48 protein-coding genes and 1 riboswitch are annotated in these 57,671 nt (G+C 33.8%); of the genes, 18 read left to right on the top strand and 30 right to left on the bottom strand.

Features of this window, described 5'->3' with window-relative positions:
• From J8M14_RS17035 to J8M14_RS17010, 6 genes are all read right to left on the bottom strand, one after another.
• Complete coding sequence (locus J8M14_RS17035) at nucleotides 1-1,350, bottom strand: ABC transporter ATP-binding protein (RefSeq protein ID WP_211076023.1); 1,350 nt, start codon at nucleotides 1,348-1,350, stop codon at nucleotides 1-3.
• A 337-nt stretch (nucleotides 1,351-1,687) separates the two neighbouring features.
• Nucleotides 1,688-2,746, bottom strand: coding sequence for a glycosyltransferase (locus tag J8M14_RS17030; RefSeq protein WP_211076022.1), 1,059 nt, complete (start codon nucleotides 2,744-2,746; stop codon nucleotides 1,688-1,690).
• Between the two features lie 11 nt (nucleotides 2,747-2,757).
• Complete coding sequence (locus J8M14_RS17025; protein WP_211076021.1) at nucleotides 2,758-3,591, bottom strand: FkbM family methyltransferase; 834 nt, start codon at nucleotides 3,589-3,591, stop codon at nucleotides 2,758-2,760.
• A 2-nt stretch (nucleotides 3,592-3,593) separates the two neighbouring features.
• Nucleotides 3,594-4,526, bottom strand: coding sequence for a GNAT family N-acetyltransferase (locus tag J8M14_RS17020; protein WP_211076020.1), 933 nt, complete (start codon nucleotides 4,524-4,526; stop codon nucleotides 3,594-3,596).
• Between the two features lie 4 nt (nucleotides 4,527-4,530).
• Nucleotides 4,531-5,472 (bottom strand): polysaccharide deacetylase family protein, encoded by a 942-nt coding sequence (locus J8M14_RS17015; RefSeq protein WP_211076019.1) that lies wholly within the window; start codon nucleotides 5,470-5,472, stop codon nucleotides 4,531-4,533.
• A 48-nt stretch (nucleotides 5,473-5,520) separates the two neighbouring features.
• The gene (locus J8M14_RS17010) at nucleotides 5,521-6,954 is read right to left on the bottom strand and encodes a glycosyltransferase family 39 protein (protein ID WP_211076018.1); all 1,434 of its coding nucleotides are present in this window, start codon (nucleotides 6,952-6,954) and stop codon (nucleotides 5,521-5,523) included.
• Between the two features lie 122 nt (nucleotides 6,955-7,076).
• Between J8M14_RS17010 and J8M14_RS17005 the strand changes: the two genes are divergently transcribed.
• Entirely contained in the window at nucleotides 7,077-8,039 is a 963-nt protein-coding gene (locus J8M14_RS17005; protein WP_211076017.1) for a class I SAM-dependent methyltransferase, read from the top strand.
• Nucleotides 8,032-8,772 (top strand): glycosyltransferase family 2 protein, encoded by a 741-nt coding sequence (locus tag J8M14_RS17000; protein WP_211076016.1) that lies wholly within the window; start codon nucleotides 8,032-8,034, stop codon nucleotides 8,770-8,772. The genes J8M14_RS17005 and J8M14_RS17000 overlap by 8 nt, the downstream gene beginning before the upstream one ends.
• A gap of 193 nt (nucleotides 8,773-8,965) precedes the next feature.
• Here the strand turns inward: J8M14_RS17000 and J8M14_RS16995 are convergent, their stop codons facing one another.
• The 7 genes from J8M14_RS16995 to J8M14_RS16965 all read right to left on the bottom strand — a co-directional run bounded on the left by J8M14_RS16995 (nucleotide 8,966) and on the right by J8M14_RS16965 (nucleotide 15,504).
• Nucleotides 8,966-9,748, bottom strand: coding sequence for a methyltransferase domain-containing protein (locus J8M14_RS16995; protein ID WP_211076015.1), 783 nt, complete (start codon nucleotides 9,746-9,748; stop codon nucleotides 8,966-8,968).
• Nucleotides 9,748-11,136, bottom strand: a complete 1,389-nt coding sequence (locus tag J8M14_RS16990) for a radical SAM protein (RefSeq protein WP_211076014.1) — start codon at nucleotides 11,134-11,136, stop codon at nucleotides 9,748-9,750. Before J8M14_RS16990 ends, J8M14_RS16995 begins: the two co-directional genes overlap by 1 nt.
• Nucleotides 11,133-11,924: a class I SAM-dependent methyltransferase gene (locus J8M14_RS16985; RefSeq protein ID WP_211076013.1), complete on the bottom strand. Its 792-nt coding sequence runs from the start codon at nucleotides 11,922-11,924 to the stop codon at nucleotides 11,133-11,135. The genes J8M14_RS16990 and J8M14_RS16985 overlap by 4 nt, the downstream gene beginning before the upstream one ends.
• Nucleotides 11,917-13,380 (bottom strand): radical SAM protein, encoded by a 1,464-nt coding sequence (locus J8M14_RS16980; protein WP_211076012.1) that lies wholly within the window; start codon nucleotides 13,378-13,380, stop codon nucleotides 11,917-11,919. Before J8M14_RS16980 ends, J8M14_RS16985 begins: the two co-directional genes overlap by 8 nt.
• Nucleotides 13,373-14,272, bottom strand: coding sequence for a nucleotidyltransferase domain-containing protein (locus J8M14_RS16975; RefSeq protein ID WP_211076011.1), 900 nt, complete (start codon nucleotides 14,270-14,272; stop codon nucleotides 13,373-13,375). The genes J8M14_RS16980 and J8M14_RS16975 overlap by 8 nt, the downstream gene beginning before the upstream one ends.
• Nucleotides 14,273-14,589: 317 nt before the next feature.
• Entirely contained in the window at nucleotides 14,590-15,126 is a 537-nt protein-coding gene (locus J8M14_RS16970; RefSeq protein WP_211076010.1) for a YceI family protein, read from the bottom strand.
• A 12-nt stretch (nucleotides 15,127-15,138) separates the two neighbouring features.
• Entirely contained in the window at nucleotides 15,139-15,504 is a 366-nt protein-coding gene (locus J8M14_RS16965) for a hypothetical protein (RefSeq protein WP_211076009.1), read from the bottom strand.
• A 127-nt stretch (nucleotides 15,505-15,631) separates the two neighbouring features.
• On the opposite strand from J8M14_RS16965, the gene J8M14_RS16960 reads away from it, so the two are divergent.
• The 3 genes from J8M14_RS16960 (at nucleotide 15,632) to J8M14_RS16950 (ending at nucleotide 17,436) form a co-directional block, all read left to right on the top strand.
• Nucleotides 15,632-16,015, top strand: coding sequence for a hypothetical protein (locus tag J8M14_RS16960; protein ID WP_211076008.1), 384 nt, complete (start codon nucleotides 15,632-15,634; stop codon nucleotides 16,013-16,015).
• 31 nt (nucleotides 16,016-16,046) lie between these two features.
• Nucleotides 16,047-16,901, top strand: coding sequence for a DUF5777 family beta-barrel protein (locus J8M14_RS16955; RefSeq protein ID WP_211076007.1), 855 nt, complete (start codon nucleotides 16,047-16,049; stop codon nucleotides 16,899-16,901).
• 181 nt (nucleotides 16,902-17,082) lie between these two features.
• Nucleotides 17,083-17,436 (top strand): T9SS type A sorting domain-containing protein, encoded by a 354-nt coding sequence (locus J8M14_RS16950; RefSeq protein WP_211076006.1) that lies wholly within the window; start codon nucleotides 17,083-17,085, stop codon nucleotides 17,434-17,436.
• Nucleotides 17,437-17,440: 4 nt separating this feature from the next.
• Here the strand turns inward: J8M14_RS16950 and J8M14_RS16945 are convergent, their stop codons facing one another.
• From J8M14_RS16945 to J8M14_RS16905, 9 genes are all read right to left on the bottom strand, one after another.
• On the bottom strand, nucleotides 17,441-17,833 hold the full coding sequence (locus J8M14_RS16945; protein WP_211076005.1) for a hypothetical protein: 393 nt from the start codon (nucleotides 17,831-17,833) through the stop codon (nucleotides 17,441-17,443).
• Between the two features lie 73 nt (nucleotides 17,834-17,906).
• A complete protein-coding gene (locus J8M14_RS16940; protein WP_211076004.1) occupies nucleotides 17,907-18,449 on the bottom strand; it encodes an acyl-CoA thioesterase in 543 nt (180 codons plus the stop codon).
• A gap of 17 nt (nucleotides 18,450-18,466) precedes the next feature.
• Entirely contained in the window at nucleotides 18,467-18,835 is a 369-nt protein-coding gene (locus J8M14_RS16935) for a 6-phosphogluconate dehydrogenase (protein ID WP_211076003.1), read from the bottom strand.
• A gap of 10 nt (nucleotides 18,836-18,845) precedes the next feature.
• Nucleotides 18,846-20,006, bottom strand: coding sequence for a serine hydrolase (locus tag J8M14_RS16930; protein WP_211076002.1), 1,161 nt, complete (start codon nucleotides 20,004-20,006; stop codon nucleotides 18,846-18,848).
• Entirely contained in the window at nucleotides 20,006-20,338 is a 333-nt protein-coding gene (locus J8M14_RS16925) for a hypothetical protein (RefSeq protein ID WP_211076001.1), read from the bottom strand. Before J8M14_RS16925 ends, J8M14_RS16930 begins: the two co-directional genes overlap by 1 nt.
• A gap of 21 nt (nucleotides 20,339-20,359) precedes the next feature.
• Nucleotides 20,360-21,709: a DNA recombination protein RmuC gene (locus J8M14_RS16920; protein ID WP_211076000.1), complete on the bottom strand. Its 1,350-nt coding sequence runs from the start codon at nucleotides 21,707-21,709 to the stop codon at nucleotides 20,360-20,362.
• 64 nt (nucleotides 21,710-21,773) lie between these two features.
• On the bottom strand, nucleotides 21,774-22,487 hold the full coding sequence (locus tag J8M14_RS16915) for an ABC transporter ATP-binding protein (protein WP_348772855.1): 714 nt from the start codon (nucleotides 22,485-22,487) through the stop codon (nucleotides 21,774-21,776).
• A gap of 99 nt (nucleotides 22,488-22,586) precedes the next feature.
• Nucleotides 22,587-23,573 (bottom strand): iron ABC transporter permease, encoded by a 987-nt coding sequence (locus tag J8M14_RS16910; RefSeq protein WP_247672681.1) that lies wholly within the window; start codon nucleotides 23,571-23,573, stop codon nucleotides 22,587-22,589.
• 45 nt (nucleotides 23,574-23,618) lie between these two features.
• Entirely contained in the window at nucleotides 23,619-24,758 is a 1,140-nt protein-coding gene (locus J8M14_RS16905; RefSeq protein ID WP_211075998.1) for an ABC transporter substrate-binding protein, read from the bottom strand.
• Between the two features lie 203 nt (nucleotides 24,759-24,961).
• On the opposite strand from J8M14_RS16905, the gene J8M14_RS16900 reads away from it, so the two are divergent.
• Nucleotides 24,962-25,618, top strand: a complete 657-nt coding sequence (locus tag J8M14_RS16900) for a diphthine--ammonia ligase (RefSeq protein WP_211075997.1) — start codon at nucleotides 24,962-24,964, stop codon at nucleotides 25,616-25,618.
• On the opposite strand, the gene cobC is transcribed toward J8M14_RS16900, so the two are convergent.
• The 4 genes from cobC to J8M14_RS16880 are packed head-to-tail and all read right to left on the bottom strand — an operon-like array spanning nucleotide 25,615 to nucleotide 28,467.
• Nucleotides 25,615-26,133, bottom strand: coding sequence for an alpha-ribazole phosphatase (gene cobC, locus J8M14_RS16895; RefSeq protein ID WP_211075996.1), 519 nt, complete (start codon nucleotides 26,131-26,133; stop codon nucleotides 25,615-25,617). The two genes, J8M14_RS16900 and cobC, sit on opposite strands and share 4 nt — an antisense overlap.
• Complete coding sequence (locus J8M14_RS16890; protein WP_211075995.1) at nucleotides 26,118-26,879, bottom strand: adenosylcobinamide-GDP ribazoletransferase; 762 nt, start codon at nucleotides 26,877-26,879, stop codon at nucleotides 26,118-26,120. Before J8M14_RS16890 ends, cobC begins: the two co-directional genes overlap by 16 nt.
• A 49-nt stretch (nucleotides 26,880-26,928) precedes the next feature.
• Nucleotides 26,929-27,963 carry a nicotinate-nucleotide--dimethylbenzimidazole phosphoribosyltransferase gene (gene cobT, locus J8M14_RS16885; RefSeq protein WP_211075994.1) on the bottom strand — a complete coding sequence of 345 codons (1,035 nt, stop codon included), beginning with the start codon at nucleotides 27,961-27,963 and terminating at the stop codon, nucleotides 26,929-26,931.
• Nucleotides 27,964-28,467: a bifunctional adenosylcobinamide kinase/adenosylcobinamide-phosphate guanylyltransferase gene (locus J8M14_RS16880; protein WP_211075993.1), complete on the bottom strand. Its 504-nt coding sequence runs from the start codon at nucleotides 28,465-28,467 to the stop codon at nucleotides 27,964-27,966.
• Between the two features lie 85 nt (nucleotides 28,468-28,552).
• A riboswitch (cobalamin riboswitch) is annotated at nucleotides 28,553-28,833 on the top strand.
• Between the two features lie 79 nt (nucleotides 28,834-28,912).
• On the opposite strand from J8M14_RS16880, the gene J8M14_RS16875 reads away from it, so the two are divergent.
• Nucleotides 28,913-30,850, top strand: coding sequence for a TonB-dependent receptor (locus J8M14_RS16875; RefSeq protein ID WP_211075992.1), 1,938 nt, complete (start codon nucleotides 28,913-28,915; stop codon nucleotides 30,848-30,850).
• A gap of 92 nt (nucleotides 30,851-30,942) precedes the next feature.
• Here J8M14_RS16875 and J8M14_RS16870 read toward each other — a convergent pair whose 3' ends face one another.
• Nucleotides 30,943-32,409: a S41 family peptidase gene (locus tag J8M14_RS16870; protein WP_211075991.1), complete on the bottom strand. Its 1,467-nt coding sequence runs from the start codon at nucleotides 32,407-32,409 to the stop codon at nucleotides 30,943-30,945.
• 135 nt (nucleotides 32,410-32,544) lie between these two features.
• Here J8M14_RS16870 and J8M14_RS16865 point away from each other — a divergent pair, with 135 nt between their 5' ends.
• The 4 genes from J8M14_RS16865 (at nucleotide 32,545) to J8M14_RS16850 (ending at nucleotide 34,796) form a co-directional block, all read left to right on the top strand.
• A complete protein-coding gene (locus tag J8M14_RS16865; RefSeq protein ID WP_211075990.1) occupies nucleotides 32,545-33,054 on the top strand; it encodes an RNA polymerase sigma factor in 510 nt (169 codons plus the stop codon).
• A complete protein-coding gene (locus J8M14_RS16860; protein ID WP_211075989.1) occupies nucleotides 33,041-33,517 on the top strand; it encodes a hypothetical protein in 477 nt (158 codons plus the stop codon). Before J8M14_RS16865 ends, J8M14_RS16860 begins: the two co-directional genes overlap by 14 nt.
• A gap of 64 nt (nucleotides 33,518-33,581) precedes the next feature.
• Nucleotides 33,582-34,115, top strand: a complete 534-nt coding sequence (locus tag J8M14_RS16855) for a DUF4252 domain-containing protein (RefSeq protein ID WP_211075988.1) — start codon at nucleotides 33,582-33,584, stop codon at nucleotides 34,113-34,115.
• Between the two features lie 138 nt (nucleotides 34,116-34,253).
• On the top strand, nucleotides 34,254-34,796 hold the full coding sequence (locus tag J8M14_RS16850) for a DUF4252 domain-containing protein (protein WP_211075987.1): 543 nt from the start codon (nucleotides 34,254-34,256) through the stop codon (nucleotides 34,794-34,796).
• Nucleotides 34,797-35,072: 276 nt separating this feature from the next.
• Here J8M14_RS16850 and purB read toward each other — a convergent pair whose 3' ends face one another.
• The 3 genes from purB to J8M14_RS16835 all read right to left on the bottom strand — a co-directional run bounded on the left by purB (nucleotide 35,073) and on the right by J8M14_RS16835 (nucleotide 37,836).
• The gene (purB, locus tag J8M14_RS16845) at nucleotides 35,073-36,416 is read right to left on the bottom strand and encodes an adenylosuccinate lyase (RefSeq protein ID WP_211075986.1); all 1,344 of its coding nucleotides are present in this window, start codon (nucleotides 36,414-36,416) and stop codon (nucleotides 35,073-35,075) included.
• Nucleotides 36,417-36,501: 85 nt separating this feature from the next.
• Nucleotides 36,502-37,056, bottom strand: coding sequence for an adenylosuccinate lyase (locus tag J8M14_RS16840; RefSeq protein ID WP_211075985.1), 555 nt, complete (start codon nucleotides 37,054-37,056; stop codon nucleotides 36,502-36,504).
• A gap of 99 nt (nucleotides 37,057-37,155) precedes the next feature.
• The gene (locus J8M14_RS16835) at nucleotides 37,156-37,836 is read right to left on the bottom strand and encodes an NAD-dependent deacylase (protein WP_211075984.1); all 681 of its coding nucleotides are present in this window, start codon (nucleotides 37,834-37,836) and stop codon (nucleotides 37,156-37,158) included.
• A gap of 581 nt (nucleotides 37,837-38,417) precedes the next feature.
• Between J8M14_RS16835 and J8M14_RS16830 the strand changes: the two genes are divergently transcribed.
• The 7 genes from J8M14_RS16830 to J8M14_RS16800 all read left to right on the top strand — a co-directional run.
• On the top strand, nucleotides 38,418-39,155 hold the full coding sequence (locus J8M14_RS16830) for a LytTR family DNA-binding domain-containing protein (protein ID WP_211075983.1): 738 nt from the start codon (nucleotides 38,418-38,420) through the stop codon (nucleotides 39,153-39,155).
• Nucleotides 39,156-39,554: 399 nt separating this feature from the next.
• Entirely contained in the window at nucleotides 39,555-39,704 is a 150-nt protein-coding gene (locus J8M14_RS16825) for a hypothetical protein (protein WP_211075982.1), read from the top strand.
• A 247-nt stretch (nucleotides 39,705-39,951) separates the two neighbouring features.
• Complete coding sequence (locus J8M14_RS16820) at nucleotides 39,952-41,883, top strand: sensor histidine kinase (RefSeq protein WP_211075981.1); 1,932 nt, start codon at nucleotides 39,952-39,954, stop codon at nucleotides 41,881-41,883.
• Between the two features lie 102 nt (nucleotides 41,884-41,985).
• Nucleotides 41,986-42,657 carry a response regulator gene (locus J8M14_RS16815; RefSeq protein WP_211075980.1) on the top strand — a complete coding sequence of 224 codons (672 nt, stop codon included), beginning with the start codon at nucleotides 41,986-41,988 and terminating at the stop codon, nucleotides 42,655-42,657.
• A gap of 697 nt (nucleotides 42,658-43,354) precedes the next feature.
• A complete protein-coding gene (locus J8M14_RS16810; RefSeq protein WP_211075979.1) occupies nucleotides 43,355-43,603 on the top strand; it encodes a hypothetical protein in 249 nt (82 codons plus the stop codon).
• 159 nt (nucleotides 43,604-43,762) lie between these two features.
• Nucleotides 43,763-44,179, top strand: coding sequence for a hypothetical protein (locus J8M14_RS16805; protein ID WP_211075978.1), 417 nt, complete (start codon nucleotides 43,763-43,765; stop codon nucleotides 44,177-44,179).
• 7 nt (nucleotides 44,180-44,186) lie between these two features.
• Nucleotides 44,187-57,671, top strand: a 13,485-nt coding sequence (locus tag J8M14_RS16800; protein ID WP_211075977.1) for a choice-of-anchor L domain-containing protein, incomplete at its 3' end; no start/stop codon positions are given.

Raw genomic sequence — 57,671 nt, 5'->3', positions numbered from 1 at the left:
TTATAAATTAATGACATGAGTAAATAAGCCCCTGAAATTTTCTAACTGATGAGAAACTGCAATTACTGTAATGTTATTTTTTTGAGCATGATCCAACAAAAACTCAAGAACTTTCTTTTCGGTTTTTAAATCTAAGTTGTTAGTTGCTTCGTCCAATACTAGTATCTCTGGTTTTTGCAGTAATGCTCTTGCGATACATAACCTTTGTAATTCTCCTCCGGATAAATTAGTTGCTTCTAAACCGATATAAGTGTTTTCTTTATTAGGAAGTTTATCTATCACTTCTTTTAGATCCAATGAGCTGAGCAGTTGTTCTAGAAAAATAGAGTCTTCAAAATCCTGATTAATAAGTAGATTATCTTTGATAGTTCCTTCAAAAACAAAGGGTTTTTGGGTTAAATAGGTTATGAGATTAAAGTAAACGTATTTGTTTATTGAATTTATTTCAATATCATCCAGATACACACTTCCCTCCACTGGATCCATAAGTTTAGTAATAATGTTTAGAAGTGTAGTTTTTCCAATTCCCGATCTTCCTGAAAAAGCTATAAAATCACTTTTTTTGATAGTAAGATTGAAATTATCAAGAATTGGACTCTTTTTTTCATAATAAAAGGAAATGTTTTTTAATGCTATTGAGTGTTCGAAATCTAAAGCTTTTTCAGAGCTTTTTACTTTAGTTATGTTGGTTATTTTCTTTTCTAAAACTTCCAGAGAGTAAATGTGAGCGTTTAAATTGGTACTACTTAGACTTAATTTGTTAACAGATGGGATTGCCTTAAATAATAGCGCCACAAATACCGAAAGAAAAATAATGATACCTTGGGTTTGGACTTTGAAGAATTGTATATATATTAATAAGCTGCATAGAAGTATAATCATAATAATTTCTGTTTGTTTGCTAAGGTTTACCCTTTTTGCATAAAGAATTGCATAGTTATGATTTAAACTTTTATTTGAATTTCGAAATTTTTCTAAAAATTGATGGATTAAGTCAAGTTTTTTTATGGAGAGATAACCATTTAGTAAATTGTTTAAGTTGCTGATGTTTAATGAGTAATCCCGGATTCTGGTTTTATTGATATTTTCAATAGCTTTTTGATTATACTTTTTGGTTATGTATAAAATTAGACCTAATACAATAATTGCGATTAGGGTAACTTTAAAATTAAAGTAGCAACCTACGATACAAATAATGGTTAATAGAAGAACTTCAGAGAAAATGGTATTCAAGGATAACAAGACATTTCCAACAAAATCGTTAGCCACAAAAATTACATCTTTAATAGCAGAAGATTTTTTTTGGTTTTTCAGCGATTGATAGTTACCCAGAATATAGTGTTTAGACAATAATACCGAATATTCAGAACCTAAATTGAAAGCTATTTTAGCTTGGTAATTATTAATTAAAATCGAAAAATAATTTTTTATGATAAAAAAGATAATTATTATAAAGGCCAATAATACTCTGTTCTCTTCAAGAAATGGTAAGTTTAAAAAGTTTGTTTCAATACTTTGATCTAATAAGTTAACAATTAGGGGTATTAACAAAAAAATGGAAAAAACATCGAGAATTAATTGAACAAAGGACAATGTCAAAAACAAGGGTGTTTTTTTCTGATATTCCTTTGGAATAATTTTCCAAACTCTTATGATTAACTTAAAAAGCTTTATCATTTGTTAATAATTATGATATTCGGGAATTATATAATTGTGTATAAGCCAATATTGTATCCTCTTTTGTCCAAGGTAGTACTCTTTTTTTTATCTGTGTTGATTTGGATAATATTTTAGTTGTAAAAGAAACCAATTCTTCATTCGAATTACCTATATGCCATTGAGGAATATCGATAGTCGCTCCTACATCAAAAGACACTATTTGCATTCCGGAATAAAGAGCTTCAGCAAATACATAACCAAAAGATTCATAAGAACTGGTATGAAGCAAAACGTTAGCAGTAGCCATTTTTTTTAAAACATTTTTTCTGCTAAGTTTTCCAGTAAGAACAATAGTATTGGTCAATTTTTTTTGTTTAATATAATTTTCCAAACTGTATCTAAGTTTGCCATCACCAATAATTTCGGTAGTAAGATTAGGAAATTCTCTTACTAAGGTATCGATGATATCAATAAATAAATGATAATTTTTTATCTCATTTAAAGATCCAACTCCCAATATATCGATGGTATTTGATGATATATCTGGAAACTTTTTTGTATCGACACTCCAAGGGATTATTGTAGAATGAAATCCCGAATTTTTAAATAATTCTTTTTGATGATTTTTAGATAATGTTATAACAGAAGCATTTGAATTCGAAAGTAATTTGATATATCTATTGTTTTTGTATACATCTTGTCCCATCGCCGTAACAATATGTTTAACTCCATATTGAGAAGAGAACTTTTGACCAATCAAAGAGCATTCTCCGATCCAAAAACTATGGATTATAGTAATGAGAGATTGATTATGGATTTTCTTTAAAAAAGACATGGCTTTTTTCCATATCCATATTTTTTTCATCCGTAAGTTTTTCCCATTTAATGGAATTACATTAATTCCGTTCCAGAGATAGTTTTCTTTCTGGAAAGGATATTGAAACGTAATAACCGTCATTTTAACTTCAGGGAACTGTATACGCAATGTTTTAAGGTATTCTTGTAAAGCAGGAATAGTTGTAGAATCCTTCTCGCCATAAGGGAAACCTGGAGTTAGAAAAACTAAATGGTGTGTCTTGTCTATCAAAAAAATGTAGTTTACTTCCAAGCAGTATTTGTAAATACTAAATCGTTTGTTTTAATGAATATAGGATTCTTTTCTAAAAAATCATAAGATATTATCTCTCCATTAATTGTATAAATGTATTTATACTCCTTAATACTTTTTAAGGTTTCTCTAATGATGCTGTTAATTTCTCGTTTAAATAAACAGATACCGGCTAGTTTTTCAATCTTCAGAAAAATTTTATTGAAAAGCTTGAAAGGAATATACTTATTATAAATATTTTCTAATAAAAAGTTATAATGAAATGATACATATAGGGTAGGGTATTGCGTTTTTTGTAGTATTTTATATATAGAAGGAAGGATTTGAAATTCAGCACCTTCTACATCCATTTTAATGAAATTGATCATATGAATATTCTCTTTGGTTATGAAATCTGACAGAGACAATGTTTTTACAGTAATTGTACTTAACTGATCTTTACTTCTAGAAAGAATACTAGATGAAGACATTCCGTATTTTTTACGTGCATGAAGTTTGGTGGACCCTTTAACTGCAGCAATGGCTATCTGATGAGGTTTAATCTTTTTTGATAGATCAGGGTTTAGAGAAATATTCTTTTCCAATTCTTCAAAACAAATAGGGTCTGGATCAATAGAGTATACTTCTTTGGCAATGTGAGCAGCATATAGACTAATAACACCACTCCATGCACCTATATCAATAAATGTGGTATCTTTCTTTACAAAAAAATCGATAATATCAAAGGATTGAGGTTCCCATTGGCCTGTGTTGATGTAATTCCAAGCTTCCGTGTTTTGCCCAGGATTGACCTGAAAAGAATGATTTCGCAACGATATATGCATAATTAAAAGGTATCCAGATCTCCAAAAGTCAGTTTCAATTTTTCTAATGGGAAATCAGAATTAAAATTTTTGTATCCTACCACCCAGGATTGAAATTGATGATCAGTTCGTTTTTCTAAAAGTGAACTTATTAAAGTATTTGGCGATGACTGAAATGTTATGTAGCCAATTCCATTTTTTGAAGCAATTTTTTTTAATAAATCGAGAGCTTTGTCAAAATCCTCCTCATTCGTAATTTCTATATCTCCAATTAAAATACCATTTTTCACCTTTAGCCAAAAAAGTGAATTATGTAATTCGATTGTAAAGTTATCACCAAATGCTTTATAATCATAGTAATTCTGATCTCTTACAGTAGACACTACATGGTTATTTTTAAAAACGCTTCCATTTATGCTGGCTTGGGTTTTATAAGGATTAAAAACATCCGTGATATGTTTTTGGTATAGTTTGTTAGAAATTTTGGAAACTCTTGATAACTTTTCGATAGGAAGACCAGATGTTTTAATACTAAAACCGCACATGCGTTCCTGATATAACCAATCCAATTTGTTTAAATATCCATATTCTGAATTTTGATTAGGAAAACCCCAAACAAATCTAATACCTGCTTCTTTTAATTGGGTATCAGTGAGCTTTCCTAGTTTTGTAAACAGACCTTTTCCAGTGTAGTTGGCTAACGTCATGGCATCTCCGTATTGAGCTGCAAGTTCTTTTTTACCCTCGAATTCCATCAGCATTGGAATAGCACCATGAAAAGCAATCGGATTTCCATTATCATAGGCCAAATGCCCGAAATAACTTTTTCCTAAATAAGTAGTGTCAAATTTTTTGTGAATAAAGTCTAATGAAACATCATTATTAAATACGGCCTTATAGAGATACTTAAGATCCTTAATGTTTTCTCGTGAAAGCGCAATGATTTGGTAATCCATATCATTAAAAATAAGATCCTTTTAATAAACAAACAAGTTGAAGTTCTAAAGAAATATATGGATTCATAACAAATCGATTTTTAAAAGCTTCTTGCTTTTGGTCTTTTATAGAATTATAATCGACTAATAAAATCTTTTTATACCCAATTTCAAGGCAATAATCCGCCAATTCTTTGGTGTAATGACCAAAAGGGAAAGCGAATTCCTCTATAGAAGTATCACATATAGTTTCTAGAATTTGTTTGCTTGTTAAGATTTCTTTTTTCGCGTCTACTATCGGAATAGATGATAAACTGGCATGAGTTTCTCCATGAGAACCAATAGTAAATAATTTATTTTTAGAAATCTCTCGAATTTGTTGAGCGTTCATCAATTTCCAATAATCACTCAATTGATCAGTATCTAAGTGATGCCAATCTTCTTTAAAAATGCTATACAAACTCTTAATTTTTCCGTAGGGCAAGGTTTTTAATAAATTCTTTAATGTTATACCACTATGACTAAATTCGTTTTTTTTGTTTCTTTTGAATTTTTTACCATCAAAGACGAATTCTTTTTTCGTTGTATATAATGATATAATATCTAGGAAATCGGCCCATAAAAATGACTTTTTTTTATGTACTGTAGTAATATAGAAACTAGCAGGGATGTTATATTTTTCTAATATTGGAATAGCATATTTATAATTATTAAGGTATCCGTCATCAAAACTTAAAGCTAAGTTTAGAGTATTTGTTTTAAAGTTTTTTTGGTAAAAATCCTCTAAAGAAATGACATTGTAATTTGTTGAAATGTATTTTATGAATCTTTCAAAATATGTTTTTGAGAAAAAACGGCTATTCATTTTCGTTTCACCATATAAATCAATACCGTGAAAAACTAAAATATGTTCCCCGCATCTATTCTCAAGAAGCTTGTTTTTTAATCCTATCTTTAAAAGAAACAATCTGTAAAACAGTACCAAACGAGATTTTATTCTAACCCATAACATCTATTATTCTTTTTCTTTTATTTGATATAAACTCCATCCATTATCAAAATTTTCTAATGTTTTTAAATTATAGAATTGTTTTATGTACTCCCAGTTTTTCATAGGGTTTTCACCTTCCCATTGCTTGGTAAACAGTGTAGGGTTGAATAATACCAATTCATTTTCTTTATAATCAACGTACAAATCATTGTACATGTTTTGATATTTGAAATCCAGTCCTCTTCCTTGTAAGGAAACATCGAAATCAAAACCATACAAGGTGTTTCCCTGATAAAATGACATGGAATTGGCCAGTTGTTTTTCGAAGAGTGTTCTTTTAAATACATTGTTAAATGTATAGCTCCACATTAATAACTGAATAATTATACAAGTCCTCCCCAATACCTGTTTATATTGCGTTATCAACTTTATACTAGTAAGCTCTATAAAAGCTGGATAAAAGAATAATAACACTAAAGGAAATAATAGTCCAAGGATTCTAATGTTCTGAAATGGAATTCCAGCTAAAAAAGCTAAATACATAATAATGGGAATCAACACTACTTTTTGTAAATGAGAAAAACCATTAATAGATGTTTTTAAAGTGAAAACTATTAATAGAATACCAATAAAAATAAATCCTGGATGAGTTAGAATATATAGTACGAATATTAAATTAGGAAAACGATAGGTTTGAAGTCCATCAACGGTTTCATAACTAGAACTAAAATATGTTGCAAAAGACCATGAATTTAAAAAATAATTTGAAGTCCCTTCATATAAATTATCATTTTGCAATATTATGAAAGGGATACAAATTAAGATACTAAAAAAAACTCCAATGAAAATATCAGTAAAGTTTTGTCTTTTAATGACTAAATAAGTGATGTATAGAATTACAGGAAGTGTAATTACTAAAGTAGCGTATCGTGTCATTAATGCACAGGTGGCAAAAATAAAGACTGATGCAAAAGAGTTTTTTTTTTGGTATGATTTAAAGAAATAATAGTAAGTTAGCATAACGAACATGGAAGCCAAAATATCAGACATTACTACCAGTCCAGATTTTAAGAAATAAGGAGAAAATAACCCAAAAATTAAAACATAGTAAAAAACAGATGATGATTTCTCCGGATATAATAACTGAATTGTTTTGTATAAATATATAAGAGAAATAGAAAAACTTATTACTGTCAAAAAGTGTAAGCCAAATGCTATATTTCCAAAAACATACCCAAATAGGCTACCCAAAAAAGGATATAATACAGGCCAATAAAAACTCCCAGGATGTTGTCCTCCTTCAAGATAAATTTGTATAGCTTTTGAATAACGAAGGTATTCATATGAATCCTGGCCATATAATCCATCAAAACCAATAAACTTTAGTACTAAAAGAAAAATAAGAGGAATCCCTAAATAGGGACTATATTTATGTGTTATTAAATATAAAATTTTCAATAGTTGATTTTATCTATTTAAAAGTAATCAATAAATTGGATTATTAGCAATTAGATATATGTTATTTGGTATTCTAAAAAAATAGGTTAGTTTTAATTTACATTTGCTTTAAAACCCAAAGAATGGAGGAATGTATTTTTTGTAAAGGACATGAACGACAACCTGTTTTTAGGATTAGGACTCATTCTTTTCCTTGGGAACTGAAATCCTGTGTTTCCTGTAAAGCTTACTTACTTTCACCATTACCAACAAAAAAACAACTTGAAAGTGCTTATTGTATGCAATACTATGGGCAAGGGAAAACCAAGTTTAATCCATTAATAGAATTTGTAGTGAATACTTTTAGAAGGATTAGAGCGTCCAGAGTCATAAAAGGAATTCCCAGAGATGGTAAGGTTTTGGATATCGGTTGTGGTAGTGGAGCTTTTTTAAATTACCTTCATGAAAAATATAATTTTGGATTGTTTGGTCTGGAAATAAAAGGAGATATTGCTGAAAGGGCCATAGAACGTAATAAAGGGTTCAAGTTATATGTGGGTTTTTTTAATGAGATAGATTTTAAAAACCAAACTTTTGATGTAATCACAATGTATCATGTTTTTGAACATTTATTGACACCCTATGAAGATATTCAAAAGATAAAAAAAATATTGAAACCAGGTGGGAAATTAATCATATCAATGCCTAATATTGATAGTTGGCAGGCCACTATGTTTAAGGATAAATGGTTTCATTTAGACGTTCCCAGACATCTTATTTTTTTTACTCCAAATGATTTTAAAAGAATTATGAAATTTGAGAAGTTTTTACTAAATAATGAACGTTATATTTCCTGGGAACAAAACCCTTTCAGTTATATACAATCTTGTCTAAATGGGTTATCTAGTAAACACAATTTGTTGTATGAATTTCTGAAAACAAATAAAAAGAATAAATATTCTCGATCCGATTTATTTGAAATTGGATTACACATGTTGTTTACTGCGATTACTTTACCTCTCTTTTTAATTATAGATGTGTTAGAAAGTGTTTTTAATAAGTCCGCAACTGTAGAATATACTTTTACCTATCTCCCAAATGATTAATAATAAGAAAATAGTTGTCGTTTTACCGGCTTATAATGCTTCAAAAACATTGGAGTTAACTTACAAAGAAATACCTCATGATATTGTTGATGAAGTGATATTAGTAGATGATAATAGCACGGATGAAACGTTTAATGTTGCACGAAAAATTGGAATTAAACATATTCTTAAGCATGAAAAAAACAAAGGATATGGAGCAAATCAAAAAAGCTGTTATCGAAAAGCATTAAGTTTAGATGCTGATATTATTATCATGTTGCATCCTGATTATCAATATACACCTAAGTTGATTCATTCTATGGCGTATTTAATAGCTAATGAGGTATATCCTGTGGTTTTAGGTTCACGAATACTTGGAAGAGGTGCGATGAAAGGTGGAATGCCAATCTATAAATATATCTCCAATCGATTTTTAACCTTATTTCAAAATATTGTAATCGGGCAAAAGCTATCGGAGTACCATACAGGGTTTAGGGCTTTCTCTAGAGAGGTTTTAAAGTCGCTTACCTTGGATCATAATTCGGATGATTTTATTTTCGACAATCAGATGTTATGTCAGATTTTTAACAAAGGATTCGAAATAGGAGAGATTACTTGTCCTACTAAATATACTAATGAAAGTTCTTCCATAAGTTTTAGACGCAGTGTAATTTATGGATTAGGAGTTTGTAAAACATCGATTCAGTATTTTTTTCATAAAAAACGTATTAAGGAGTTTTCTATATTCAAATAGAGCATAGTATATTTATTAAAACATCAACTTTGAATAAAATATACTTTCTTTGAAAGATTTAAATTTTATCTGAAATTGGCATATTCTAAACAAAGCGTATTATATAAGCCTTTACAAATATTGGCTCAATTTAGGTGTAAATATAAATTCTTTAATATTCCGTTAGAAAAGAAAATAGCTGATTTAACGATAACTAAACAACAGTTGTCTTAGTTTTTTTGATAAACCGATACCACATAAAAGGAGAATCCTTTTTTCCTAAAATTTTGTTGAGTATACTTTTTTTATGTTTATACAAAATTTCGAACTCTGATATTTTATTAAATGAATGATGAAAATAATGATTCACCATTTCAGGGACTCCTAATTTTTGATAATATGTTATAGTTCTTTTTCTGGCAGGTTCAATCTCATTTAATTTGTAAAAAGGACTGTCTAAGAGATGTAGTTCTCCCTGCTCTTTTAATAAGCTTTTTAACCTGGATAAGATATGTTCCAGATCTTCAAAATATTGTATGCAACTATTCACAGTAACGATGTCAAAATCTTCCAAAATTTCTACTCCTTCAGAAAAAATATCAGCATATATAAAATGTAGGTTAGGTTTATCAAAAACTCTTACCGCTTGTTCTAACTCTATATCATTGACATCAACCCCCAATACTTCAGAATCCGGTATTAATGATAATTGATAACTAAACCAACCATTGCCACATCCAAGATCTAATATTTTTATAGGCCTGTTAAGATTTTTTAGATATGTAATAATTCTTTGAGTAGATTTTTGACGTAACTTCCATTCATCATAATAATGATGATTTTTGGATACACTAGGGAGCTGTTTTACAATTTGGTCAGCGTAGACTCTTTTTTCAAGATCCCTTACTTGAATATATAGATTGGAAAAATCATTTCTTTTTTGAGTGAGATAATAGACTCCATTCTCTTTTTTTATGTTAGTTTTAAGTAAAGACATCACTGGATCTTATAATATTTCATCGCAAAAAGGGCTAACAGGGATTTTATCTTTAGTTTTATCAAATCTGTTGTAATTGACGTTGAGGAGGTTTTCTTTTTAAAATAGTTCACCTCATTTACAATTCTTCTTACTGCAAAATCATAAAACTTACGATGATAAGTACGCTTAAAATCAATATCTCGATCTGTTGAGGTATGCCAGTCGGGTTGAAGTGTAATATCATTTTCTATCTCATTATATAAAGATGTGCCTTTTATCGGATACGCTACGGTTATGGTAAAATGAGTAGGATTCGCAACTTTTAGATGATGTATTGTTTCGGCAATATCCTTTTCATCTTCACCTGGATATCCTACCATAATAAAGGTGCCGGTTTCGATTCCTAAATTATTTGTTTTTTGAATAGCCTCTCTAACTGTTTCTACTTTTACGCGTCTATCCATCGCGTCCACAATTTTCTGCGATCCGCTTTCAGCACCTATCCAAATACGATAACAACCCGCTTCCTTAAGTTGTTGTAACACTTCGTCATTTAGTCTTTCGGCACGGGTAATACACTCAAACGGAATAATGGCATCTTGTTTCATAACCTCTTCATGAAATGCTGCTAACCATTTATGACTAACTGTAAATACATCATCCACAAACCAAATAGAATCTGGTTTATATTGCCGTTTTAGCATTGCAAGTTCTTGCGCCACCAAATGTGCAGGTCTTCTGCGATAACTCTGTCCATAAACTGCAGTACTGCACCATTTACAGGTATAAGGGCAACCACGTTGTGTACTTATTGTCATAGAGCTCATACCATGATTATTTTTCCAGGTGTCCAAATATTGCTGCATATCTACAGCTTCGCGATTAGGGATCGGGAGCAAAGAAAGATCTTTTATTTTGGTTCTCGCAGCATTTTTTACAACCTTGTCCTTATCAATATATGCAAGACCTGGTATCGTATGGATGTCTTTTTTGTGTGTAATCGCCTGATACAATTCTAGCATGGTTTCTTCACCTTCTCCAATAACCAGATATTGTGCTCCGGCACGCAAGTAATTTTCGCAATTGTATGTTACATCTGGGCCTCCTAGCACAATTTTTGGGAAACCATAAATAGCATCATTTTTTAAGATATGGATAAGCTTAATGACATCAACTTTGGTCATTAAGTTAGCATAAATGGCTACAACATCTGGTTTTTTGGATGCAATAAAATGTAACTGCGCTTCTTTAGAACTAAAAGTAGTATCAAAAACATAATTCTCCACCTGATGTTCATTCAAATAACCCGAAATGTAAAGTTGTCCAAGAGGAGGATAGGGTTTCATGATCCTTTGTTCTTTTGGATCAGTACTTAGGTAATATGCGTGGGTCAGAACTATACTCATATTTTTGATAAGGAAATGATATAATGATCACTATACTTTGATAAGAACGAGAGACGTTTGAATACCTGATCTAATTTTTGAAATATCTTTAATAGTAAGGGTTTATTCTTAAAAAATGTTTCAAGATAAGAAGGAGGTATAAAGACACCTATAGGCGACTTTTGAATTACCTCGTAACCGATTTTGGATAAATTCGCTATATCTTTGGGGTTATAATACCAGGTTGGGACTACAACTCCATCGACATCTGCTTCAACGTACGTTTTGGTATTGCGTCTTAATGCTTTTTTAAAACTTCCTTTTAGTACAAAGTAAACAGTTTCCAGTAAACAATGTTTAGGCATAATAACGGCAACTATTTTACCCTTAGGATTTAATTTTTCTGAGGTTGCTTTAAAAAATGTTTGCAGCTCATCTGGTGAAAGACAGTTTAGACCGCCGAAATCAGAAAATATAACATCAAATTTTTTTTGAAAAATTGTGTTTTGCAAATCATTTATGTCTAATGTCTTAAATTTTAATGATTTTAATTCATCAGATTGTTTTCTTTTTGCAACCTCAATCATCTGTTCCGAAATATCGGTGGCTATTACGCTATACCCTTGTTTTGCTAACCAAACGGCATCTTCTCCTGTTCCACAATTGATTTCTAAAATCTCTAACGATGTTTGTTTAGGTAGTATTTGAAGCAAAAATTCCTGGACCAGATCTCTTTGTAATCTTCCGATATGACTATTTGTAAAAACTTCGTCATAATTTACGGCTGCTATGTCAAATGAGCTATTCATTAATATGTTCCATTCTTTTTAAAATCAGGGAATCCAAAAAGGCACTAGGCACATAGTAAGGAAGATAGGCAATTCTTTTCAACGTTTCGGAAGTGATTTTTTTTGGGTTTTGTACAATTTTTTTTAGAAAATGAATTCCTTGGCTTTTACGATACTCTTTATGCACATATCGATGCAGTTTTTTATAATACCTAGGGTTAAAGGTTCCTCGAAACATCATAGCAAGATCATCAGAATCCGTCCAATTAGCCTTAAATCTGAGATCATCTTTTACCTTATCATAAAATTTAGTTCCTGGTAATGGATAAGATACCGATACACCCAGATTATCCGGAACCAACTCTTTTATCATTTTTATGGTTTTGGAGATGTCATTTTTTGTCTCACCAAGATACCCGAATTGAATAAAGAGTGCTACACGTATGTTTTTATCCTTTAATAATTCGGTAGCTTTATAGATTTGTTCTACTGTAGTCCCTTTATCCATAGCATCTAATATGGATTGAGAACCGCTTTCAGCACCTACCCATACTTCTTCCAAGCCGGACTCTGCTAAAGCATCAATAGTATCTTCTTTTAGTAATAGATCAACTCGACTTTGTATGTAATACTTTAGCGTGATATTTGTTTTTTTTAGCTCGATATTAAAGTCCTGTACCCAACCAGGTTTAAGACCAAAAATATCATCACACATCCAAAAATGTTTAACATTATAACGCTCTTGTAAAAAATCAATATGCTTTACGATATATTCAGTGGAATGTGTGTTATACCGATTTCCATAAATAGGTTTGGCGCACCAATTACATTTAAAAGGACAGCCTCTAGTTGTAGCAAGATTTAATGTAAATTCATTACCACCAATGCTCCAGATGTTTTTATAAGCGTCCATATCGACTAAATCCCAAGCAGGTAATGGAAGCTCATCTAGATTTTTAAGCACCTCACGTTTAGGATTGGTAATGGTCTCATCATCTTTTGTGTATACAATACCTTTAATTTCTTTAGGAGATTTATTAAGTTTTAGGGTAGTGATAAGTTCTAAAAGTGTAACTTCTCCTTCTCCCTGAATTATATAATCAGCACCGTTAAACAAGTATTTAGGGTAATGGTCTGTTGAGTCTGAGCTATTAACTATAACGGTGCAATTGTGGCTTTTACCTATTCGCATCATTTCAAAAGCTGCTTCTCTCATTTTTGTGAGGCACATTTTGGTTAAATAGTTAAAGCCATCATCATATAATACTAAAAATCGAGGATTCTTTTCAGTAATTTCTTTTTCGATCTCATAAGGATTATCTCTAAGGTTGGTGTCAAACAAATCAACTGTATAACCTTTTTCTCTCATTAAAGCAGCAGCATATAGGGTTCCTAATGGAGGGAAAGGAGTTTTATTTTTCCATTGCTTAGGATCTAAAGGGTAGTAATATGAGTGCGAAAATAGAATATCAAGCATGCTCTTGTTCTAATTCTATATTATATTTATTCTGAAATTCTTGATACTTTTGGTTAAGTCTATCGATAACTTTTTTCTGAAAGTTCTGAGGGTGATGCTTAGAAACATCTTTGGTAGACTTCATCGCTACTTTAAAATCAGTCTCACTTAAATGATTAAATTTTAAATGCCACTTTTTTAAAGTAATTCTTAAAAAAAAATGATCCAGAGAATTTCCAATTTTATTATTAAGAATATACCTGATAAAATTAGAAACCCAATTCTTTTTAATGTTTCCCTGCAAAGGTTTTTTACCAATTTTTAAATTTGGTAAAAATTTAGAAACCCATTGATTTGATTCATAAAAAGCATCAAAATCACCCGAAATTGGTATTAGAGTTAGTAATTCTGTAGCTGTAAATATATTTTGTTCTTTAATCTTTAACTTATCTTCAGAAATGAAATAGTTAATACAAAAGAATTTTCTAGAATTGAATAGAAATACTTTTTTATATAAAACCAATAAGGTTCTTGCTATCCATAAACGTTTTGGCTCAGTAATAATAAAAAAATCTACATCACTATCTTCATCATGATAGTTTTTAGATAAAGCTCCGGAGATGCCTACTGCTTTTACAAAAGGAAATTTAGAAATAAAAACCCCTTTTCGTACAGCTTTATTCATAACCGATTTAGCATATTTATTTCCTTTCATACGTCTGGACACTGTTTGTATATTATTATCAAGAAAATAATAACTCTCACTATTGGAGACTACACCTTTATCTTGTAAATAGTTTAATTCATCGGTGATTTCTTTTTCCGTTGCTGCATTAGAAAATAGGTAGATTTCTTTTGCAGAGAGAGGGTACTTGAAAATCGAAAAATATAGCAAGGGTTTTAAAGAATTCACAAGAAGCTGAGTTTTAATTAGAATATTGCTAATAAAAAAGTTTAGAGTTTTTTAATAAATTGATAATTGTGTTTTATTTTAAATATATAGATTTTACCATAATTTCATTCTTAATATAAATGTACAAATAGTTAATTCTTTTCTAAATAGTGAATATATTAACATTATGCATATCAATTTGAGTACAAGTAACAACTTTAATATTACTATTTCTAAAGAAAATGATTAAAGCTGAAAATATGAGTTTAAAGAGGTATAAATCTATAATGAATAGCCTCCATGAAATTTACTACTATATTGTTTTGGTATAGTTATTTCTATTTTTTGATAAGTTTAAACTCAAAATTCACTAAAATATCTTCAGCGATCTTTTTACTGACAATGCCAGGAATCTTAATATCAAAATCTTCAGGTTTAGTTTTAAAAGAAGACGAAACTAGAAAAGTATCATCGTTTTTGTGTAAAGATCCTTTTACACTTATATTTTTCGATTTCCCATGTAATGTCAAAGTACCTTCTATTGTATATTCATTTCGTATGTCATTTTTATCAAAACCAACTAATTTTCCTTTGAATGTTGCTTTAGGATAATCATCAGACTCTACATAGTTCTCATTAAAATGTTCTTCCATCAAAGCATTTTTGAACCTGAACCCTTTCATCAAAGCTAACGCTGCAAATTCACCATTATCTGTATTTAAAATAGCAGTAACCGAAGAGTTTTTGGCTTTTACTTCTTCAAAAGAAGGTACTGAAGCTTCAAAGCTTATTGTTCCCTTTTTGGTAGTGTATTTCTCTTGGGCTAAAACAGCTCCAGAAACAAATAATAATAAAAAAAATACTACATTTTTCATAAGTATATGGGTTTATTGTTCTAGTAATCCATCTGTATTCCATTGCAAAATTAAATCAATAGTTGATTGAGGTAATCTCGGGCCTCCAGATGGCATAAGAAAGCTAATATCTTCAGAAGAAACTCTATTGAGAAGGCCTCTATTGTCAACTGCTTCTTTAACTTGATCATATGTTAGTAATGGCATAGGAGCAAAATTAATTGGGGGATCGTTATGACAAAAAACACAATTGTCATCAATGATCGTCTTTATAGTGTTTTCATAAGTAACCAATTCCACAGAAATAACCTCCACTAAATCATCTTCGCTATCATTTTCGCAACTAATATTGGCTAAAACTATACATAGGATCAAAAACTTAAGAAAATATGTTTTCATAAATTGCTTTTAAGGTATTATTTTGAATGGTAGAAATTATGTCAAATTTCGTTGATATGCAAAAATAAGTTTCATTAGGTGGATAATTTTCATACATTTAAAACAAGTTTTAATATGAAAACAAGTAATGAAAAAATTATTGATAGTAATTTTAGTCCTTGGGATAGCTGGATTTATTGGGTATAAATACATATATCAATCACATCGCGATATTCAAAGTGAAAAAGCTGAGTTTACAATTGCTGCTGCGGAATTGGTTAAGGAGTTTTTTAATGATCCCGAAGCTTCTTCTAAGAAATATTTAAATAAAACCATTATTGTCACCGGACAGCTTACAGAAATAGAAGAAAATTCGCTATTGCTTAATGATGCCGCATATTGTACTTTTGATGTCAATCACAAAATTACCGAAACAAGTTTAAATAATGACTTCACGGTTAAAGCAAGGTGTATTGGATATGATGAACTTCTGGAAGTAGTAAAGTTAGATCAGGCGTCCTTGATAAAATAATTCTCATTAATTGTATTTATAAAACTACCTCATGAAAAAACTCTTATTTTTTTTATTCTTATTGCCATTTATAGGATTCAGTCAGGATGATTTACTTGATGAACTAGAATCAGAAGTACAAGATGATAATTATGTTACTGCTACATTTAAGGGACTTAAGATCGTAAATTTTGAATCTACTAAACTTGTAAGTAAAAGAAACTTGTTTTTTGTTGTTTCCCATCGTTTTGGTAGTGTCGAAAATGGTATTGATGATTTTTTTGGATTAGATCAGGCGGTTACTCAACTTAAGTTTATTTATGGTATTACTAATGGATTAAATATTGGTATTGCAAGGAGTTCTTTTCAAAAAACTTATGGAGGCCATATTAAGTATCGGATTACAAGACAAAAGAAAGGAGGGTTCCCTTTTACTATTGTAGGGTATAATTTGCTAACTATTAATACGGGTTTGGAGAGAGAGCAATTACCTAAACTAAAGTTCAATAATAGATTATCCTATGTTTCCCAGGTCTTGATAGCGAGCAAAATTGGCAAAAATCTTTCTTTGGAATTTGCACCATCTTATTTACATGAGAATTTTGTAAGATTTGATGATCAGGACAATTCACAGTTTATAATGGGTATGGGAGGAAGATATAAGCTAACCAAACGATTTAGTATTAATCTTGATTATGGCGTTCATTTCAATAGAAGTGGTAGTTCTACTTTTAAAAATCCATTATCAATTGGTTTCGATATCGAAACTGGAGGTCATGTATTTCAGGTACATTTTACGAACGCCCAACCAATGTTTGAAAATGGTTTCTTGGGTCAGGCATCAGGAGATTGGGGTGATGGTAATTTTTTCTTTGGGTTTAACTTGAGCAGAGTATTTGACCTTTAAGAATTTCGTTTAAATGCGATCAGTTCTATGATATATTTTAATACATAAGATGTGTTGTCTTAAGAAGTACTTCTAAACAACTCATAAACTTTTCTAAAAGAGCACTTTATTGGTGCTCTTTTGCATTTTTATTAACAGATTGAATGTTAGTAAAGCAGTATCTTAAGTTAAAAGTTATGTTATGAAAAATGTATTACTATTTACACTGTTTTTAGTTGGAACTATTTTGTCTTATTCAAGTGGGTTGAGTGATAAGGAAGCTACTTTTTTTAATGATGAAGTATTTTCTTTTGAGATTGAATCTTCTACTCCTTCAGAATTTTTAAATATTATTTTTAATGGCCCAAGGAAACCAGTTCTTGTTAAGATTATAGATAAATCAGGCTTTATTAGAATTGAGAAAAGAATGCACCTGGACACTCAGATTGACCTTTCTATACTGAGAACAGGATTGTACTTAGTAAAAGTATATTCTGGTAATCAGATGGCTGTAAAGCGGTTTTATAAAGGGCGAGATGCTATTAATATAAGATAGTCATTTACTCTTCTATTAAACCATCTGCAATCCAATCTTCTACAATTTTTATGGTTGCACTGGGTAGCCGGCCACCCTCTTCAGGTGGAGGCATTACTATGGTAAAACTAGAGGTAAATATCCTTCGGTATAATTCTCTTTCTTCTTCAGCATTTACTACATCTGCATATGTTACAAGTGACATAGGTGCAGAATTTGTAGGGGGATTAGAATGGCATTCAATACAGTGAGTGTCTATAATAGGTTTTACATCTGCATTATAAGTTGATGTTTTACCTGGAATAGGATCAGGATCAATTATAATTGGTGGCTCAGTATTATTATCATCACTTCCTCCACAGCCTATTATAGCAAAGGAAAATATCAATATTATGACAATTGGGACTAACTTTTTCATACTATTTTGAGGTTTTTTACCGAAAGATAATAAATTGTGTGGACTAGTATATAACGAAAAGACTACAAGATAATTATAATGCCAGCTTAATGTTATATTTTTTTAACAACTCTAAGTGTTTTTCCATTTCAAATTCTGATGCTTTAAAACGATCTCTTCTGGCATTGGCTTCTTCTTTGCGAATAATACTTCTTACAAAACGGCGTACCGCAGTTTCATTTTCAAGAACCAAACCAGGTACCGAAACACTCTTGCCTTCATCATTTTTTGCTACCATTGTAAAATAGCTCGAATTACAATGTTTTGTCTTTCCAGTTCTTATATTTTCAGCCTCTACTCGAACTCCAACAACCATAGAAGTACTGCCGACGTGATTAACAGAAGCCTTCATAGTAACTAATTCACCAACTTCAATAGGCTTTCTAAAATCTACTTTATCCACACTAGCAGTGACACAATAGGTTTCAGAATGCTTAGATGCACAAGCAAATGCAATTTGATCCATTAAAGAAAGGATATATCCACCGTGTATTTTTCCACTAAAATTAGAATGAGAAGGAAGCATTAATTCAGAAATAATTACTCTGGATTCTGTTGGCTTCTTATATCGTTTCATAGTAATATTTTTAAATTTTATCTATTTCTAAAATGTGGTGATTCTTCTTCCGTGATGTCAATGATGAAATAATTAGTATCTCCTAACCAACTAATTTTGGCATATCGTTCTTTATATTTTACCTTTACATATCTTCCTTGTAACTCTTCCAGTTTTTTAATAAGGTCTTCATTTTTGCCTTCCACAGAAAAGCTAAAAATTTGAGCTCCCGAAATCCCCTGGCTTATTTCACCTTCCCAGGTTTTAACCATCATACCTTTTTTACTGAATTTTATAAGTTCACCACTTCTGGTTCCTTCACTATAAGTTGAGTAATACACAAAAGCATACCAACCTGCAAAAAGAGCCATGATAACAATAATAATTATCGCTAAAACCTTTTTCATTATTTATCTTTTAAAGTGCTTTATAAACTTTAGTCATAAACTCGTCAATTTGACTAGGTTCTAACCATCGTGTGACTACAACTACATTTTGTTTTTGATCAATTACAATGAAGTTACCTCCAAAACCAGCTGCATAAAATAGATGCTCTGGCAGACCTTCCCAATGTCTATTTCCCTTTTGATTTAGCCACCACATAAAACCATAATTAGAATTTGCATCAGAAGATGTAATAGCTTCTTTGATCCAATTTTCTGAAACCAACTGTTTTTCTTTCCATTTTCCATTATTTAGATATAAAAGCCCAAAACGTGCGTGATCTAATGTGTTAATAAATAACCCGCCACCAGAATGTCCTCCGCCGCTTACCGATTGCATTTTTATGCCATCAATGTTTACCCAGGAATTTTTGTATCCGTACCATCTCCAGGTAGTAGAAGCGCCAATAGGATCCATAATTTTTTCTTTGAGTACTTGTGGTAAAGGTTTTCGCCAAACATTGAGTAATGAATAGGCTAGCACATTAACTCGTACATCATTGTATTCAAAAATAGACCCGGGCTCACTGAATTTTCTGGATTTCCATTCATCAATCCCACCTTCTCTTGGTGGACGATCCGCCCAATCATAGCCTCCCCAAAGTTGCCCGGACCAGTCAGAAGATTGGGTAAGTAAATGTCTCCAGGTAATTTTTTTGTTATGTTTTCCATCAAAAGTATGATCCCAAATATATTTATACGTAAAATCATCTACAGTAGTAATTAATTTTTGATCTATTGCGAGACCCGCCATAGTAGATAAATAACTTTTGGTAACGCTAAAAGTCATATCTACGCGATCAACATCGCCCCATTTAGATATGATATAGCCATCTTTGATAATTAAACCTGCTGATGTTCCTCGTTTTTTAGTAGGGCCAAGTATCTTATGATAAGGTTCGCGTTGAAAACCTTTTAAAATTGCCTGACGTAAGTCTTTAGACCCTGAGTATTCGTGGTCAATAGCAAACTGAACTGCTTCCTGAAGTTTTCCGGAATTGATTTTGAATTCAGAAGGTTTTTTCTCTTCCCAATTTCCTTGTTCCGGAAAATAGGTTTGTTGTGCAACTATGGTATAAGAAATAAACTCTAATACAATTAATAGAAAAGAAATTTGTGATAGCTTTATATTCATTAGATTGTAGAGTTACTTCGTATTAATTTGCGAACGACCATAAAAAAACCAATAGCAAATAAAATGGAACCAATAAAACCAATTCCATTAACTACCATATTTATAATAGAATATATTTGAATTCCCCAGGAATCGATATATAAATACATGAAATTGAATGAAATGGATACTAAAAGTATAATAACGTTACCGATTAGAATCAGCACTCCCTCTATTTTACTACCAACCTTCATTAAATAGTAAATAGCAATACCAATAAAAAATAGGGTAGGGATGATATATAATAAAGCGGTTAATGTTCTTGTTAAAATTTCGGTGAAACTTGATTCCATTACATTCGTTTTTATGTATTATTATTCATTTTCATCTTCCATCGCACGTTTGATGATAGGTTCTGGAAGAGATTTTTTTGCTTTAGCGCCCATTTTTTTAAGTTTTTCTACACTGGTGATTAGATTTCCCCGTCCTTCTACCAATTTATTCATAGCAGCCGAATAGTCTTTTTTTGCATCGTCTATCTTTTTACCAACGCCGGTCAGATCTTTAATTAGTCCTTCAAACTTATCATACAATGCTCCAGCTTGTCGTGCAATTTCAATAGCGTTGCGTTGTTGCTTTTCGTTATTCCACATGGTATCAATAGTCCGTAGTGTGGCTAAAAGTGTAGAAGGAGTAACGATAACAATGTTTTTCTCAAAGGCTTGGTTATACAATTTGCTTTCTTCATTGATGGCTATCGCAAATGCGGGCTCTATAGGTACGAATAGTAAAACAAAATCCGGAGATTCGATATCATATAAATCTTGATAATTTTTTTCTGAAAGTTGATCTACATGACGTTTTAAAGCAGAAATATGTTCTTTTAAATAATTGGCTCTTAGATCTTCATCATCCTCGTTTACAAAACGTTCATAAGCAGTAAGTGTTACTTTAGAGTCAATCACCATCTTTTTGTTATCCGGAAGGTAAATCACTACATCCGGTAAAACACGTTGACCGTCTTCTGTGGTAAAACTTTGCTGTACAAAATATTCGCGATCTTTTTCTAAGCCTGATTTTTCCAAAACTCGTTCCAGGACCAATTCCCCCCAGTTCCCTTGCATTTTACTATCACCTTTTAAGGCTTTGGTTAAGTTCGTAGCTTCTTTGCTCATTTGCTCATTGAGGTCTTTGAGTCCTAAAATTTGTTGACGTAGAGCTGCATGATAATCGATACTTTCTTTATGAGTTTGTTCTACTTTCTTTTCGAAAGTATTGATTTTTTCCTGAAGAGGATTCAACAGATTTTTGATATTCTCTTTATTCTGTTGTGTGAATTTAGTAGAAGTTGAGTCTAAAATTTTATTAGCTAGGTTTTCAAAGTCTTTAGAGAATTTTTCTTGTAGTTTTTCAACTTCTTCTTTTTGTTCATTGCTTTTAAGCTGAAGGTTTTCAAACTCAGTATTACGACGAGTCAATTCTGTATTTAGAAATTCTTTTTCTCTGCGAATTTCTTCTCTCTCTTGCGAAAGTTCTAAGAGTTGTTTTTCTGAAGTGTTTTTTAGTTGATCAAACTGATATTGAAGCTGGTTTGTTCTTTCATTAGCAGCACTTTGTTCACTTTTGCTTTTAAGTGAAGCTACATATTTTCCTATAAAAAAACCCGCAATAACAGCTATAATAATTGCCCCAACAGCAATAATGATCGGTGTGTATTCTGACATGTAATCTTTTATTTATTCAAAGATAAAAAAATACGGTGTAGGAATATTTTAGAACGAGTAAAACTTATCCCCTTACTTTATACCTTCCGGATTTATCATCAAATAGAATCAAATCTTCTGGAAATAGAGAAGAAAAAGCCCGGCATTGAATTAATTCCTTGGGTCTTCCGAACTCAAATCCTTCTTCATTCATTACAATCATCTTATCACATAACTGTATGGCAAAATCAATCTCGTGCGTAGAAAAAAGAATAGTTTTTTTAGTCTCAAAAGCAAGACGTTTTAATAATTTCAGAATATAAGCTTTATGATATACGTCTAAATGAGTTGTGGGTTCATCTAACATTATAAAAGGTGTGTCCTGAGCAATTGCTCGAGCAATAAGAGCTTTTTGCAGTTGCCCATCACTAAGTTCAAAACATCTTTTAGAGGTTAACTCTGTAATATGAGTTACTTCAATAGCGGCTTTAACTTTTTCAATATCGTCTTCACTCATTTTACCAACCCAATTGGTGTATGGCTGTCTTCCTAAAGCTACTAATTCATATACGGTAAGGTTTTTTGAAGCAATTTGCTCAGTTAATACCACACTTAGCTGAGAAGCAAGTTCTACTGTTTTGTATTCTCTAATCTCTTTATCTGACAAAAATACACTTCCATGAAGTGGTGGTTGAACTTTGGATAAGGTTCTGAGTAAAGTAGATTTTCCAATACCATTAGCTCCAACTAATCCTACTAATTCTCCTTCGTGTAGTTTTAGGTTAATATCGGCAGCCACAACATTGAGTTCTTTTTTATTGTGATAGCCAATAGAAAGATCTTCAGTTTTAAGGACAATATGTAGGTTTTCGTTATCGATAACTTTTCAGATTTAGACTTAAAATAGCATTTTTCTTTTTCTTACCAATAACCAAATCACTACTGGAGCACCAATTAGTGATGTGATAGCATTGATTGGTAGCGTATATTCAGTACTGGGTAACTGTGCAATAGTATCACAAATCAACATAATAATACTACCAAATAATAACACAGCCGGAATCAAGGTTTTATGATTCGAAGTGTAAAACAACTGTCTGGTTAAGTGTGGTACAGCTAGACCAATAAAAGCAATTGGTCCGGCAAAGGCTGTAACACTTCCGGCTAGTAATCCTGTTGCCAGAATAATAAGAAAACGACTAGTTTTAATGTTCAGTCCTAAGCTTCTTGCATAATTTTCTCCCAGTAACAGTGTGTTTAAAGGTTTTATAGACATTATTGCTAATAATATTCCTAAAACAAATATTCCTGAAAAAATCATAACGTCATACCAGGATAGATTTCCAAGGCTTCCGAACCCCCAAAAAATATATTGTTGTAGTTGTTCTGCAGGAGCAAAGTAGGAGAGCACACTCACGATAGCAGTTGTAATACTTCCAAACATTAACCCTATGATCAGTATAGCCATGGTGTCTCGTACTTTAATAGATACCAACATTACTGCAAATAGCACCAGAACACTACCTAAACTAGCGGCTATAACCAATCCCCATTTTGAAATTAAAAAGGAAGAAAGCCCTATACCCGCTGCTGTACTTCCTAAAATCAATAAGGCTACACCAAGACTGGCACCTGAACTAATCCCTAAGACAAAAGGACCAGCCAGAGGGTTTCTGAATAAAGTTTGCATCAATAATCCTGAAACTCCTAAGCCACTTCCTACAATAATAGCAGTTAATGCTTTCGGTAAACGATAATCTATAATAATATGTCTCCAGGATTCTTTTTCTACAGTTCCGCCGACTAAACTGCTTAAAGTGTCTAACCAAGGAATAAATACAGATCCCAGGCTAATGTTAGTAATAAAACATACTAACAGAACCATAATGATACTGATAAAAACAGTTTTATATGATTTATTTGGGGTCAACTAGTTTAGTTTTTCGAAAAAATAGGGTTCGTAATCTGTTAATACTTGAGGGTGAGCAATGTGAATGATATCTTTAAGAATTAAATCCGGACGCATAGGCCCTAATTCATAATAGATCAATCCACCTTTAACACCCATCTTTAATGTTGAAGAATATACGGTTTTATTTTTAAATGCATCAAAAAGTTCGTATCTGTGATTCTTTTCTTTAAGTTGTGATAACGATTTAGAATTGCCAGATCCAATCCATAGATCTGCATTCTGAGCTTTCTCTAATACACTTTCAAAACTTAAGCCTATACTACCTGTCTTTTGTGTATCAGCCCATAGATAATTGGTATTCGCGTCCTTTAAAAACTTTGCAACATAACTCTCACCACCAGGTACATGCCAAACGTCTTTGAACATATTACCGGAAACAACAGTAGGAGGGTTGGTTGTGTTCTGAGCTAATAAAACCGCTTCATTATAATCTTTTTTAATGGTCGAAAAGATTTCTTCTGCCTTTTTTTCTTTACCGAAGAAAGCTGCAACGAATTTAATCCATTCTGCTCTTGCTAATGGGTGTCGTTCCATCCAGGAACCGTTTATGACAACTGGTATACCGGTTTTTTGAATTAAGTCATAAGCTTTGGTATCTCCTGTCGCAGAAAATCCGATAATAAGATCAGGTGATAGCTCTAAAACCACTTCAGTATTTAGGTTTCTTTCGCCTCCTATTTCTTTCACCTTTCCGCTATCTATCAATGTTCGGGTTTTTTCTGAGGATACGTAATCAGTATGTGGAAATCCTACCAATTTATCTTCTAATTCCAGATACTCCAGCATTGGAACATCTGTAGTAGAGGTAACTACTATTTTTTCTACAGGAACTTCAATAAATGTAGCATTAGTATGAAGGAGGGGTTTTTGAGTGCCTTTAGGATATAAGATATAGGTTAATGCATGTTTTGCATCAGGCCAGGGAGAAGTTACTTTAATTTCTTTGTAGTTTTTTTTGTTTTGTATCGTAAACCCTGATGCATATTCAATCTCTTGAGGAGCCAGATACATTACAGTAAGCTGTTCAGCCTCTTTAGGTATTTTTTTGCAAGAATTGCAGATAAAAAACAAAGAAAGTATGATAAGAATGCTACGCATGTGATAAATCATTTTGGTAAAAATAACTAAATAAGAATAAGTTTAAACTCTAAAATAATTTTTAATCCTTGTGATATAACTTTTGAGAATTTCTATGGAATTTAGCGTTAATTTGCGGTATGGAAATGTTACTATAAAACGTAAAAGATTCGGAATAATTTTAAATATTAAACGAATAGTATCGAATTTCTAATGACAAGCTTGTGAAAAAAGAATCATTTTTATGCTCTTGGAGCGGTGGTAAAGATAGTTGTTATGCATTACATCTAGCTGTAGAGAAAAAACTTACTCCAAAAGTTTTACTTAATGTTTTGAATGAATATGGAGATCGATCTCGATCACACGGAATCCCAAAGGAAATATTAGAAGCACAAGCCAAAGCATTGGATTTGCCCATTCATTTTTTTGAAAGTACCTGGAATGATTATGAGAGATTATATATCCAAAACCTGAGATCTTTAACCGAAACTTATGACATAGGAGCTTCTGTATTTGGTGATATTGATATCGAGTCTCATAAAGCCTGGGAAGAGAAGGTTTCTAGTGCAGCAGGTTTACATGCTTTTTTACCTTTATGGCAACAACCAAGAAAACAATTAGTGTTGGATATGATCGATTATGGTATCGAGGCGATAATTGTTTCTTGTAATCAAACTTTAGGGTCGGATTTTCTCGGTAGAACAATAGATAAAGCCTTAATTATGGAACTGGAAGCGATGGATGTGGATGCCTGTGGCGAAAACGGAGAGTATCATACATTAGTGACAAATGCTCCTCTTTTTAAGGAGAGATTAAAAGTGCGGATGGTGAATCAAGAAAAATCTTCTAATTATAATTTTACAACACTGGAATTAGGCTAAATTTTAATCACTTCGCCATATCCTATTTTTATACTAAAAGAATCTTTGAGTTCTATTTCCTGAAGACTGGCAATCAATGCTCTCATAGGTCCGGCATGAGTAACAATAACTATTTTTTCTGTAGAAGAATGATACAATGACTTGTAAAATTCCATCACTCTTTGCTGAAGCATAACATACGACTCTCCATTAGGGACTTGAACATTGACAAAATCTTTCATCCAGGGATCAATTTCTTTCTGGTTAATATCATCCCAGGGTTTTAGTTCCCAATCCCCAAAATTCAGTTCTTTAAGTCTGTCATCAAATATTATTTGATGGTTGAAAGTTTCAGCTAATCGCTTACATCGCTGTAATGGACTACTATATATTTTATCAATTTTGTTAATAGGAATTTGTTGATGGATTTTTTCTACTTCGGATTGAAATGAGTCTGTAACTCCTAAATTGCTTTGTCCATAGCAAATCCCTTTTTTAATATCAGGAGTAGTATGCCTTACTAAATGTATTTCCATATTGCTATAATTGTAAGATAAAAAACGACTTCACTTAATTGTTGAACAGCCCCGGCACAATCTCCGGTTTGTCCACCAATCCATCTTTTAAACTTAGCTGCTAAAAACATTTTTGACAGATACATTGGGATAATAGTGAGAAAAATCCATAGGTTTTGAAATAAAAAAAGAGGTATGATTCCAAAAAGCCCACTTATGACTAACATCTGTGTATTCATGCTTTTTGCAGCAGGTTTTGCTTTACTGTCTTCAGTATCTCTAACATAAGGATGCGTATAGATAAGTGTAGTAGCAATAAATCGACTTAGACTATGCCCGGATATTAATACTAGTGGAATGTAAAAAGGAGGAATTTTTATTAAAGCGGTGAATTTAATCGCTAGAATTAAAAGTATGCCTACTGTACCATAAGTTCCTAAACGAGAATCTTTCATAATCAAAAGAATTTTCTCTTTGGTCCACCCTCCGCCAAACCCATCACATACATCAGCAAAACCATCTTCATGAAATGCTCCAGTGGCATAGATTGTGGTAAAAATCGATAGTAAGACAGAAATTTCTATGGAAAAAAGAAAAGAAGCTCCGTAGAACACAACAGCGCCAATACCCCCCACAATTATTCCAACCAGAGGAAAGTATTTGGAACTCAATCTTAAATATTCGGGATCATGATTTACCCATTTTGGACAAGGAATACGTGTAAAAAACATTAATGCAGTAAAGAAGATATGGATTTCTTTTTTCATTTTCCTTTTAATTTTAATTCTTGTAGAAAAGCTCCCTCACCACTCATACCTATTTGCTACTTACTCCGGCACTCTCAAAACTAGCCATATTATTTAAAAAAGCTACAGCAGATAGAATTATCGGAAATGCTACAGCAGCACCAGTTCCTTCTCCAAGTCTCATGCCTAGCTGTAGTAATGGTTTTTTATCCAAGAATTGTAACATTTTTTGATGTCCTTGCTCTCCAGAAGTATGTGCAAAGACACAGTAATCCAAAACGTCAGAATTCAGTGCGTGTGCAACCAATAAGCCGGCAGTTACTATAAAACCATCAATGATAATTGTCATTTTTAATTCGGCTGCTTTTAAAATAGCTCCGGTGATCATCGCAATTTCAAATCCCCCAAAAGTTGCTAAAGCTTCAATAGCAGATGACGGATTGTATTTATAAAATACTTTGGATAAAATATCTTGTTTGATTTTGATAGCTTCACCCTGTAGACCTGTTCCTGCACCAATGCATTTGGTAATCGGGATTTTAGTAAAATACGACATCAGTAATGAAGCTGATGAAGTATTACCAATTCCCATTTCACCAAAACCAATGATGTTGCTACCGTTTTGATATACTTTGGTTACCAGATCAGCGCCTTTTTGAATTGCATTTTCGCATTGTTCTATGGTCATTGCGGGTTGCAACTGATAATTTTGGGTTCCATAATCTACTTTAGCATTAATTAATCCTTCGGCTCCATTAAAATTGTGATTTACTCCTGCGTCTACTATTTTTAAGTCAATTTCATTTTGATTACAAAAAACATTAATTGCAGCTCCTTTACTAAGGAAATTATATACCATCTGGGATGTGACTTCTTGTGGATAAGGATTTACTTCTCTTTTTTTTGCAATACCGTGATCTCCTGCAAAAACAATAATAGTTGGTTTGTTTAATTCAGGTTGCTCTGTATTTTGTATAAGACTAATTTGTAAAGCAATTTGTTCTAAAGTACCTAGAGCGCCAATAGGTTTAGTCTTATGATTAATTTTATGTTGAAGTTGCTCTTGAAGTTTAGGGTTTGAAACGGTTTGTATTTTGAAATTCATTTATTTTAAGTTTAGAGGAATTCCTGAAACCATTAAGATTGCTTTATCTGCGTGCTTTGCAATATGTTGATTCATCCAGCCTTGTAATTCGGTAAATTTCCTTCCGATTTCTGTAGAAGCGTGTACACCCATCCCGATTTCGTTAGAAATAATAATGATAGTAGCATCTATTTGTATTAGTTTGTCAAATTCATCTTTAGCTTGTGAAAGAGATGCTTCTATATCATTTTTAGTATCTACAAAGTAATTTGTCAACCATAAAGTAACACAATCAATAACGACTACGCTCTTTGGGATAATGACTTTAGAAATTTCTTTTTCTTCTTCAATAGAAGTCCATCGATGATCACGATCCGCAATATGTCTATCAATTCGTTTGCTATGATTGTCATCCCATATACGCGAAGTAGCTAGATAATAAGGGGATTCGGAGAGTTGAAGTGCCAAGTCCTGAGCATAACTACTCTTGCCTGAACGTTCTCCTCCTGTAATATAATAAAGCATCAAAGAATGGTTTTTTTAAGCGCACAAAGTTACTGTGATAAATTATTTATTTGTTAAAGTAATCTCAAATTCTATAAAATATAATACATTCGCGCTGAATTTTGGTTCTGATACGCTTTAAAGTGTTGAAGATTAAAAGGGAATCAGGTGAATAAATTATGAATTCATAATTCTGAATTTAGAATTAATAAATCCTGAGCTGTTCCCGCAACTGTAAGCTATGCCTAATCGGCACTGATAAGTAAAATATCAGTGTGTATAGGTGCTTGTTATTAAGACTTCAAAAACCACTGTCTGCCCTCGGCGGATGGGAAGGTGAATAACAAGACGCAAGCCAGGAGACCTGCCCTAATTCGTTTGTATCAAACTTTCGGGATAAAAGTTTGGGTATGGGTAAACTACATACTTTTTTTCCCTTATTTTTTAAAATTAGATAGTCAAAATCATGAACAAGAATTTGTTTTTTGGGGTAACATTTTTGATGTTAGGATCTTCTGTTACATACAGTCAAGATCAACAAACAGAAGAAAAAATGAATGAATTAGAAGAAGTTGTAATTTCTGATTCAAAATTTAAATTAAAAAGAGAACAGAGTGGTAAAGTAATTACCAAAATTAGTGCTGAAGAATTAGAACGTAGTCAAGGTCAATCTGTAGCAACTGTACTTACCAGAGTAGCAGGTGTGTTTATTAATGGTAGTGGAAGTGCAGCAGGTCAAAACCTTGGAGTTTATATTAGAGGAGGACGTAATCGACAAGTAGTGATCAGGGTTGATGGTGTAACGGTAAGTGATCCTTCATCTTCTAATGGAGATTTCGATTTGAGATTACTTTCTGTAAATCAAATTGAAGGGATTGAAATTCTAAAAGGGGCATCAAGCACTCTCTATGGCTCAGGAGCTGCAGCAGCAGTAATTAATATCACTACCAAGGCTGAAAGTAAAAAAGCAATTGCTGCTAATTTTCAATCCAGTATTGGAACGAACCAATCTCAGGATGATCAGGATTATGATATTAACGAATTTGTTAATCTTGCTTCTGTAAATGGTACCATTGGAAAAGTAAATTATGTAGCCAGTTTTGGAAATCAGTTTACTGATGGATTATCAGCTGCAGAAGCTGATAATGCCGAAAGTGATGCGTTTAGTAAATTTAATGTATATGCTAAATTAGGGTACCAATGGAGCAAGAACTTTAAATTTCATTTTTTTGGTAATCTCGATCAATTTAAGAATGAATTTGATGCTGCAGCTGGAGTAGATGGAGATAATAGATTTAATAGTCGTCAGTTGCGTGGAGGAACTTTTTGGGAAGCTAAATACCCAAACGGTAGCTTTACATTTGTAGATAGTTATGCTTTGTTAGAAAGAGAATTTGACTCTAATTTTCCTTCTAGATATGAGAGTAAGGTATATACTTTTGATGCTTATAACAAGTATAATATTAATAATACTTTCTATACGGTTGTAGGAGCAAATGGCTCTTACAGCGATTTCAATTTGTTCAGCATTCCTTTTGGTAGCGAAGACTTAGAACAAACTATTAATGATAATGAAGCCGATTTTGATATTATAGATCCTTATGTTAATCTAGTGTATACATCTAAATTTGGGTTAAATATTAATGGAGGAGCCAGGTTAAATATTCATAGCGCTTACGGAAATCATTTGGTATATAATTTTAATCCGTCTTTCACCTACACTTTTGGAAGTAACTATATCAAAGCATTAGCTTCTTATAGTACAGCTTATATTACTCCATCATTGTTTCAATTGTATGATGTTGCATTTTCATCAGGTAATCCCGATTTAGAACCAGAAGAAAGTACAACTATTGAAGGAGGAATAGAATTATCTCATGAAAAAAGAGCTATGATTAGTGTGGTGTATTTTAATCGCAAATTAGAAAACTTTATCGCTTCTGATAATAATTTTAGAAACATAAATATTGAAGAAGATGTTGAAGTGGATGGAATTGAGACAGAAATATCCGCCAAGCTATTAGACGACAAACTTACCATTAATGGAAATTATACATATACTAATATTGATAAATTAGAAAACAACATTAGACTTGCTGAACATATGATTAATGCTGGTATTGGATATCAATTAAGTAAAAAAACATATACCTCTCTTAATTACCAATTCAATACAGAAAGGGGTGATAATGATTTTGGTAATCTGGACCCAGTGACTTTTAAGCCAACAAGGGTTACTCTAGATAGCTATGGAGTGTTAGATTTTTATATCAGTCATCAGGTAATGAAGAATTTTAGTGTTTATGCTGCAATAAATAATATTACTAATGAAGATTATCAGGAGATTTTTGGGTTTAGTACTAGAGGAAGAAATGCAAGAATAGGATTTAATTTAGAGTTCTAATCTAATCTAATTTAAATCAATTTTAGATTAAATGCAAAAACTCCCAAATTCATCTGAATTTGGGAGTTTTTTTTATAAAGAGCTTTCTGTTTTTAATTAAAAGGAATAGTAATATCTTTTTTATACATCATTTCATAATCAATATTAAACATATTACTGTCTCCAAAAGATTTTAATTCCTTGGTATTATAATTTGCTTTTGATCGATTGCCTAAAATATCATCTATGGCAGCTTTTAATAGAGGTTCATTTTCATCACCAAGAACACCTAAGTTTGTGAAATCTTCTGCAATGCGTATTTCCGGATCAAAACCACCAAAATAATCGGTAAACCCTACAGAGTTTATAGTTTTCAATACTAAAGGTTGCATGGCATATCGATGTCCTAAGTTTAAGTTTTTTCCGGTTCTTCTTAAGTCGTCTGAATCATAAATCGTTGTAGAAGCTTGAAATTTACCTCTAGTAGTAGTTCCTACCTGTATGACATCGATATATGGATCCAATGCATTAATGATCAATTCACTTGCGGATGCTGAACCATTAGTTGTCAATATATAAAGCCTGGATAGATTTAGGCTATTTATTAGAGTGCCGCCTACTATTTGATTATCAAATCGATTAATTATAAATTCTGGATTATTAGTTAGATAAAATTGTTGAATCTCAGGATTCCATTCCTCTGTTGTAAATATTTGTCCCGCAAATTGTCCTGTAATCATACTAGCAAGATCTTTGGCAGTTTCAGTATTACCTCCAGGGTTATATCTCACATCCAGAATTAAATCAGTAACACCTCCGGCAACAAATTGTCCGAATACAGCATTAAGTTGAGGATCAAAAGCATCATTAAATTGATTATACATAATATATCCTACAGGACTACCACCTACATCTAGTATTTTACTAGTAAAAACTGGATTTTCAGTGTATTGTCTTTTTGTCAAAGAAATAGATTCTCCGGTTGCAGTAACAGAATTACCATCATAAGTGGCTAAACCAATTGTATACGTATCCGGGGATAATAAACTCCTGCGGTTATTAACAGTAATTTCCTGCCCGTCAATGGTGTTAAATATCATTCCTCTTTGTATACCTTTGATTTCGGCATCAGTTCCTGGTAAGACATAACGCACATAACCAAATATCTTTGGATCCGGATCATCAGTAAAAGAAACCAAACCAAACTCCATACCATTATTTAATGTAATACCATTAAAAGACTGCTCTAATGCTATATAGTCATTTACAATCCAACTAAAGTCGTCAATCATTTTACCACTTGCAGGATCTATTTCTTTAGAGCGCAATGCTTGAAAAAGTTCTTCAGGAGAAGAAAAACCATTTAGAAAATCTATGTACTCCGAATTTGAAGTAAATCTATTATTTGCCAAATCAGGAACATCTGGTTTATATAGATAGCGAGCATTCATTCCTCTTCTAACAAAATTTTTTATTTCTAGCTGGGTTGCAGGACGTATAACATCATCGTTATCATTAAAACAGCTCGTAAAAAAACTTCCGAGGAAAAGAAATATGGCAAAATATTTTAGGGGTTTCATAGCATTATTATTTGTAAATAGAACCTTAAATGTAATGACTTTATTATAATTTCAGAAAAAGAATGTAACAAATTACTTATGTAGTCGTCTCCCTTATATAAAACTGACGGAGTTTTATACCAACAACCAAAACAAATGAAAGAAAGAGCATTTATAACGCTTACTAATGGATTTAAAGACAAGCTATTCAGATTGGCAAAGCGTTTGTTGGTAAGCAATGAAGAGGCAGAGGATGCTACACAAGAGGTTTTGTTGAAATTGTGGAAGAATAAAGGCAAAATGGCTGAGTATAAAAATGTAGAAGCTTTTGCAATGACGATGACCAAAAACTATTGTTATGATAAGTTAAAGGCTAAAGAAACCGGAAACCTGAAGATTGTGCATAGCAATTATAAGGATGAGAGGCCTTCGTTACAGCGACAAGTAGAGGCAAAGGATAGTCTGGATTGGGTAGGTAAGATTATGAATGATCTGCCAGAACAACAAAGAATGATTATCCAGCTTAGGGATATAGAACAATACAATAATGCAGAAATTGCTGATATGTTAGGGCTTAATGAAACAGCAGTGAGAGTAGCATTATCTAGAGGAAGAAAAAAAATTAGAGAAGAATTATTAAAAAAGCATAATTATGGAGTTGTCTAACATTGAAAAATTACTGGAAAAGTATTTCGAAGGCGAAACGACCATTTCTGAAGAAAAAGAATTAAAGGTTTATTTTACCAGAGAAAATGTGCCGTCACATCTAGAGAGATACAAAGATCTGTTTCAGTTTTTTTCTCAGGAGAGCACCATAACTGCTACCAAGGATCTAAATCTAAATACAGACAAGAAGCGAAAAAATTATGCTTGGGTCGGTATTGCAGCATCAATAGCTCTGATTGCGGGAATATTTTTAACAAATACTCCACCTGATCCAGAAGAGATGGGTACTTATGAAGATCCTGAAATAGCATTACAAGAAACCAAGAAAATTCTCAATATGGTTTCGCAATTAATGAATGAGGGTAAAAAGGACTTAGTGTACCTGAACGAGTTCGAAACAGCCAAAAAGGATTTGGTGTATTTAAATGAGTTCGAAGAGACTAAAAATAAATTAATAAAATAAATAAAAATGACTGTCCCGAAATTTTGTTAGCAAAATGGATATCGGGTAATTAAATGTAAGTATTATGAAAAAGTTAGTAATTGTTTTAGTTTTTGCAGTATTACCATACATATCAAGTGCTCAGAATAACTTTGATAAGTATGAGAACATGAAAGATGTTTCTTCTGTGGTGGTAACTAGCAAAATGTTTAAGCTATTAAGCAAAATTGATATAGAAAGTAATGACAAAGAAGTGCAGGAATATATGAATCTTGTAGAAAAAATAAAGAACATCAAAGTTTTTGCTACAGATAATGATGAAGTAGGTCAGCAAATGAGAGCAGATGTAGCGAAATATCTTAAGAGTTCTACATTAGATGAATTAATGCGTGTTAATAGCGATGGGAAGAATGTAAAATTCTACTCTAAACCAGGTAAAGATGATGATCATGTAAGTGAATTATTTATGTTCTTGGATGGAGTACAAGAAAAAGGAGATGGTCCGGATACGGTGGTGCTTACGATTACGGGAGATATTGATCTAAAGCAAGTATCTAAGATTGCAGATCACCTTAATGTTCCTGGAGGAGAAGAATTAAAAAATGTAAAAAAGAACTAATAATTAGTTATTACTGTCCTATTGAGCCTGCATGAGGCAGGCTCAATGGGATATAAAATTAGTTTCATTCAAAAAAAATCATCAATCAAAAATAACAATCAACCTATTCGCTTAAGGCGGATCAAAAAAATAATCAAAATGAAAAATATAGTTAAAGCCATCAGTGTAGCTTGCATAGCATTACTAATGAGTTGCAATAGTGAACCTTCATTACAAAAATACTTTGTTGATCATCAAGAAGATAATGATTTTCTTGCTGTTGATCTTCCATCTAGTTTAATTGATACTGATAAAGTAAAGCTTACTGATGATGAAAAAGAAGCTCTAAACAGTATTAAAAAAGTTAATGTTTTAGCATTACCGCTAAAAGGAGATGTAGAAAAAAGATTTGAAGAAGAGAAATCTACGATTGATAAAATCCTGAGTGATGACAAATATGAAACCTTAATGAGATTTGGATCTAATGGTGTAAAAGCAGTGCTTAAATTTCAAGGGGAAGAAGATGATATTGATGAGGTTATAGTTTTTGCATCTCACCAGGAAAAAGGTTTGGCGTTAGTAAGGGTTTTAGGAGATAATATGAGACCTGAAAATATGGTTAAGTTGATGAATGCTATTGATAAAGGAGATGTTGATTTAGGTAGCCTAGAGAATATTGCTAAAACTTTTGATATAGATTAATTTCTAATAGATATAAAATGAATTACTAGAAACTGAAACTTCGATTATTTTTTAATCGAAGTTTTTCTTTGTCTATAATTTCAGAATGCTCTATGGATTTCAGATTTACATAAAATAAACAACCAATAAAAAATAGAAATATCCATCAATATAATTGGTACAAAAGATGCTTTAAAATACCTATAACGCTACAGAGAATAAACTCTTTATACAGATTACCTCAGGTAATATGATTGTAACTTTGTTATTCAGCATAAGCTAAATAGACACTTACCTTTAAATACCAGTATAATTTGAGGGAGTTACTTGTTTTAATTCAGTTTTTATTTCATCAGAAACCTCCAGAGTCTCTATGAAATCAGCAATAGAATTCTGATTAATTCTTGAGTTAGTTCTGGTCAATCCTTTTAAGGCTTCGTATGGATTAGGATATCCCTCTCTTCTTAGAATGGTTTGGATAGCTTCAGCAACTACAGCCCAGTTATTCTCAAGGTCTTCAGCAAATTTTTCTTCATTAAGTAATAACTTGTTCAGTCCTTTTAGTGTTGCTTGAAAAGCAATCACGGTATGCCCAAAGGGTACACCTACATTACGCAGAACGGTACTGTCTGTGAGGTCTCTTTGTAATCGACTCACTGGTAGTTTAGATGCCAGATGTTCAAATAGAGCATTAGCAATACCAATATTACCTTCACTATTTTCAAAATCTATTGGGTTTACTTTATGTGGCATTGCAGAAGATCCTACTTCTCCTTTTTTGATCTTTTGCTTAAAATAATCCATAGAAACATAGGTCCATACATCACGATCCAGATCTAATATAATAGTATTGATTCGCTTTAACCCATCAAAAAGAGCAGCCATGTGATCATAATGCTCAATCTGAGTCGTAGGAAAAGAATGATGTAGCCCTAGTTTTTCTTGAACGAATTGTGTTCCAAAAGCTTTCCAGTCAATATTTGGATAAGCTACTTTATGGGCATTATAATTTCCTGTGGCTCCACCAAATTTAGCAGCGCTAGGGATGTCATTTAGTAAATCAAATTGTGCTTCTAATCGAGTCACATATACCTGGAATTCTTTTCCTAATCGAGTAGGAGATGCAGGTTGCCCATGCGTACGGGCTAACATAGAAACGTCGGACCATTCCTCAACAAGAGATTTTAATTTATCCTTTAACTCTAAATATTGTGGTATATATACGTCACCAATAGCTTCCTTAATACTAAGAGGGATTGCGGTGTTATTAATATCTTGAGATGTCAGTCCAAAATGAATGAATTCTTTGTATTCCTGGAGCCCTAAAGTATCGAATTTTTCTTTTATAAAATACTCTACTGCTTTAACATCGTGATTAGTAACTTTTTCGATATCCTTTATAGCGGTAGCATCTTCAGAGGAGAAAGAAGTATAGATCTCTCTTAGTTTTTCAAATAAACCAGTATCTATTCCTTGTAATTGTGGTAACGGGAGCTCACATAAAGCAATGAAATATTCAATTTCTACGAGTACACGATATTTGATCAAAGCTTCTTCACTAAAATAAGTGCTTAGAGATTTAGTTTTTGAAGCATAACGTCCATCAATAGGAGAGATGGCTTGCAAGGAAGATAACGACATAAGGTTGTGTATTTTTTGAAAGCTGCAAAGATAAGATATAAGTTTTGATTTGTGATTTATGATCCACTATTTTTAAAGCCAAAACCTATCTCAGTTTTTTCAAAATTATTCTGGATCGAGCCTTATAAGCAGCACTACCAGAATGATAGTTGTTTTCCAGTGTTGTTTTAAGCTCTGGATGTATCCATTCAAAATCAGTACCTAATAAATAAAGGCAAGTGATAGAATAAGCTTTTGGAGCAACTTTTTGATCTGTAATTAACCAGTCGAAGCAAAATTCTGCTATTTGCTCCCTATGTTTTATGGTTAAAGAATCCCTGATTATCGGTTTCTTTTGTTCATAATATGCTAAGATCAGATATTCGCATATCTTAGCCATCGGTCTTACTGCCGGATGCTGGTATACTTTAGGGATTAACATAAAGAGTTGATCAAGATATGGAAGAATAGCTTCCAGATGATGCTTACATAAAAATTCTAATCCCCAGGAAGCTCTACACGAAATTTCCTCATCTACTCTGGAGCAGATGTGTAACAATTCTGGTAATAACTCAGGATGCTGAATAATTAGGTTTGCAAAGTGACTTCTCTTTTCACGAGAATGATTAACGCTGCTTAAAATTTCTTCGAGGTGAATCATTTCTTTATTGCTTTTCGCTGTTGTGGATGAGGTATTATAAGTTAACCATTATGCTACATTTCAACTTTTTGATTTTTAAAAAAAGAAGGATCTGATTGCTTAAAAACTCATCAACTCACTTACTACCTTAGGTACTCCCACTGTTGCCTTTTCTGCCAAAATATTTAAGTGTTCTCTTGGGTGGATTGCCGGTTTAGGGTCAATAAAATGAATTGGGGTTTGATGTGATACATATTGTACCAGTCCTGCAGCGGGGTATACTTGCATTGAGGTGCCAATTATAATTAATATTTCAGCTTTTTCGGTAATATTAATGGCCTTCTCCATCATAGGTACATCCTCGCCAAACCATACAATATGCGGACGTAACTGAGAATTATGTTCACAAAAGTCTCCTATATTCAAGTCAGTTTTCCAGTCTAATACTAGTTTTTCGTCAAATTGGCTTCTTACTTTTAGAAGTTCGCCATGAAGATGGATAATGTTACTACTACCTGCACGTTCATGCAGATCATCTACATTTTGTGTAATGATAGTTACATTGTATGATTGTTCTAATTCTACTAAGGAAAGATGCGCTTTATTTGGTTTTACATCTAATAACTGACTTCTTCTTTTATTGTAGAAATCCAATACGAGCTCAGGATTATTATTCCAGCCTATGGGAGAAGCTACTTCCATAATATCATGACCTTCCCATAATCCATTGGCATCCCTAAAAGTATTGATGCCACTTTCGGCACTCATGCCAGCTCCTGTGAGTACAACTATATTTTTCATTCTTGATGTAATTAAAAAAAATCCAGGAGGCTTTGCCTCGGGATTTCCGATGAAATGTCATTCCCGTGAAAACGGGAATCTAAATATAAAATCAATTTAAAATATTTTGTGAAATATCTTGATAGATTTCAGAAGTTAAACCTATAATTTTTAGATATAAATAATTTTAATTCTATAGTTTTTGTCTATTTTTTAATAAAATTAAGCTTTAATACATCACTTCTGAAGCATTTTTTTTGATAATGAATACTAATCATTAAACCTAATCGTTTTAGAATCTCTAAATCGATATTTCGATAAAAGACATATTTATTCGCTGAATAGCATTATGTAACTACCTGGTAATGTGATGTATCCGTATAAGTATTGTGGTTTTACCGTAACTTATTGATTGGTAAATAAGCTATCTTGTAACTAGATTTTGGGAAAAATAAGGATAATTTGTGTTAATAATAGTTTAAATGCGTATTTGTGAATACTGTGAGCCTATTGTTAAAATATAGTTCCTTTTCTTAAAATAACAATAATAGAATTGAATATATATCTAATAACCAATAACATTTTTTTAATCTTCACACCCTATGAAATACCCTTATATAATAATCGATAATGATAAAAAATCTGCAGACTCTATTCAATTAACTTTAGAAGGGCGTTCCGATTATATATGTACTGGGATCGCTAAAGATGAAGAAGAGGCTCTGGACTTAATTTTGGAAAGAAAACCAAGGTTGGTTTTTTTAGAACCAGAGGTATCCGGATTGCATAATGATAAGACTCAGTACTCCTTGCTTTCAGAACTTACTAAGTATATGACTCATCTTCCCGAGTTTGTAATCATCACTAAAACAGCAGAATACGCTATAGAAGGAATACGAAATAGTGTATTGGATTATATACTTAAACCTTTGGGAAAGAGTCAATTGGTAAAGACTTTATTACGGTTTGAAAAAGATTTTGGCGAGGTACTTGATAATACCTTGTGTTTTAAATCATATGGCGATTATCGTTTTCTTAATGTAGATGAGATCCTCTATTTAAAAGCGGATAATAATACTACAGATTTTATGATGAGCAATGGTAATAAGGTAGAAGCTTTTAAAACATTAAAGCATTTCCAGAATTTATTGCCTGATCATTTTGTTCGGATTCATAATAGCTATATTATAAATACGAAGTATGTCTCGAGGATTCATTTCGGAAAAGCAAAATGTGCTATAAAAAACACCAATGACCTGATTCCTTTTTCAAAATCATATAAAACAAATGTTGAAGAAATTAAGGATAATTTAGCTAAGAAAAGTTTAATATATATATAGTATTGATTTATACTAGTAATGAAAAAGCCAATAAAATTTATGTTTTATTGGCTTTTTTATGTAAAAACCGTAATGTTCTCTTTTAATAACCTTAGTAATTTAATTCCTACAGTTTTTTAAGCTTTTTTTAAAATATGACCATCCACTCGTATAATCGGTTCATCTACCTCTTATACTTATCCATCTACTAAAGACACCTTAATATATTGGGCGCGCGCGAGGCTTGAGCGTATATTTGTAGTGTACAATTAAGGTTATAAACAAACTTTAACAGTATAAAAAAGAGACATAGCAGCGCAGCTAACCTTTAAGTAAACAATGAATAAACAACCCCATAAGGCAGCAATGTCTTGAAAAAGAAAAATTAAAAAGTCTAAAAAACATTAAAAAATTAAGATTATGAAAACTATCAAAACTATATTCGCAATATTATTTTTAAGTTCAATGTTTATCGCTTGTGAAGCTGAGTCTGTAGATGCAGAGACTGGAATAGAAGTTGAAGATGTATTTAGTTCAGAAGAAGATGATGTTACTGTAAAACCAAGTTAATTCATTATTATTACTAAATTAGTAGGAATAATACATAAAAAATAAAGAGGAGCATAAATTTATGCTCCTCTTTATTTTTTATGTATTATTTTAATTCATTAAATTGTATGTTAATTTAAAAAAATAAATGAAGTCTTTTGGTAAAAGTATTTTTTTGGTTTTTTGTCTTTTAATTTGTTATGGTTGTTCAGATCAAGACAAAGATTTTGAAAAAGAAGAATTAAAGATAAATTTAATAGATGTTGATTTGAAAAGTGCGGAAGATAAATCAAAATCTATTGAAGAAAGAAAAAGAATATTAAATAAAGCTTATGGTGTCGCTAGCACATTTCCAGATAGTGAGATAAAAATTGCTAAGTTACATGAGATATCAATTAAGTATTATTCATTAGAAGATTACAATAGATTCAAGCAACTAAATTTAAAGGCTTTAAAATCTTCTTTAAAAATTTTGGACTCCGTAAAAATTGCAAAATCTTATGGGTATCTAGGCATTTATTATAGAGATGTACAATTAGATAGCGCATATAAGAATTTCTATGAAGCGGATAAAATTTACCTAACATTTGATAAAAATCAAAAGAGAAATATAACTAGTTATGCCTTTGATCATGGAAAGATATTACTTGATCTAGCACAGTTATCACGTAAAATAAAAGATTATAGTAAAAGCGAACATTTTACTATAAGAGCGATTAAAAAGTTTGAACTATCTGAAGATTTATCTTACTTACCTGTTTCGTATAACAATTTGGGGATTGTTGCTAAACAATTGGAACGTTATGATGATGCTGTAAGTTACTATTCTAGGGTTATTGAGTATGGGAAAAATACAAATAATGATACTTTATATGCTGCCCTGGGGAATAATAACATTGGTACTGTTTATAAAACCATGAAAGAATATGAAAAAGCTGAAAAATATTATAAAAAGGCTTTGTCTTATAAGGTTTTTTTGGACAAAAGACCTAAAAGATATGCAAGATACCTGGATAACCTTGCATATGTAAAATTTTTGTCTGGAAATGATACTAAAAGTGTATTAGATTTATTTTATAAATCTTTAAAAATAAGAGATAGTATTAATGATGTAATAGGTATTTCTACTAATTCCTTACACTTAGCTGAATATTATCAATCTAAAGAAAATGATAGTTTAGCAATTTACTATGCTGAACAGGCAAAAAATGCATCTTCTAAGGTGCATAATAATGTAGAATTACTTCGTTCTTATCAATTGTTATCAGAAGTGTCTCAAAGTGACGAAGGTTTACTATATGCCCAAAAATATATAAAGTTAAATGATAGTCTGATAAAAGAAGAACGGTCCTATGTCAACAAATTTGCGCGTATTCAATTTGAAAGTGAGGAAACAAAAGAAAAACTAACTGCTATCAGCCGTGAAAATGAAATCTTGGTCATTGCGGTATTAGGATTAACTGCATTATTCCTATTAATTTATATTATCTTTAGACAGCAGCAGAGTAACAAAGAGTTATTGTTTGCACAACAGCAACAAGAGTCTAACCAGGAGATCTATCGATTGCTCCTTAACCAGCAGGTTAAATTAGAAGAAGGAAGACAATTAGAGCAGCAACGTATGTCAGAAGAATTGCATGATGGCGTGTTGGGTCGATTATTTGGCGTACGATTAAGTTTGGATGGGATTAACCAGCGAGCTAATGATGGCTTTACAGAAGCCAGAAACAAATATATAGAAGAATTAAAGGCGATAGAAAAAGAGATTAGATTGATTTCTCATGATTTGGGTACAGAGACACTGTCACCAGAGGTAGCTTATATCGATGCCGTAGAAAGTTTGATTAGTGATCTGTGTGAGGCGCATAAGATAGATTTTGAGTTTAGGAATGATGAAAACATAGATTGGGAGGAAGTAGATGACCTTAAAAAAGTAAATTTATTTAGGATTTTACAGGAGTCGTTGCAGAATATTTTTAAGCACGCTAAAGCAAAAATGATAAAAATTAATTTCGAATATGTAAATGATAAGATAAATCTTATTATTTTAGATGATGGAATTGGTTTTAAAAGTACCAAAGTAAAAAGAGGTATTGGCCTCAAGAATATTACATCCAGAGTAAGTCAGATGAGTGGAGTAGTTGATTTTATTAGTAATAAAGATACAGGAACTACTGTATCGGTTAGTGTTCCGGTATAAGGATAACACAAAAAATCAATGTAAACTAAGGTAGTGTTATAATAAATTATCCCCTTAATAGTTTATAAATAATGCCTAATTAACTGCAAATTAAAACAACAGATGAAAAAAAAGCTTAAAGTTCTTATGATTGATGATCACCCTATGATCATTGAGGGGTACAAGAATACCTTATTAGGAGAGAATCAAAAAGAGTACCAGATTAAAATTGATATTGCATCTAATTGTGATGATGCTTTTGAGAAAATTCAGAAGGCATCTAATGGGACTCCTTATGATATGCTTTTTGTAGATATAAAATTACCACCTTCATCAGATGGTACGATCACTTCAGGAGAGGATTTGGCAAAACATGCAAAAAGATTATTGCCAAAAGCAAAAATTATTATCCTTACCATGCATAGAGAAGATCACAGGATACATAATATTCTTAAAAATATTAATCCGTCTGGATTCTTGATAAAAAGTGACCTGACCTCTAGTGAACTATTATTGGCTTTTAATAATATAGTAAGTGGCACACCGTATTATAGTGCTACGGTGAATAATCATTTCAGGAAAATGATGACTAATAATTTCTCATTAGATGAAAAGAATCTTAAGATTCTATATCATCTTTCTCGTGGAGTTAAAACTAAAAACCTTCCTAACTATGTAAGTCTTTCATTAAGTGCTATCGAGAAACGTAAGAATCAGATTAAAGAAATGTTTTCTATTGCCAAAGCCGATGATCAAAAACTTCTGGAAGAGGCTAGAAAAAGAGGTTTTATATAGTTTTATATAACTAAAAGATAACTAATACTTTACAAACGCATGGTGACTATATCATGCGTTTTTTTTATTCTAAAAATATGGTTTTAGCATCAATTTAAACAAGTTTGACAAAATAAAATACATACTTTTTTTACGGATATTCCATAAACTGTATTGGTGACACTCATAAGTCATAAAGGGGAATTTAGGTGCTTTTTTAGAATTTGTGAAATGTTAAATTTTAGTATTTAATTAACAATTATAAGATAAAACCTACTTGTACATGTTGTTTTATGTTGATAAATTAATATTTAATTCGCCTAAAACTATTTGTATGATGCTATAATCTTGATAAAATCAACAATTCGCTGTATTTTTTTCAATATTGGGATATAAAAAGGGATATTCAATAAAATACGGTTTAACCGTAGTTATTTTGAGTTTGCAGTGTATTGTATATCAAACTTTTATGTCTAAATTTATAATGTTAAAATTTATATAACGTAAAATTTAACTATCAAATAGTTAGCATATAGAAAAAAGTATTTTAAGACATTTTTATTTCCTACCCCATCCATTGATGTCTTTATTTTTTCAGGATAGTACTAATTATTTATAGAATAAAATTGTCAAAAATTAGGATGTTTAGATAATAATTCGCCTCGCGAGATTAACATCAATGAACTAACAGTATTTAATTAGCTTTAAAAAGTTGCTTATGGATGATTTTACTTTTTCTTCTTTACTAACCGTAGTGAAAAGATTTTTCTTAGTACCTACATCCTTAGTACTTATATTATATGCTACGGGCTTAGGCCCTGATACTCTGCATAAAATAGATAGCAAGTATGATCAAAATAATCAGCGAATCTTAGAAATGCAGCTTACTAATATCACAATGTTTTATAATCAACAGATAAACACAATAAAAATATTTTATGATAAAACCGGTAGTATGATTACATAACTATTGTTTTAAAAAACAAAGCCTTTTTATGATGGTGATAAGTAATAAATCAATTAATCTAATAGGCTGTAAATAAAACAACCCTGCAATTGTGAAACTTTGGCGAGCCAACAATAACAGGGTCTAAATAACGATCAATTTAAAAATAAATCAACCATTATGTTGCTATCCAATAGTACATCAAAAGATGTACCACAATCTCCAGGTGGAACAATTGTCATATATACTGATGATAATATTGCATTACATCAAAGAAATGACAAATGTAAATATTATTTACTTTTCTATATAGGGATAATAACCCTTTTCCTAGGGGTGTATTTCTTCATTGCACTTACTTTTTTAAATAGTTCGTCTTATCTGGCAGTGAACTCAGAACACTCCAAAAGAACTTATGCATCAGATCAAGAAATACCTTTATTAGGTGCCATTGCGAAACAACAATGTATACATAAAGATTCTTTTTATAATAGGTTTGGACACTATACTTCTCAATCCAGTACATTTTTAAAGCCTGTTTTTAAGAAAATAGCTTCGAATCACCTCAAAACGAATTACAAAACAATTTTATCATAATCGACTTATGAAAGTTTTTACAAGATTTAGCTTCAGAACAAGAATTACAATTTTAAGCGTATTCTTTATAAGTATAATAACGTCTTTTCAATCCATTCATGCGCAAAATTTTGAACCTATAACAATAACAGGGGTAACCTCTGGTGCGGGTACAGATAATGCAATATTTAGTGCCACATCTCCCGGTATTCCATCGTTAGCTTTTATTAGGGCACAAAGATTGTCAGGAAATCAAACCGGTGCATTTTCACTTTCAGGAGATAATATCCAGTATGATCATATTGCTGGCCCGGCAGGTATACCTGATAATGTAAGTACTATTAGATATATTTTTTTAGAGGTGGATCAAGTGACTCCTATACCTGTAAATGATATTCGTATTGTAATTAATGATATCGATGGTCCTAATAATGAAGGGTTAGTAACAGATTGTATTTCTGGAGTGCGTTTTACAGCAACCAATACAACTACTAATATAGCCGTTGATAATATTCCACCAGATCTTGAAGCTACTGGTACAGCAACTGAAACTAATGGCCCCACGAGTCGCGTGATGTACGAATTTGCTAGGGTGAATAGTATTGATTTTGTGATTTATGCCAATGGAGGTTTTGTAAAGCAATTTGACCTTAATGATAATGATTTTGCAATAACAGTACCGGGATACTCTGTATGTTTAAACGATTTTGATAATGACGGTTTTGATTATACCCTTGATGCAGATAATGATAACGATGGTATCCTGGATATTAATGAAGCCAATGGTAATAGCCCGGATGGTGACGCAGATGGTGATGGATTACCCAATTATTTGGATGTGGTGGATAATACAGGATTGGACCCAAGTTATACTCCCGATGGTTCAACCACAGATTATACAGATGTAGACAGTAATGGTATTCCTGACGTGTATGACACAGACGGCGATACCGTGCCTAACCACTTAGATCTGGACAGTGACAATGATGGTATACCCGATAATGTAGAAGCACAACCCACGGTTGGATTTATTGCACCTAGCGGACTAGGATCAGGAATTACCGATGGCAATACCAATGGTGTTGATGATAATTATGAAACCGCACAAGGCGGAACCGATTTGGGTACTGGTGTAGATACCGATGGCGATGGCATACCAGATTTTTTAGACTTAAATTCTGATAACCTCGAGGGCGATGATACCACAGAAGCTGGTTTTACACCGGCAACAAGTACAACCGATACCGATGGTGATGGTATCCTGGATGATTATGACGATATCCCTGGACCCATCGTAACCGATGATCAAACTTTTGGAGCCATAGGTTTGCCTAATACCTTTAACCCGGGTACTACCGAAGTAGATTTTAGAGAAGGTGCTGCACCGGGTTGTGTGCCAGGTAATCTTAATCTTTGGGTCAAAGCCAATGCAGAAAGTTATGCCGATGGTGCCGCAGTAACTTCCTGGACCGATCAAAGTGGTAATAACGGTACAATGATACCTCCAGCGGTTGGACAAGCACCTGATTTTGAAAGTTCAGAAACTGACGCAAACTTTAACCCATATCTTGATTTTGATGATACCTCTAATGATAGACTTAATGGAGCAAACTATGGGTTGACAGATATAAGTACCACAGAATATCAAATATTCTTTGTGTACAATCAGGAGGTCACCAATGGAGATCCTGGTACTTTTCCAGACCTTTGGGATTGGGACGGTGCTGTTTCGAACGAGCGGATAGAAGCATTTAATGATGTTTTTTCTTATGCGGGTAGTGGTCCGGCAGTACGTGGCCAGTGGCATATTGGTGTGGCTAATGGAACTGCTGCTAATCCTGTTGGGGTCACCTCGGGTCGTGTAGATGGATTAGCAGGCACAACAGGTACTTATGAAAATGTCGTAACCCCCGGATTTCAAGGAAATGGAAATGTATCTATAGGAACAGCCGGGGAACTAGATGCAAATATTGCAGAAATAATATACTACGCAGTACCCAAAACAGGTATAGATTTACAACAAATAGAATCCTATCTCGCTATAAAATACGGGATCACCCTGGATCAAACTATAGCTACCAACTATTTAGATGGGCAAGGTGCTGTTATTTGGGATGCAACTGCCAATGCCACGTATAATAATGATATTGTAGGTATCGGTCGTGATGATTGCCAGGCATTAGATCAACAAAAATCAAAATCGGTAAATGCCAATGCGATTTTAACCATAGCTAATGGAGATATAACGACCCCTGTGGCTTTTGGCGCTGATCGACAATTTTTTATTGCAGGTAACAATAATGGTGCTGCAAGTTGGACAACCACAGGAGCGCCAAGCCAATTCAGATTATTGAGTAAAGAATGGCAGGTACAGGATACCAATGCAGTGGGAGCCATAGCACTAGAGTTTGATGTAGATGATACCGATTTTGATGTACCCGCTTTAGTAACTGGTACTACTTATTATTTGGTATATGATGCCAATAATAATAACGATTTAAGTGACGAAACCCCAATTGCACTTACCAATAGTTCGGGAAGCCTTTGGGAAACTACAGCTGCTATCGATTTTACCACTGGTACAAGATTTACTATTGCTACTATGGATATTGATACTGATGGTGATGGAGTACCTGATGTAACAGATCTTGATGATGATAATGACGGGATTACTGATTTTGATGAACAAGGATGCACTACCGCCAGCTCATCTAGCTTTAATCCCTTAGATGAAATGTGGCAGGATACTAATTTAACAATTACCGCTGGTAGATCTTATAGAATTAATCTTGAAAGCTCTTCAATAAATTTAGTAACTGCAAATGGAGGACCTTATGACGGGCAGCAATTTTATGCGGTGTCCTATGGCAACAATGTGGTATCTGATTATGATGGAAATAGATATAATTATAGCCTGGCAGCAAACAATGGTAATGCCTTTTTTGCAGTTGGTCCTCAAGGTAGTGGCAACATAGGCTTTGCCAACTTAACAGCAGCAGATTTTACAAACGGTTTAACTTTTGTTGGATTAATAGATACCAATGGCAATGGTCAATATGACAGCGCCGCAGGAGATGTAGTAATAGATAATGTCGATTTGCTTTCAATGACCCAAGGCCCTACAGGAGGGGTGCCTTTTATTGCACCTGTAAGTGGTGACTTTTATGTAGTCTACACAGATAGTGGATATTTTAATAATTCAGGAACACTAACATTTACTACAGAAATATGTGAGGCAGATGCAGATTTGGATGGGATCGTTAATTCTTTAGATTTGGATAGTGATAACGACGGGATCTACGATGTAGTAGAAGCTGGTGGTACACCAAGTGGTGCTACCGGTCAGGAAGGTCGTGCCGATGATAGCAATAACAATACAGATAATACAGGTAATAGTGGTATTCCTGATTCGGCAGGAGCTACCGGGCTTACCCCTATAGATACCTTAACCGATGGATCGTTTGATTTTCTCAATCTGGATAGTGATGCCGATGGATGTAGTGATGCCAATGAAGCCTATGCAGATCTAGATGCAGATGGTGGTGATGGTGGCGTATATAACCCCACAGGATTAGCAGAACCCTTAACAGTTGTAGCAGGTTCGGTTACAACTACTGGATTAGTTGCCGATGCAGCTTACGATACGGGTGCTGTATCTGCTGTTATTGATGCATCTGTAATGTCTGGTTGTGATGATGGCGATGGGATAGATGCGGCAATAGAAGATGCCGCACCCAATGGTGGAGATGCCAATGGTGATGGAATATTAGATTCAGAACAGTCTAGTGTAGCCTCAATACCAGATGCTACGGGTAGTGGTGATTATGTTACTCTTGAAGTTACAGGAGATTGTAGCCAGATTACTAATATGCAGGCATTTTTAGAAGCAGATTTGGCTTCGTTAGATGATAATTATGATTATCCAGTTGGTTTGATCGATTTTACATTACGATGTGGTAATCCAGGAGAATCGGCAACCGTCACCATATATTGGTATGGATTAACCGCCTTAGATTTTTATAGAAAATTCGGTCCTTTAGTTTCTGGTGGTGCTATTAGCGAATATAGTAACCTAAGTGTAACAGAAGGGACAACCACAGTCGGTACAAATACTGTTATTACCACGACGTATACACTTACAGATGGGCAACCAGGCGATGATACCACTAGTGATGGTATTATTATAGATCCGTCAGGGCCGGCATTAACCGCAGCTGGCGATGCCGATGGTGACGGGGTGATTAATTCAGCAGATCTAGATGATGATAATGACGGGATTTTGGATACTGCAGAGGGATGTCCTGATTACCCGATAACTGCCTACACAGGAACCCCGGGAGTTGATGTAAGTAATTTTACAGCCGATATGCAGTTTTTTGATTGGACCGTTGCTGAACTTTCTGGGCTAAATAACGCAGGAGACAACTTTAATAAAACGTTTACATTGCCTAATGGTACACCTGTACAAGTAACCGTTACACTAGATCAAATTAGTGCCGGTGATGGATTAAATGCTATTGATCTAGGTGCAACAAGGCCTGCCGGTGCCTTATTTGGTACAGCTGGAGGAAACCTGGAAGCAATTAGAAACACTTTAAGTGGTTCTCCTACGTCACTAACCTATGGTCTTACCTTTGCTTTTGATAAAGCGATTCCTGTATTTGTAACCGATGGAGAAGCATCATTTTTTGACACTAACGATCCAATTACCGAGGCAATTACAACCGCCACGACGAATGGTTCAGGTTTCCAGATTATAGATGCACTTAGACCTAGCCAATTAGATATCTCTGGTATTGGTACAGCATCGATTACTTATGCTCCTAATGCCACAGCCACTGCTGCTAATGGCGGTGGAGCCTATGCATTTTTCTCTATGGGAACCACCCAATTATCGGTTACAGTAACAACAAATGATAGTGATCTTCAAGGGGTTACGATTGGGGTGTTTTATCCCGATGCAGATGGTGATGAAATATTTAACTGTTTTGACTTAGACAGCGACAACGATGGTATCTACGATGTAGTAGAATCAGGAGGTACACCAAGTACAGCAACCGGTCAAGAAGGTCGAGCAGATGATACTAATAATAATACAGATAATACGGGTAATAATGGTATTCCTACCTCGGCAGGTACGGGTACAAACCCTACAGATACATTAACAGATGGTTCTTTTGACTTCTTGAACTTGGATAGTGATGGAGATGCATGCAACGATGTATTGGAAGCCGGCTTTACCGATGGCGATGATAATGGCTTATTAGGCACTGGGGTATTTGTAGATAACATTACAGGATTAACAGTGGATGACAATGGAGTAGTAACCTCAGGTACCGATGGATATACAGCTCCTGCTGATGCAGATGCAAATGGTACCGATGATTACCAACAAGTAGGTACAGCACCTACTGTGGTAACCGACCCTACAGATCAATTAATTGGAGCTGGGGGTACGGCTAACTTTACGGCTTCAGGATCCGCAACATTGATTGCCTATCAATGGCAACAAAGTACCAATGGCGGTGCCACATTCTTACCATTAACCGACGGTGTTAATGGGGATGGGGTAATCATTTCTGGAGCTACAACGGCTACCCTAACGTTGGCAGGAGTCCCAGCCACTTATGATGGGTATTTGTACCAGGTTATTGTAAGTGATTTAACCTATGTATGTACCACAGTTACATCTGCCAATGCATTATTGACGATAGGAAATGATGCTGATGGGGATACTGTGCCAGACTCCGTCGATATAGATGATGATAATGACGGTATTCCGGATCTTATAGAAGCCAATGGTAATGATCCTGATGGCGATGAAGATGGTGATGGACTACCAAATTACCAAGATACAACTGATAATGGAACCGGTGACGGATCCACAACCGATTATACAGATACCAATTTAGATGGTATCCCTGATGTATATGACACCGATGGTGATGGAGTACCCAATCATTTAGACCTTGATAGTGATAATGATGGTATCTATGATGTGATCGAGAGCGGTCAATTAGGTACTGGAGGAGCTCCGCAAGCAGCTGATATCGATTTTAATGGCCGTATAGATGGGGGAGCCACTAATTTTGGGGCAAACGGTTTATACAATGGTATTGAGGATAATGATTCTAGTACGGCAACATTATTGACTACCAATTCAGATTCTGATAGTGATGGTATTATTGATGCACAAGAATTAGATAGTGATAACGACCTGTGTACTGATGTTAATGAAGCTTATGCCAATGCAAGCGAAGATGGTGGAGATACTGGTGTGATAGGAAATGATGGTACAGTGACCACAGATCCAATAACTGGTATTGTTACGAATAATGGAGCAGATTATACCATAACGGTAGCTGATGCAGATAGCAACAGTGTGTTAGATTTTCAAGAAGAGATACCTTTTATATCAAATCAACCCATTAATTTTAGCGCACTTACAGGAGCAGCTGCTAACTTTTCAGTAGTTGTAGTCGGACCTGCACCTTTAGCGCAGCAATGGGAGGAAAGTACTGACGGAGGAGCTACCTGGAACCCACTTACAGATGGAGGAATTTATTCAGGAACCACTACACAAACTTTAATAATCAATCCAGTCAATGGGTCCTTAAATTTGAATTTGTACAGAATATCAGTAACTACTATTAATTATGTTTGTTTAGCTCGTACTTCAAATTCAGCGGCGCTATTGGTTGATGCCGATTCTGATGGGGATAGTATAGTAGATAGTTTTGATTTAGATGATGATAATGATGGATTGTTGGATACCGAAGAATGTGAAATCGGAGGAGGTTCTTTTGGTACCGTGCTAGTTGATGATGCAGATACCACTTTCGAAATTACAAGAGAAACTAATGCAACGAATTTGGCAAACTTCTTATTTAGAGAAAATTCTGATGCGACACTTGTTTCAGCAGTAATTAATGAAGGTGATGGTTCAGTCGCTCAAATAGGTACTTTTAATGATGGAGATCAAATTACAGATAATGGAGGTGGTACCAATGCTTTTGTAAATTTTAGCACAGGTATCATTTTTTCTACAGGAAATGTGTTAAATCTTGACAACAATTTAAGTAATCAATTTTTTGAAGATGAAATAGGTATACCACCATTCGTAACCGTAGGTCCGGCACTTGGAGAAGATGCGGTTGGTTTTGGAGGGAATGGTACCGATCCGGATTTTGCCGGAGCAACACCAGAGTTTGATGTTGCCAGTTTAGAATTTGTAATCAATGTAGCGGCTACTACTGTAATTACAGGAGAATTTGTATTTGCTTCAGAAGAATATAATGACTTCGTAGATCAGGGAGTAAATGATGCGGCCAAAGTATTTGTAAATGGAGATAATGTAGCATTAACCCCTGGTGGACAAACCTTAAGTATTGATACGGTTAATAATGGTGATGAAGCTGCATTTTATGTTGATAATGAAACTGACCCAACAGCAGTCAATATTGAAGCTGATGGATTTACGACCACCTTGAGATTTGCAGCGTTATTAAATCCCGGTAACAATACGGTTAAAATAGGTATTGCAGATAATGGAGATCGCTTTTTTGATTCATGGTTATTATTTAAAGGGAATTCATTTGCAGTATGTTTTGATAGAGATACCGATGGTGATGGTGTTGCAGATCGTTTAGATTTGGATTCAGATAATGATGGAATTTATGATGCTACTGAAGCAGGTCATGGGCAACCCTTTGATACCGATGGAAGAATAGTAGGCGCTGATACGGGTTCTGGATCAAATGGGTATTTCGATTTAGTAGAAACACCAGCAGAAAGTGGTATTCCTAATTATACACCTCTAGATGCTGATACAGATGGTACCCTGGATGCTTTTGAGTTAGATAGTGATAATGATACCTGTTTTGATACGGTTGAAGCTGGCTTTACCGATGATGATGATAATGGATTTCTGGGAGACGGAGTGCCCAGTCCAATCGCACCACAAGCACAATTAACGACAGATAGTAATGGAGTAGTTACCTCAGGAACTGATGGTTATACCGTACCACTTAATGATGCGGATACAAGTGGTACTCCAGATTATAGAGAAGCAGGAATAACTCCGGTAATTGGTACAAACCCTACCGATGTGTTGGCGATTGTAGGAAACACAGTGACTTTTGACGTTACATTAACTACTCCAACACCACCCATACCAGCTTGGTTTATATACCAATGGGAAGAGAGTACAGATAATGGAGCTACCTGGATCCCATTAACCAATACCGCACCATATTCGGGTGTCGATACCGAGCAGTTAACCATTACAGCGGTAACAACTTCACTTGATGAGAATCTTTATAGGGCTAGAGTGGCAGATGGAACTTTTCTGTGTGCAGAACAGATTTCAGCCGAAGCACGACTTGAAGTTGATATTGATACTGATGGGGATACTATACCAGATAGTGTAGATATCGATGACGATAATGATGGTATTCCAGATCTTACAGATTCATTGGGCGTAGATCCTAATACACCATGTTTACTAGCAGTACCTGTAATTCAGGGGGTTGTTCTCGATTCTGGATTAGCGGGGCAAGTTGGAGCAGTGTATCGAGCAGCAGATGCGCTTCCAACTCTTTTACCTGGAGTAGTAGATCTGTTATTTGTAATTGTTGATAAAACAGCTAATGCTTCCTTAATAAATATTGATGATGATGCAACTAGGCCTGCTAATTGGCAACCTATTATTAACAATACATTACCTACTGCCGGAACCACCGAATCTATTGAGTTTGAGTTGAGGTTTGTGCTTTCAGGAACAAATACATTATTTACGGTATCAAGATATGGAGGGATAGCCCTTGACGTTGATGGAGGAGTAGGAGATGAAATCATTGAGGTAGCTAGTTCTAATGCTTTTGCAACGAGTAGTCCGACCAATGTAAATACATTCAATGTTGGAGGTGGAATAGAGAGATTTACTTCTAATGGAGCTAATTTTGTTGATGGATCTGAAGATCCTCAAGGAATTTTCTTCCTAGGGTATACGCAAGGAACTACCTTAGATATTAGAATAGGAACACAAACAGCAGGCAATAAAAATTTCTTCTTCGAATTAGGGGAGTGTGGTGTCCTTAAGCTTAACAATCCATTATTAGAAATTCCAGATGGGGCAGATGTAGATAATGATGGGGTACCTAATCACCTAGATTTAGATTCAGATGGAGATGGTATTGCCGATGTTCGAGAAGCTGGGCTAATTAATGGTACAACGCTTGACGATACAGATAATGATGGTATTATTGATGGAGCAAATAATACAACCGTGGGAGCCAATGGATTATTTGATAATGCCGAAACCGGGCTAGATAGTAATACAACCAATTATATCACTGCCAATACGGATTTATTAGATTCGAATTTCGATTTCCTAGATTTAGATAGTGATCAAGATGGTATCCCTGATAATGTAGAGGCACAACCCACGGTTGGATATTTAGCGCCAAACGGAGCATCAGATCCAACAACAGGCTTTGATATCGCTTATGGCAATTTAGGAATTAACCCAGAGAATACCGATGGGCTAGCAGATACCATACCAGACTACTTAGATACAGATAGTGATCAAGACGGAGTTTTAGATGCTGTAGAAGGTTTTGATACCGATGCCGATGGGGTACCGAATGTAGTGCCCGCTGGAGCAGATGCAGATTTTGATGGATTAGATGATGCTTTTGATGGGACTCCCGGAACGGGTTATGGAGACCCTAATGGGAATCAGGTTGTTGGAAATCCAGCGACAGAATTGCCTGACACTGATGGTGATGCAACAACAGCTCCAATAGTAGATGTAGATTATAGAGATACTGATGATGATAATGACGGTATTTTAACCACAAACGAAAACCCTGATCCTGATGGTAATCCATTAACTAATGATGCATTGGATAGTGATAATGATGGTACCCCTGACTATTTAGATGTAGATGATTATGATGGAGATGGAATACCAGATACTGTAGACTTGGATGATGACAATGATGGTATTCCTGATTTGGTAGAACTTACAGGAAATGACCCGTTCTTAGATGAAGATGGTGATGGTATTTTGAATTATTTGGATACTACTGATGATGGAGTTGGAGATGGTTCGACTACAGACTATACAGACACTAATGGAGATGGTATACCAGATGTATATGATTTTGATAATGATGGAATGCCAAATCATTTAGATACAGACAGTGATAATGATAGTTGTGCAGATGCAGTAGAAGGAGGAGGTACATTTACCACAGCAGACCTAGATGGAGATAATAGTTTGGGTGATGCGGTAGCCACTACAGGTCCTAATATTGGTATTCCTACGGTAGCAGGATCAGGACAAGCTACGACGGTTGAGGTTACTTTAGTAGGTCCGGATTTGGATAGTGACGGTATTGCAGATGCTTGTGATACTACAGATGATCGTCTGGATACAGATGGAGATAATGTTGTTGATAGTCTAGATTTAGATGATGATAATGATGGGATTTTGGATTCGGTAGAAAATGACTTGTCTGCATGTACGACACCTTATTTTTCTGAAGTTTATGGGGTGCCCGCTGGAAATATGGTGAATGGTACACTTAATGAAAATGGTAATATAATCAATACTACATTATCAGCTCCGGGAGCAACATCATTTGTAAATATATCACCAATATTAGCAACATTTCCTGTATTTACTGAAGCTAATGGATTAGATGGGATTAGATTAGCGGGTGATGTTACCATTACTCATACTTTTGATCAACCAGTAATAAACCCGATTTTGGCATTAGGTTCTTTGGGAGGAGCCGTAGATGAAAGAACGATTAGCTTTAGTACTCCTTTTGTTGTACTGGATACTTTTGATGGAGGTAATTTAGGGACACCAGTTACTACAGCAACAACCGTTTCAGGTATCGAAGATGGTTTTGTATTACAGTTTGAAGGAACGTTCACAACACTTACGTATACAACAACGTCTACAAATCCGGTAGATGAATTTGATCAGGTATGGATTATCCCTAATCCTGTTTGCATAGATGCAGATGGCGATGGCATACCAAATGATATTGATATAGACAGTGATAATGATGGAATCCCAGATAATGTTGAGGCACAGCCAACCATTGGCTATATTGCACCAGGAACAAATGGCGTTGTAACCGCAACCGATGTGGGACCTACTGGAATTCCTTTGGTGTACAACCAAACCACAGGATTGGATACAACGCTACCAAGTGTGAATAATGATACAGATGGAATCCCAGATTATCTGGATTTAAACAGTGATGACGAAGGAGGAAGTGATACCACAGAAGCTGGTCTTACCGAATCAAGCGTTACGATTGATACCGATGGCGATGGTTTACTAGATGCCTATGAATTCCCAATAGTGGATGATAGCGATGTCAATGATAATTTTGATAATCCATCGACAGATTTACCAAATGATCAGGAAATTACAACACCCGAAGTAGATTATAGAGAAATCCCGGATTCTGATGGAGATGGTGTAGACGATCTCACAGATCTGGATGATGATAATGATGGGATATTGGATTCGCAAGAGGTATTAGGTTTTGATCCTACCGATGTGGCCTCCTGTACATTTAACGCCGCCAATTTTGATGATACCTTCCCGATACCAACTGCGGTAATTGATGGAGCAATAGTTAATATTGGAGGTGTAGAGCAAACTGTAGATATCCCGGCGACCTTTGTTGGAGATCAATATAGGTTTTATAATGTCGTAACCATTGATGCTTTGATCCTGGATGCTATTGTAGAAATTACGGCAGCAGATGCCAATATTACCACCTTTGATATCGACAATGACGCGACAGGTGATCCGAATGCATGGCAAGGAGAATATGATGTTCCTGCCGGAGAAACCGCATCTATGTCATTCCAGATTCGTTTTGTACTAGCGAACACCAATACTGTAGTTCCGCTAGATCGTTTTGGAGGTATTTTTTACGATATCGATGGAGCCAATGCTAATGAAAGTATTACGCTGACCAACCCAGATTTGTATGCGGTAGAAAATCCAACCTTGCTAAATGTGGTGGATAATGGTTCTAGTGTTACTTTTACTGGTCCTCTAACTACATTTCCAGGAGTAGTACTCAACACAGATATAGCAGCTTATTTTAACTACTATAATATTAGTACGTTCGATTTTTCAACGAGTGCTACGAATGTAACAGCAGCGGGTAATACCAATTTCTTTTCCTTAGTATTTGATCCGTGTGCTATAGATGCTTTTACAGCGCCAGACTATGTGATCAAAGAAGGGCCGGACTCTGATGGAGATAACAGAGATGATCATTTGGATAATGATAGTGATAATGATGGTTGTGAAGATGCCATAGAAGCAGAAGGGACTTTTACTGCAGGAGATATTGATGGGATTGGAGAACTAACTGGGGGTGTAAATCCAGCAAATGGTATTCCTTTGGTTGCAGGAGCAGGACAAGATGGCAATACAGACGTTGTTACCTTCGGTCCGGATAGTGATAATGATGGTATTGCAGATGCTTGTGATTTGGTCGATGATAGTGATGATTTTGATCAGGATGGGGTGCCCAACCTTACCGATCAGGATGATGATAATGATGGTATTCTGGATGTCGATGAAGGTGGTCCGGAGTGTAGGGATTCTGTGGTTTCTTCTTTGAATACTTCAGGATATACTACTAACACTGACCTTTCGGGAGCCCCAGGTTTTCCACTGGTCTTTGATAACGGAAATTATGAGTTCTCTGCGGCATTTTTTGATGGTGCAGCAGATTCAGGAACCCCTCAATGGGCTAATGGGGTACAGGTACGGACTGATTTTCCTGCGGTAAACGATTATATCTATGTGCAACCTAGAAATGTTGGCCAAGTAGCTTCTGGCGATTATGTAGAATATACTTTTGATTTTCCAACAGCATTAGATCAGTTCGAGTTCATATTTGCAGGCTTGAATAATGGTGATTATGGTGAAGTAAGAGCTTTTAATGGTGCAACCGAAATAACTATTACACCAGATAATTTTAGTGATTTTAATCCGGCATTAACCTCTGGGGATTGGGATGTGTCTGGAAATAGAGCAATAGGTAATAATACTACTGGAGGCGTAAGTGTCACATCCAATTTCTTCAGAACAATAATCCCAGGACCGATCACGAGAGTGATAGTTGCTTCTGGTAAAGGAAATAATAGTAACGGAACCGTAACAGCAGGTTTTCACTCCATTGTAGCTTGCGTACAAGGTACAGGGCAAAATAGTGATACAGATCTATTAGAAGATTATGTAGACAACGATAGTGATGATGATGGCTGCCCTGATGCTGTGGAAGCAGCGGGTAATTTTGTGATTACCGATTTAGATGGTGATGATAGCTTGGGTGATGTCGTAGACCCATTTACAGGAATACCTTTGGTAGCTGGAGCGGGTCAGGCAACGACAGCTGCAGTAACTGATCCTTTAGATTCTAGTGCTTGTTTAGACTCGGATAATGATGGTGTTTTTGACACC

Source organism: Aquimarina sp. MMG016 (assembly GCF_018100805.1).
Taxonomy (GTDB): domain Bacteria; phylum Bacteroidota; class Bacteroidia; order Flavobacteriales; family Flavobacteriaceae; genus Aquimarina.
This window is presented reverse-complemented; position numbering and strand designations above follow the sequence as displayed.

Excerpts from the sequence above, each read along its gene's own strand:
- J8M14_RS17025 (WP_211076021.1), bottom strand. The coding sequence starts at position 3,591 with ATGCATATATCGTTGCGAAATCATTCTTTTCAGGTCAATCCTGGGCAA.
- J8M14_RS17020 (WP_211076020.1), bottom strand. The coding sequence starts at position 4,526 with ATGGATTACCAAATCATTGCGCTTTCACGAGAAAACATTAAGGATCTT.
- J8M14_RS17005 (WP_211076017.1), top strand. The coding sequence starts at position 7,077 with ATGGAGGAATGTATTTTTTGTAAAGGACATGAACGACAACCTGTTTTT.
- J8M14_RS17000 (WP_211076016.1), top strand. The coding sequence starts at position 8,032 with ATGATTAATAATAAGAAAATAGTTGTCGTTTTACCGGCTTATAATGCT.
- J8M14_RS16995 (WP_211076015.1), bottom strand. The coding sequence starts at position 9,748 with ATGTCTTTACTTAAAACTAACATAAAAAAAGAGAATGGAGTCTATTAT.
- J8M14_RS16990 (WP_211076014.1), bottom strand. The coding sequence starts at position 11,136 with ATGAGTATAGTTCTGACCCACGCATATTACCTAAGTACTGATCCAAAA.
- J8M14_RS16985 (WP_211076013.1), bottom strand. The coding sequence starts at position 11,924 with ATGAATAGCTCATTTGACATAGCAGCCGTAAATTATGACGAAGTTTTT.
- J8M14_RS16980 (WP_211076012.1), bottom strand. The coding sequence starts at position 13,380 with ATGCTTGATATTCTATTTTCGCACTCATATTACTACCCTTTAGATCCT.
- J8M14_RS16970 (WP_211076010.1), bottom strand. The coding sequence starts at position 15,126 with ATGAAAAATGTAGTATTTTTTTTATTATTATTTGTTTCTGGAGCTGTT.
- J8M14_RS16965 (WP_211076009.1), bottom strand. The coding sequence starts at position 15,504 with ATGAAAACATATTTTCTTAAGTTTTTGATCCTATGTATAGTTTTAGCC.
- J8M14_RS16960 (WP_211076008.1), top strand. The coding sequence starts at position 15,632 with ATGAAAAAATTATTGATAGTAATTTTAGTCCTTGGGATAGCTGGATTT.
- J8M14_RS16955 (WP_211076007.1), top strand. The coding sequence starts at position 16,047 with ATGAAAAAACTCTTATTTTTTTTATTCTTATTGCCATTTATAGGATTC.
- J8M14_RS16950 (WP_211076006.1), top strand. The coding sequence starts at position 17,083 with ATGAAAAATGTATTACTATTTACACTGTTTTTAGTTGGAACTATTTTG.
- J8M14_RS16945 (WP_211076005.1), bottom strand. The coding sequence starts at position 17,833 with ATGAAAAAGTTAGTCCCAATTGTCATAATATTGATATTTTCCTTTGCT.
- J8M14_RS16940 (WP_211076004.1), bottom strand. The coding sequence starts at position 18,449 with ATGAAACGATATAAGAAGCCAACAGAATCCAGAGTAATTATTTCTGAA.
- J8M14_RS16935 (WP_211076003.1), bottom strand. The coding sequence starts at position 18,835 with ATGAAAAAGGTTTTAGCGATAATTATTATTGTTATCATGGCTCTTTTT.
- J8M14_RS16930 (WP_211076002.1), bottom strand. The coding sequence starts at position 20,006 with ATGAATATAAAGCTATCACAAATTTCTTTTCTATTAATTGTATTAGAG.
- J8M14_RS16925 (WP_211076001.1), bottom strand. The coding sequence starts at position 20,338 with ATGGAATCAAGTTTCACCGAAATTTTAACAAGAACATTAACCGCTTTA.
- J8M14_RS16920 (WP_211076000.1), bottom strand. The coding sequence starts at position 21,709 with ATGTCAGAATACACACCGATCATTATTGCTGTTGGGGCAATTATTATA.
- J8M14_RS16910 (WP_247672681.1), bottom strand. The coding sequence starts at position 23,573 with ATGGTTCTGTTAGTATGTTTTATTACTAACATTAGCCTGGGATCTGTA.
- J8M14_RS16905 (WP_211075998.1), bottom strand. The coding sequence starts at position 24,758 with ATGCGTAGCATTCTTATCATACTTTCTTTGTTTTTTATCTGCAATTCT.
- cobC (WP_211075996.1), bottom strand. The coding sequence starts at position 26,133 with ATGGAAATACATTTAGTAAGGCATACTACTCCTGATATTAAAAAAGGG.
- J8M14_RS16890 (WP_211075995.1), bottom strand. The coding sequence starts at position 26,879 with ATGAAAAAAGAAATCCATATCTTCTTTACTGCATTAATGTTTTTTACA.
- cobT (WP_211075994.1), bottom strand. The coding sequence starts at position 27,963 with ATGAATTTCAAAATACAAACCGTTTCAAACCCTAAACTTCAAGAGCAA.
- J8M14_RS16880 (WP_211075993.1), bottom strand. The coding sequence starts at position 28,467 with ATGCTTTATTATATTACAGGAGGAGAACGTTCAGGCAAGAGTAGTTAT.
- J8M14_RS16875 (WP_211075992.1), top strand. The coding sequence starts at position 28,913 with ATGAACAAGAATTTGTTTTTTGGGGTAACATTTTTGATGTTAGGATCT.
- J8M14_RS16870 (WP_211075991.1), bottom strand. The coding sequence starts at position 32,409 with ATGAAACCCCTAAAATATTTTGCCATATTTCTTTTCCTCGGAAGTTTT.
- J8M14_RS16865 (WP_211075990.1), top strand. The coding sequence starts at position 32,545 with ATGAAAGAAAGAGCATTTATAACGCTTACTAATGGATTTAAAGACAAG.
- J8M14_RS16860 (WP_211075989.1), top strand. The coding sequence starts at position 33,041 with ATGGAGTTGTCTAACATTGAAAAATTACTGGAAAAGTATTTCGAAGGC.
- J8M14_RS16855 (WP_211075988.1), top strand. The coding sequence starts at position 33,582 with ATGAAAAAGTTAGTAATTGTTTTAGTTTTTGCAGTATTACCATACATA.
- J8M14_RS16850 (WP_211075987.1), top strand. The coding sequence starts at position 34,254 with ATGAAAAATATAGTTAAAGCCATCAGTGTAGCTTGCATAGCATTACTA.
- purB (WP_211075986.1), bottom strand. The coding sequence starts at position 36,416 with ATGTCGTTATCTTCCTTGCAAGCCATCTCTCCTATTGATGGACGTTAT.
- J8M14_RS16840 (WP_211075985.1), bottom strand. The coding sequence starts at position 37,056 with ATGATTCACCTCGAAGAAATTTTAAGCAGCGTTAATCATTCTCGTGAA.
- J8M14_RS16835 (WP_211075984.1), bottom strand. The coding sequence starts at position 37,836 with ATGAAAAATATAGTTGTACTCACAGGAGCTGGCATGAGTGCCGAAAGT.
- J8M14_RS16830 (WP_211075983.1), top strand. The coding sequence starts at position 38,418 with ATGAAATACCCTTATATAATAATCGATAATGATAAAAAATCTGCAGAC.
- J8M14_RS16825 (WP_211075982.1), top strand. The coding sequence starts at position 39,555 with ATGAAAACTATCAAAACTATATTCGCAATATTATTTTTAAGTTCAATG.
- J8M14_RS16815 (WP_211075980.1), top strand. The coding sequence starts at position 41,986 with ATGAAAAAAAAGCTTAAAGTTCTTATGATTGATGATCACCCTATGATC.
- J8M14_RS16810 (WP_211075979.1), top strand. The coding sequence starts at position 43,355 with ATGGATGATTTTACTTTTTCTTCTTTACTAACCGTAGTGAAAAGATTT.
- J8M14_RS16805 (WP_211075978.1), top strand. The coding sequence starts at position 43,763 with ATGTTGCTATCCAATAGTACATCAAAAGATGTACCACAATCTCCAGGT.